The following is a 57,671-nucleotide window of genomic DNA, read 5'->3' as shown; positions in this document are numbered from 1 at the left end:
CTGGTACGACGACCCGGACACCGACGTCGCCCTGATGTACCTGGAGTCCATCGGCAACCCGCGCAAGTTCACCCGCCTCGCCCGGCGTACGGCGGCCATGAAGCCCCTGGTCGTCGTCCAGGGCGCCCGGCACGGCGGCGCCGCGCCCCAGGGGCACGCCGTACGGGCGACCCGGCTGCCCCACGACACGGTGTCGGCCCTGCTGCGGCAGGCCGGGGTGATCCGCGTCGACACCATCACCGAGCTGGTCGACGCGGGGCTGCTGCTCGCACGCCAGCCGCTGCCGGGCGGGCCGCGCGTGGCGATCCTCGGCAACTCCGAGTCGCTGGGGCTGCTGACGTACGACGCGTGTCTGTCCCAGGGGCTGCAGCCGTTGCCGCCGCTGGATCTGACGACGGGAGCGGCCGCGGAGGACTTCCGGCGGGCGCTGTCGAGGGCGCTGGCCGACGACTCCTGCGACGCGGTGGTCGTCACCGCCATCCCGGCCATCGGGGAGGGGACCCCGGACGACGCCGAGCTGGCGGAGGCCCTGCGGTCCGCGGCGGAGGAGGTGCCCGGGAAGCCGGTGCTGGTCGTGCATGTGGAGCTCGGAGGGCTCGCCGCGGCGCTGTCCGCGGCCGCGAGCACCGCACCCCGGGCCGGTTCGCGATCCCAGGGCGTCGCCGGCGATGCCCTGGGCCCCGCGGAACGCGTGCCCGCCGCGGAACAGCCGCCCGCCCCCGCCGCTCCCTCGGAAGCCACCCCCCGCCTCATCCCCTCCTACCCCGCCGCCGAACGGGCCGTCCGCGCGCTCGCCGAAGCCGTGAAGTACGCGCAGTGGCGGCGGGACGCGGCGCAGCCCGGGAAGGTGCCGGAGTTCGAGGAGGTCGACGAGAAGGCGGCCGCGCGGCTGATCGACGGGCTGCTCGCGCGCGGGCAGGGGCTCACCCTCGGCACGGACGAGACGTGCGACCTGCTCGGGATGTACGGCATCAGGGTGCTGCGCGCGCTGCCCGCGCCCACGCCCGAGGCCGCCGTCGAGGCCGCGCGGGCGCTCGGCTACCCCGTGGCCCTCAAGGCCACCGCCCCGCATCTGCGCCACCGCGCGGACCTGGGCGGCGTCCGGCTCGACCTCGCCGACGAGGAGCAACTGCGGCGGGCGTACACGGAGTTGACCGAACTGTTCGGCAGGCCCGAGGAGCTGCGGCCGGTCGTCCAGCGCATGGCGCCGCGCGGCGTCGACACCGTCGTACGGGCGGTCATCGACCCGGCGGCCGGAGCCGTGCTGTCGTTCGGGCTGGCCGGGGCCGCCTCCCAGCTGCTCGGCGACACCGCGCACCGGCTGATCCCGGTCACCGACCGGGAGGCGGCCTCGCTGGTGCGGTCGATCAGGACGGCTCCGCTGCTGTTCGGCTGGCGCGGCTCGACGCCCGTCGACACCCCGGCCCTGGAGGAGCTGCTGCTGCGGGTGTCCCGGCTGGTCGACGACCACCCCGAGGTGGTGGCGGTCACGCTGGAGCCGGTCGTCGTCGCCCCGCAGGGCCTGAGCGTGCTCGGCGCCTCCGTGCGCCTGGCCCCGCCCCCGGCCCGCGACGACCTAGGGCCGCGCACGCTCCCCGCGTACTGATCCCGCGGTGGTCAGAAGTGCCGAGGAGCCCCGGGGGACGCCGAGTAGCGCGTGACAGGTCCCTCGCAGTCAGTGGGCCCCCGTAGGATGGACGGCATGGCCAAGACCAGTACGACGACCCAGGGGCTGCGTGCGGCGATCGAACGCAGCGGCTACTACCCGGCCCTCGTGGCCGAGGCGGTGGAGGCCGCTGTGGGCGGCGAGCCGATCCGGTCGTACCTGGTCCACCAGGAGACCACGTTCGACCAGAACGAGGTCCGCCGGCATGTGACCGTACTGGTCCTGACCGGCACCCGCTTCATCGTCAGCCACACCGACGAGCAGGCCGCCGACACCACCTCCCCGACGCCGTACGCCACCACCTCCACGGAGTCGGTCAAGCTGGGCCGGATCTCCTCGGTGGTGGTGAGCCGGGTCGTGGCCAACCCGGAGCAGTACACGCCGGGCACGCTGCCGCGCGAGGTCGTGCTGACCATCGGCTGGGGCGCGGTCTCCCGGATCGACCTGGAGCCCGCCGCTTGCGGCGACCCCAACTGCGACGCCGACCACGGCTACACCGGCAACTCGACCGCCGACGACCTCAGCCTGCGCGTCAGCGAGGCGGGGGACGGCCCGGAGACCGTGCGCCAGGCGCTCGCCTTCGCGCAGGCCGTCTCCGAGGCCACCGCGGACACCACCCGCTGATGGTGCACCCCGCCCCCTGGGACCACCCGGAACCCCTCGCCGTCGCCTCCGCGCCCGTACCCGAGTACGGCAGCGGCTCCCTCGCCGACCTGCTGCCCACGCTGGCGGCGGGCATGGGCGTGCCCGGCCTGACGGCTGCGATCCCGGAGCTGGCCGCGGCCGACCGGGCCTGCGTCTTCCTGATCGACGGCCTCGGCTGGGAGCAGCTGCGCGCGCACCCGGACGAGGCGCCCTTCATGACCTCGCTGCTCGCGAGCTCGCGCGGCGGCACCGGGCGGCCGCTCACCGCCGGCTATCCGGCGACCACCGCGACCTCGCTCGCGTCCGTCGGCACGGGCCTGCCGCCGGGCGCCCACGGACTGCCCGGCTACACCGTGCGCAACCCGGCCACCGGCGAACTGATGAACCAGCTGCGCTGGCAGCCGTACAGCGACCCGCGCGCGTGGCAGCCGTACCCCACGGTCTTCGAGCTGGCCAGCCGGGCGGGAGTGCACGCCGCCCAGGTGTCGTCCCCCGCCTTCCAGAACACCCCGCTCACCAAGGTCGCCCTCAGCGGCGGCACCTTCCACGGGCGGCTCACCGGCGAGGAGCGGATCGACTTCGCGGCCGAGCAGCTCGCGGCCGCCGACCGGGCCCTGGTCTACACGTACTACGCCGAACTGGACGGCGCCGGGCACCGCTACGGCGTCGAGTCCGACACCTGGCGCGGCCAGCTGATGTACGTCGACCGGCTCGTGCAGCGGCTGGCCGAGCAGCTGCCGCCGCGCACCGCGCTGTACGTCACCGCCGACCACGGCATGGTCGACATCCCCTTCGACGAGCAGCACCGCATCGACTTCGACGAGGACTGGGAGCTCCAGGCCGGCGTCACCCTGCTGGGCGGCGAGGGCCGGGCCCGGCATGTGTACGCGCTGCCGGGCGCCGAGTCCGACGTCCTGATCTGCTGGCGCGAGGTGCTCGGCGAGCAGTTCTGGGTGGCCTCGCGGGACGAGGCGATCGCGGCGGGCTGGTTCGGGCCGCACATCGACGAGCGGGTGTACGCGCGCATCGGCGACGTGGTCGCGGCCGCCCGGGACGACGTCCTGATCATCGCCTCCGAGCGGGAGCCCAAGGAGTCCGCGATGGTCGGCAACCACGGCTCGATGACCGCGGCCGAGCAGCTCGTCCCGCTGCTCGAAGTCCGCTCCTGAATCCCGACCCCTCCCATTCGCCGAAAGGTGTTCAACCTGCCATGCCCGAGCTGGTGTTCTTCTCCGGAACGATGGACTGCGGGAAGTCGACGCTGGCTCTGCAGATCGAGCACAACCGCTCCGCCCGCGGCCTCCAGGGCGTGATCCTCACCCGCGACGACCGGGCGGGCGAGGGCAAGCTCTCCTCGCGCCTGGGGCTGGTGACGGACGCGGTCGAGGTCGAGGACGGCATGGACCTCTACGCGTACCTCGTCGACCATCTCTCCCACGGCGGACGGGCGGACTACGTCATCGCCGACGAGGCGCAGTTCCTCGCGGAGGAGCAGATCGACCAGCTCGCGCGCGTGGTGGACGACCTGGGCCTGGACGTCTACGCCTTCGGCATCACCACCGACTTCCGCTCCAAGCTCTTCCCCGGCTCCAAGCGGCTCGTCGAACTCGCCGACCGCGTCGAGGTGCTCCAGGTGGAGGCCCTGTGCTGGTGCGGCGCGCGCGCCACGCACAACGCCCGTACCGTCGGCGGCGAGATGGTCGTCGAGGGCGCCCAGGTGGTCGTCGGCGATGTGACCCGCTCCGCCGACGAGATCGGCTACGAAGTCCTGTGCCGCCGCCACCACCGCCGCCGTATGACCGCGGCCACGGCCCACGCGGCCGCCCTGTCCCCGGACGTCCTGCCGGTGCCGTCGGCGTAGCAAGCGCCGGAGTCCCCGCAGGTCAGGCCGTGTGCTGGATCAGTGCGAAGCGGGCGCCCTCGGGGTCGGTGGCGATGGCGACGCGGCCGTGGGGGCTGTCGTGGGGCGGGGTGAGGACGTGGCCGCCGAGGGCGACGAGGCGGGTGAGGGCCGCGTCGGTGTCGGCGACCTCGAAGTAGGTCAGCCAGTGCGGACCGCGGTCGCGGGGCAGGGCGTTGCCGACGCCGTGGACGTCGGCGACGGGGCGGCCGTCGAGGAGCAGGGTGACGTCGTCGGCGGTGGCATCCGCGGACGGCGCGGACTCCTGGCGCTCGTAGCCGAACACGGTCTCGTAGAACTTGACGACGGTCGCCGACTCGAAGGTGAGGAGTTCGTTCCAGGCGGGCGTGCCGGGCACGCCGGTGATCGCGGTGCCGAGGTGCGCGTCCGCCTGCCAGATGCCGAACACCGCGCCCGCGGGGTCCGAGCCGATCGCGATCCGGCCGGCCTCGGCGGCGTCCAGCGGGCCGACGCCGATCGTGCCGCCGCACAGCCGGACGGTGTCGGCGGTCTGGTCGACGTCGTCCGAGGCCAGATAGGGCGTCCAGGCGATCGGCAGATGGCGGTCCGGCGGGAGCTGCCCGATGCCTGCCACCTCCTGGCCGTCGAGCACGGCCCGCACGTAGGGCCCGAGTTGCTGCGGGCCCGGGCGGAACTCCCAGCCGAACAGCGCCCCGTAGAACTCCTGCGTCGAGGTCAGCCCGTGCGCCATCAGGCTCACCCAGCAGGGCGTGCCGGGCGCGTGCCTGCTGCGTGCTGCGCCGTTGGGACCGGCCGGACCCTGTGCCTCGGTCATCGTCACTCTCTCCTCGGCCCCTTGGCGGTGGCCGTGTCGCCGTCGCTCTGCGGATCCCCGTGCCGATGCTCGCACCACCCGTGGTGCGACGCGCTCCGGGCGCGCCGCCGCGTCGCGGCCGGTGAGCCGCCCCACACCGGAGGGTGCCCGGCGTGCGGCTGCTCGACCGTTTCCGTGCCATTGCCGACGGATGCCGATCGGCAGTACAGCAGGTGCTCGATCACGTACGCGGGGTGACCGGACGTGTGGCGGAGCAGAGTAGCCGGACCTGGACGCCGCGGCCACCCGGTGCGCAAGGATGGTGACCATGAACGCCATCATCTCCGCATCCGAACTCGCGAGCGAACTGGCGGGCGAGAACCCGCCAGTCGTGCTCGACGTCCGCTGGCAGCTCAGTGTCGCCAAGGCCGCCGGTGCACCACCCTTCGACGGCCGCGCCGCGTACGCGTCCGGGCACATCCCGGGCGCCGTATTCGTCGACCTGGACCGGGAGTTGGCCTCCGAGCCGGGCAAGCACGGCCGGCATCCGCTGCCGGATGTGACCGAATTCGGTGCGGCGATGCGACGGGCGGGGGTGTCGTCCGCGCGACCGGTGGTCGTGTACGACGGCGGACAGGGCTGGGCGGCCGCGCGCGCCTGGTGGCTGCTGCGCTGGACGGGTCACCCGTTCGTGCGGGTCCTCGACGGCGGGTTGCCGACCTGGGAGGGGCCGCTGTCGACGGACCTGCCCTCGCCCGCGGAGGGCGACTTCCGGCCGGAGCCGGGGGCCGCGGATCTGCTCGACGCCGACGCGGCCGCCGCACTGGCCCGCTCCGGCGTGCTGTTCGACGCGCGCGCGGGGGAGCGCTACCGGGGCGAGGTCGAGCCGATCGACCCCGTCGGCGGCCATATCCCCGGGGCCGTGTCCGCGCCGACCAACGACAACGTCGGCCCCGACGGCCGTTTCCTGCCCCCCGACGCCCTCCGCCGGCGCTTCGAGGCGCTCGGCGCCGCGAACGACACCCAGGTCGGCGTCTACTGCGGCTCCGGCGTCTCGGGCGCGCACGAGGTCCTCGCCCTCGCCGTCGCCGGCATCCCGTCCGCCCTGTACGTCGGCTCCTGGTCGGAGTGGTCCAACGACCCGTCCCGGCCGGTCGCGGTGGGGCCGGACCCGCAGTAGGCGTCCGGCGGGGCAGGCAGGCAGGCCGGGCCTGCGGCCGACGCGGGGCTACGAGAGGAGGCTCGCGTCGGCCGCGGTGCTCGGGCCCACCCGTCGTAGGCGTGCATGGCCCGCAGGACAGCTTGCAGCCACCCCGGGCGGCAACGGCGGACCGGAGCTGTCGCCCGGTGAGGTGAGGCCTACTCCTGCTTCTTACGGCGGGTGCCGAAGACGATCTCGTCCCAGCTCGGCACGGCAGCACGGCGGCCCGGGCGGACGCCGTCGGCCTCGGCCTGACGGTCGGTGGCGCCGACGAGGCGGTCGCGGTGGCTGCCGACGGAGCGGGGCATGAGGACGTCCGCGTAGGCGGAACCGGCCGAGGCCGCGGGGGCCGGCGGTTCTTCGGGCACGGGCTCGTCGGCGGGCTCCTCCGAGGGCTCGGCGGGCCGCTCGGGCACCACCAGGTCGCCCCGGAAGCTCGGCACCGCCTCCAGCAGGCTGGTCAGCGAGTCCCGCTCGCTCGGCGTCTCCTCCACCGGCTCCGCCGGCGGCAGGCTCGGCCGCTCGCGGTCGGCGGTACGGTCCAGCGGGCGGTCGCGCGGCAGCCGGGCGATCCGGGGCACGAACGGAAAGCTGGGCTCCGGCGCACCGAGGTCCTCGGACTCGCCGATCAGCGAACGCGCCTCGGAGTCGACGGCCTGCACGAGCCGCCGCGGCGGGTCGTACGTCCAGCTCGCGGAGTGCGGCTCACCGGCCACCCGGTAGACCAGCAGCACTTCCCAAGTGCCGTCGTCGCGGCGCCAGGAGTCCCACTGGACGGTGTCCTTCTCGGCGCCCCGCAGCAGCAGCCGCTCCTGCACGGCCTCGCCGAGCAGCGGGCCGGAGTTCTCGCCGGGGCGGCGGACGGGCGTCTTACGGGCGCGCTCGGCCATGAAGGCACGCTCGGCCAGTACGGGCCCCTCGAAGCGCCGTACGCGCTCGACGGGGATGCCGGCCATCTGGGCGACCTCTTCCGCGGTCGCGCCCGCGCGTATCCGCGCCTGGATGTCACGGGGGCGGAGATGACTCTCCACCTCGATCTCGATCTGGCCGAGGCGGGGACGGTCGCCGCGCACGGCGGCGCGGAGCCGTTCGTCGATCGGAAGCGTGTACTCCGTGCTGTCCGCAGCCTTCAGCACCAGCCGTGTGCCGTCATTGGAGACGGCCACGACACGCAGTTCGGGCATGGGGACCTCCCGGGTGGTGCCTGCCGACGTCACGTGCGTCGCTGCTTCCGCTAGTCGAGTGTGGCCTGCCCGGGTGCAGCCTGCCACAACCTTGCCGAGTTGCCCGGCGTGTCGGGCACGGGCCCTGGATCGCCGTTATGGCACGGTTACCTATTCGCAACGCTAAGTGACCAACTCCGTCACCCTGTGCAACTAGCCCCCTCCCGGCGGTCCTTGAAGGCCCCGACACCCTGGCGGGAGACCGGACCCAGGGCTCGCAACAGTACTCCATTCGGGCCATCTGCGTGGATGACCGTGCCGCTCAACTTCCCCCGGAGCGCGGGAGTGGGGCGCCTTGGGCGGATTTCTCGATCTTGAGCGTGGCGTACTTCACGTAATCGCCGGAAACGGAACTAACCCTTTCGTCCGTACGTACTTCTTCCAGCACTTCTCCCAGCGCACGCGCGGGCAGATCCGTGACACGACCGCGAGCGGCCGCCCGTCCGAGCCGCAAACCCGTCGGGACGGGGGGCGTCCGGCACCTCCGACGAGCCGACGCCCGAGGCGAGTTCGGGCCCCTCGCGCATGCCGCTACGCCCCCAGAACCCGGCGCAAGTAGTCGTTCTGGAACAGCCGTTGCGGGTCCAGCCGGTCCCGCAGTGCCGTGAACTCGTCGAAGCGCGGATAGACCCCGGCGAGGTACTCCGCGTCGCGTGTGTGCACCTTGCCCCAGTGCGGGCGTCCCTCGTGCGCGGTGAAGATGCGCTCGGCGGCGGTGAAGTACGCCTGGTAGGGCGTGCCGCGGAACATGTGCACGGCGATGTAGGCGCTGTCCCTGCCCGACGCGGTGGACAGCGTGATGTCGTCGGCCGGGGCCGTGCGCACCTCCACCGGGAAGCTGACCCGCAGCGGGGACCGGTCGACCATCGCCTTCAGCTCGCGCAAGGTGTCGACCAGGGCCTCGCGCGGGACGGCGTACTCCATCTCCACGAACCGCACGCGGCGCGGCGAGGTGAAGACCTTGTACGGGATGTCGGTGTAGGTCCGCGCGGACAGCGCTGTGCTGGAGATCCGGGCGATCGTGGGGATCGTGCCCGGCGCCGCGCGGCCGACCCACTGGGCCGCCTGGAAGACGCCGTTGGAGAGGAACTCGTCCTCGAACCAGCCCGCGACCCGGCCCACCGGACGCTCGGGGCCCGCGCTGCGGTTGTTGCGCTTGGTGCTGGTGTTCCCGGTGTGCGGGAACCAGTAGAACTCGAAGTGCTCGTTCTCGGCCCACAGTTCGTCGAACTCGGCGAGGACCCTCTCCAGCGGCATCGGCTCCTCCCGCGCGGTGAGCAGGAAGACCGGCTCCACGGCGAAGGTGATCGCGGTGACGATGCCGAGGGCGCCCAGGCCGATCCGGGCGGCCGCGAAGACGTCCGGGTTCTCCTTCTCCGAGCAGGCCAGCACCGAGCCGTCGGCCAGGACCAGTTCCAGGCCCTTGATCTGCGCGGCGATGGAGGCCGACTCCCGGCCCGTGCCGTGGGTGCCGGTGCTGATGGCGCCGGAGACCGTCTGCTCCATGATGTCGCCCATGTTGGTGAGCGACAGGCCCTCGCGCGCGAGCGCCATGTTGAGTCTCTTGAGCGGGGTGCCCGCCTCCACCGTGACCGTCATGGATTCCCGGTCGATGGTGCGTATACCCGTCAACAGTTGAGGGCGTATCAATACACCGTCGGTCGCGGCTATGGACGTGAAGGAGTGCCCCGTGCCGACGGGTTTGACCTTCAGCCCGTCCTGCGCCGCCGCGCGGACGACCGCCGAGAGTTCCTCGACGGAGGCGGGTGTGGCCTCCCGCGCGGGGCGGGCACTGACATTGCCGCCCCAGTTACGCCACGTGCCGCTCTTCCCGCTCGCTGTGCTGCTCAACGGTGCCTCCCCGACCCGGAGCCGGCCTGCCGAGCCGGCGGTAGCCCAGGAAACCCACCGCGACCGCGACGGCCCCGGCGACGGCCGGAACCCCGTACCCGGCGCGCGCGCCCGAGGCGTCGATCACCCAGCCCGCCATGGAGGAGCCGAGCGCGACCCCCACCGCGAGACCGGTGCTCACCCAGGTCATGCCCTCGGTCAGCTGCGCGCGTGGTACGTGCTGCTCGATGAGGGACATGGTGGTGATCATCGTGGGAGCGATGGCCAGACCCGCAACGAACAGCGCCACGGCCAGAAACGGCAAGTTTCCGACCAGTAGGAGGGGGATCATACTCACGGCCATCGCGCAGACACCCAGCAGCCAGCGACGTTCGGGCGCCCCCTTGAAGTGCAGCAGCCCGAACACCGCCCCCGCGACACAGGATCCGGCCGCGTACACCGCGAGGACGACGCTCGCCGCGCCCTTGTGGCCGCGTTCGTCGGCGAAGGCCACGGTGACCACGTCGACCGCGCCGAAGATGGTGCCGGTCGCCGCGAAGGTGCCCACCAGCACCTGCAGTCCGCGCGAGCGCAGGGCCGTGCCGCCGCCGTGCTGCGCGCGCGGGTGCGGGGCCGGCTCGGTGGCACGCTGCGCGGTCAGCCAGAAGACACCCACCGCGAGGAAGCACGCGGCGAGCAGCGGGCCGGCCTCCGGGAACCAGGCCGTGGACAGGCCGATGGAGAAGATCGGCCCGAAGATGAAGCAGACCTCGTCCACCACGGACTCGAAGGAGTACGCGGTGTGCAGCTGCGGAGTGCCCCGGTACAGGGTCGCCCAGCGCGCCCGGATCATCGCGCCGACGCTCGGCACGCAGCCGATGCCCACACAGGCCGCGAACAGCACCCAGTCCGGCCACTCGTAGTGCGCGGCCAGCAGCAGCACGGCCGCCGCGCACAGCGACACCAGCGTCGCCGGGCGCAGCACCCTGCGCTGCCCGTACTGGTCGACCAGGCGCGAGACCTGCGGTCCGGCCACCGCCGCGGCCAGCGCGATGGTCGCCGACAGCGCACCGGCGAGGCCGTAGCGCCCGGTCAGCTGGGAGACCATCGTGACCACGCCGATGCCCATCATCGACAGCGGCATACGGCCGAGGAACCCCGCCGCGGAGAAGCCCTTGGTGCCTGGGGCAACGAACAGGGCGCGATAGGGGCTGGGCACAGGGCACTCCGGGGGCTCGGCAGGGCGTCTTCGCACGACTTCAGGGCACGGCTTCTCGGCACGGTCGCTCGGTAAGGCGCGAAGACAGTCCTTACAGCTTACGAGTTAGGTGACCCTAATGCACCCCGTTCTCCGGGCGGCCGTTTCCCGGCTGTCAGTGGCGGGTGGCAGGATCGGAGGCATGCCAGACGCGCTCGATGCCAGCCCCTACGACGCCCTGCTCCTGCTCTCCTTCGGCGGACCCGAGGGCCCCGACGACGTGGTCCCGTTCCTGGAGAACGTGACGCGCGGCCGGGGCATCCCCAAGGAACGCCTCAAGGAAGTCGGGCAGCACTACTTCCTGTTCGGCGGGGTCAGCCCCATCAACGACCAGAACCGCGCCCTGCTCGACGCCCTGCGCAAGGACTTCGCGGAGCACGGTCTGGACCTGCCGGTCTACTGGGGCAACCGCAACTGGGCGCCGTATCTGACCGACACCCTGCGCGAGATGGTCGCCGACGGCCGGCGCCGTGTCCTCGTCCTGGCCACCAGCGCGTACGCCTCCTACTCGGGCTGCCGTCAGTACCGCGAGAACCTCGCCGACGCGCTCGCCGCGCTGGAGTCGGAGGGACTCCCGCTGCCGCAGATCGACAAGCTGCGGCACTACTTCAACCACCCGGGCTTCGTCGAGCCGATGATCGAGGGTGTCCTGGCGTCCCTCGCCGACCTGCCCGAGGACGTCCGCGACGGCGCCGAGATCGCCTTCACGACGCACTCCATCCCGAACTCCGCGGCCGACGCCTCCGGCCCCGCCCCGGACCACGGCGACGGCGGCGCGTACGTCGCCCAGCACCTGGACGTGGCCCGGCTGATCGCCGACGCCGTCCGCGAGCGCACCGGCGTCGACCACCCCTGGCAGCTCGTCTACCAGTCCCGCTCCGGCGCCCCGCACATCCCCTGGCTGGAGCCCGACATCTGCGACCACCTGGAGGAGAGGCACGCCGCCGGGGTGCCGGCCGTCGTCATGGCGCCGATCGGCTTCGTCTCCGACCACATGGAGGTCCTGTACGACCTCGACACCGAGGCCACGGCCAAGGCGGCGGAGCTGGGCCTGCCGGTCCGCCGCTCGGCCACCGTCGGGGCCGACCCGCGCTTCGCCGCCGCCGTGCGCGACCTGATCCTGGAGCGCGCCGCCGTCGAGAGCGGCCAGGAGGTCACGCCCTGCGCCCTGGGCGCGCTCGGCCCGAGCCACCACCTGTGCCCCGTGGGCTGCTGCCCGGCCCGTGCCCCGCGCCCGGCCGCCGCGGGCGCCGACAGCCCCTACGCCTGAGGAGCGACGTGACCGACGCCCAGCACACCGACGCCCTGCACTCGGAACTGCTCGACCTCGCCCGTGAGGCCGCCCGCCGGGCCGGCGCCCTGCTGCGGGACGGACGCCCCGCCGACCTCGCGGTGGCCGCCACCAAGTCCAGCCCCATCGACGTCGTCACCGAGATGGACATCGCCGCGGAGAAGCTGATCACCGGCTTCCTCTCCGAGCACCGCCCCGAGGACGGGTTCCTCGGCGAGGAGGGCGCCTCCAGCGAGGGCAGCTCGGGCGTGCGCTGGGTGATCGACCCGCTCGACGGCACGGTGAACTACCTCTACGGGCTGCCGACCTGGTCGGTGTCCATCGCCGCCGAGCAGGACGGCGAGACCGTCGTCGGCGTCGTGGAGATCCCGATGCGCGGCGAGACGCACAGCGCGGTCGTCGGCCGCGGGGCGTGGGCCACCGGCGCCTGGGAGGGCGAGCGGGCCCTCGCCTGCCGCCCGGCACCGCCGCTGGACCAGGCGCTGGTCTCCACCGGCTTCAACTACGTCACCGAGGTGCGGACCCATCAGGCCGAGGTGGCGCACCGGCTGATCCCGCTGGTGCGGGACATCCGGCGCGGCGGCTCGGCCGCGGTCGACCTGTGCGACCTGGCCGCCGGCCGTCTCGACGGCTACTACGAGCGCGGTCTGAACGCGTGGGACATCGCCGCGGGGGACCTGATCGCCCGTGAGGCGGGCGCCCTGACCGGAGGACGCCCCGCTGAGCGCCCGGGACGCGCCCTGACGGTCGCCGCCACCCCGGGCGTCTTCGAGCCCCTCCAGCGCCTGCTGGAGGACTTCGGCGCCTGGCACGACTGAGACCCCGTCCGAGGCCCTCGCCGACACAGCGGCGGGCCCCCGGCGCTGGATTCGCCGGGGGCCCGCCACTGGTCGGCCGAGCTCGTCAGACGCTGTACGCGCCGACCTCCACACCGTGTTCGGCGGCGAGGCGGCGCAGGTCGTCGAGCTCGCCCTGCTCCACCTCGACGAGGAAGTCGTCGCCCTCGTCCAGGGCCCGCGTCAGGTCGGACTCGGTCGCCTTTATGCGCTGCAGAAGTCCTGCGGTGAATGCGTCCATGCTGCGCCCCCTCGTCCTGGGTCGTGGGTCTGTGGCACGGGGGTGTGCCGTTCGGAAGGGGCGATCACGTCTCCACGGATGCCCGGCGCAGCCGTGCCGGGCGGCGACGGTGCCGGACACCCACGCCCGCTCTGCGGCAAGCGGACCGAGGCGTACCGCATGGTGCTGCGGCACTGGCAGAGCGTGATCGCGGGGTGTAGAACCCGTCCTCCCCGCGCTCCATTCCGCGGAAACCTCAACCGCTGGAGAAAATCTGGCATTCCCGCCCCGGCACACCACTGTCCCCGGCCCCGCCACCTCCCGCTCATCTGCCCCTTCCGGCCCGCCCACCTGGCTCTTCCCGCCCGCTTGTCCGGCTCTTCGCTCCCGCTCGCCCTGCCTGCGTGCCCGCCCACCTCGCCTTACCGCCGACTTATGGCCGAAAAGGGCAGGATGGAGGCCAACACACCCACGACCCCCTGCCCGCGCGCGCTCCGCTACGCGGGTGGACACAGGAAGGACAGCGACGTGCGCGTACTCGTCGTCGAGGACGAGCAACTGCTCGCCGATGCGGTGGCCACCGGACTGCGCCGGGAGGCCATGGCCGTCGACGTCGTGTACGACGGTGCGGCCGCCCTGGAGCGCATCGGCGTCAACGACTACGACGTGGTCGTCCTCGACCGCGACCTGCCCCTGGTGCACGGCGACGACGTCTGCCGGAAGATCGTCGAGCTGGGCATGCCCACGCGCGTGCTGATGCTCACGGCCTCCGGCGACGTCAGCGACCGCGTCGAGGGCCTGGAGATCGGCGCCGACGACTACCTGCCCAAGCCCTTCGCCTTCAGCGAGCTGATCGCGCGCGTGCGCGCCCTCGGCCGGCGCACCAGCGTGCCCCTGCCGCCCGTCCTGGAGCGGGCCGGCATCAAGCTCGACCCCAACCGCCGCGAGGTCTTCCGCGACGGCAAGGAGGTCCAGCTGGCGCCGAAGGAGTTCGCCGTGCTGGAGGTGCTGATGCGCTCCGAGGGCGCGGTGGTCTCCGCCGAGCAGCTCCTGGAGAAGGCCTGGGACGAGAACACCGACCCGTTCACCAACGTCGTCCGGGTCACCGTCATGACCCTGCGCCGCAAGCTGGGCGAGCCCCCGGTCATCGTCACCGTGCCCGGCTCCGGCTACCGGATCTGATCACCCGTGGCCACGACTCCCGCGCCTCCCCAGGCGCCCCCGAAACCCACCTGGGACCCCCGAAGGCCGGAACCGCCCTTCCCCTGGCTGCGCCCGACCATCCGCATACGGCTCACGCTGCTGTACGGCGGCATGTTCCTGATCGCCGGCATTCTGCTGCTGTCGATCATCTACCTGCTGGCGGCGCAGGCGCTGAACTCGGGCAACGAGCCCCTGTTCAAGATCGTCGGCGGCAAGGCGATCGAGGTCACCAGCGACAGCTGCCCCGCGATCAACACCGACAACCTCCCGCTGAGTGCCTTCAACGACGCGATCAGCGCGTGCATCGACCAGCAGCGCCGGGTCGCCCTGGACCGTCTGCTCAGCCGCTCCCTGCTGGCCCTCCTCGGCCTCGCCGTGATCGCGTTCGCCTTCGGCTACGCCATGGCCGGCCGGGTCCTGTCGCCGCTGGGCCGCATCACCCGCACCGCCCGCGCGGTGGCCGGCTCCGATCTGTCGCGCCGGATCGAGCTGGACGGCCCGGACGACGAGCTCAAGGAACTGGCCGACACCTTCGACGACATGCTGGAGCGCCTGCAGCGGGCCTTCACCGCCCAGCAGCGCTTCGTCGGCAACGCCTCGCACGAACTGCGCACGCCGCTGGCGATCAATCGCACGCTGCTGGAGGTGCATCTGTCCGACCCGAACGCGCCGGTGGAGCTCCAGCAGCTCGGCAAGACGCTGCTGGCCACCAACGAGCGCAGCGAGCAGCTCGTGGAGGGCCTGCTGCTGCTCGCCCGCAGCGACAACCAGATCGTCGAGCGCGGGCCCGTCGACCTGGCGGAGGTGGCCTCCCAGGCCGTCGACCAGGTGCATGCCGAGGCCGAGGCCAAGGGTGTGGAGCTCCGCGGCAAGCGGGAGCCCGCGCTCGTGCAGGGCAACGGCGTGCTGCTGGAGCGGATCGCGCTGAACCTGGTGCAGAACGCGGTGCGGTACAACATCCCCGAGAACGGCTGGGTCGAGGTCACCACCGAGGTCCAGCACGGGCAGGCGGTGCTGGTCGTCTCCAACACGGGGCCGGTCGTGCCGGCGTACGAGATCGACAACATCTTCGAGCCGTTCCGGCGACTGCGCACCGAGCGCACCGGAAGCGACAAGGGAGTGGGCCTGGGCCTGTCCATCGTGCGGTCCGTGGCCCGGGCGCACGGGGGGCATATCTCGGCCCAGCCGAGGGACGGCGGTGGACTCACGATGCGGGTCACGCTGCCGGTCTGAGATCATGTCGCCGACACACGCGAGGATGTTCGCTTTGCGCGGAATTTTCCGGGCACTCGGGAAGCTTCATCGTGTGTGATCGATCACAAGGGCGAATTTCCAGCCATCTACTCTCCGTGATCATGCAGGCTGTCGGAAAGTCGGGAAAATCCGTGTTTTCCGGGGTCCTGATCACGGGAAGTACACGGGGAGGCGCCTTTGAACTGCAGTGATAGGGCCGTGTACGGTCCCGATCGCCACCTAAACCGATCACTCGTGAGGAGTCGGGTTGGGTGTCGATTGAGTAACAGACCTTGATGTGAGGCAAAATCTCCGCCTCAGGTCGGGCACAAGTCCGGCCTCTCACGCGTTACGTGCGCTGGAGACACCGCAGACACCCGGAGGGGGAGAGCGACATGGCAACCGATTACGACACCCCACGCAAGACCGACGACGACGTGGACTCGGACAGCCTGGAAGAGCTGAAGGCCCGGCGGAACGACAAGTCCGCGTCGTCCGTAGACGTCGACGAGTTCGAGGCGGCAGAGGGACTGGAGCTGCCCGGCGCGGACCTCTCCAACGAGGAGCTGGCCGTCCGTGTCCTGCCCAAGCAGCAGGACGAGTTCACCTGCATGAGCTGCTTCCTGGTTCATCACCGCAGCCAGCTGGCCCGCGAGAAGAACGGCCAGCCGATCTGCCGCGACTGCGACTGAGGCCGGGTCGGCCGTGACTGGCTCGACCCCACCTCGGAAGCGCCGCTTCTCCTTCGGGAAAGCGGACCCCGGGCCGTCCGACGGCCCGTACGGCGTGCGTGACGACGAGTGGGGCTCATCCACGGGGGGACCGGTTCCGGAAGAACCGGCTCCCACGGACAGGGCTGTCCCCGAAGGGGGCACCACTGTCCCGGAAACGGACCTGGCGGTCCCGGAACCGGCCCCTACGGGAACGGTTCTGCCGGGACAGGTCCACCGTGGATCGGCCTCGCTCGAAGCGGCCGGTGATCCGACCGGCCTCCCGGCACCGGCGCAGACTCCCGCGCCCGCCGCTCGGCGGCGGAGCGCGGTCGTCCGTGAGCGTGCCCGGGAACTGGCCAGGGAAGGCGCCCGAAGGGGCGGCAGCCGGGCCAGGGCCGGCCTGGCGTACATCGCCGACCGGATCATCGACAACGCGCCCAGAATCCCCGTACGCGACCTCGCCACGCTGCGCCGGCAATTCCCGGGCCTCGGGCCCGAGCAGCTCGCCGACAAGCTGGTGGCGGGCGCGGCCAACGCGTCCGCGACGGTCGGTGCGGGCGTCGGCGCGGCGGCCATGCTGCCCGTGCCGCCCGCCATGCCGGCGGAGCTGGCCGCGGAGATCACCGGGGTCGCGGCGATCGAGCTCAAGCTGATCGCCGAGCTCCACGAGATCTACGGCGTACGACCGCCCGGCTCCCTCATGGAGCGCAGCACCGCCTACCTGCGCTCATGGTCGGGCGAGCGCGGCGTCGACGTACTGAAACCGACGTCGGTGAACACCGCCCTCGGCGGTCCTATGAAGCGCGAGCTGCGCCAGCAGATCATGAAGCGCATGGTGCGCGACCTGCCGAACCTGATGCCGTTCATGGTGGGCGCCGCGGTCGGTGCGGTCATGAACCGCCGCGACACCAAGAAACTCGCCGCCCGCATCCGCGCGGACCTGCGCAAGCTCCAGGTGCCCTGGGACGCCCTGCCCGAGTTGCCCGCACTGGAACAGCCGGCGAAGCCGCTCGAGATCGGCGACATCTCCAGAGAGCTGGGCGGCCACTGACTCCTAGGAGGCCGTGGCCCTGGCCGTGCGGATCGCCTCGGCCAGTCGGTCCGGCTCCCGCGTCGACAGGTACAGGTACGGCGTCGGGTCGGCCGGGTCGGTGACCTCGACCTTCAGCGCCGTCGGGATGTAGGCGCGCAGCAGCAGGAAGGCGCGGGTGTCGGCCTTGTAGGTGCGCCAGGCGCGCGCCTCCTCGGGGTCCAGGATCTCCGTCTCGCCCAGCGCCGTCACCGGGAGCCTGGCCTCGCCCGCGATCAGCGAGCCGTTCACCACGCGGATGCGCACCGAGCCGTAGGAGCTGGCCACGACCGCCGCGGCGGCGGTGCCGCCGGCCAGGCCGCCGAGCATCGGCAGCGTGCCGAACGGCAGCAGGATCAGGGCCAGCGAGACGCCGACCAGAAAGCTGACCAGCCACCACGAGCGGGGGGCCGTGAGGCGTTCTTCGTACGGGGTGGCGGAGAGCTGCATGAAACCAAGCTTGGCACGGTGTCCTGACCACACCGACGCGCGGGTAAGGTCTGCGCCTGTGAGTGGTACTTCCGCAAGCCTTCAGCCGCCGGCCGACGCGGTGCAACCCGTACGGCACCCCGACGCGCCCGCGCCCGGGGAACTCCTCGGCGCCCACTACGGCCAGTGTTTCGGCTGTGGCGGTGAGCAGCCGCACGGGCTGCATCTGGCGGCCCGGGCCGGTGACGGCGTCAGCATCACGGCCGAGTTCACCGTGCAGAGTGCCCACCAGGGCGCGCCGGGCCTCGCGCACGGCGGTGTCCTCGCGACGGCCCTGGACGAGACGCTGGGTTCGCTGAACTGGCTGCTGCGCACGATCGCGGTGACCGGGCGTCTGGAGACCGACTTCCGGCGGCCGGTGCCGGTGGGCACCACGCTGTACCTGGAGGCCGAGGTCACGGCGGTCGCGGGCCGGAAGATCTACTCCACCGCCACGGGACGGATCGGCGGCCCGGACGGGCCGGTCGCGGTCCGCGCGGACGCCCTGTTCATCGAGGTGAAGGTCGACCACTTCATCGACAACGGCCGCCCGGAGGAGATCCAGGCCGCCATGAGCGACCCGGACCAGATCCGGCGGGCCCGTGCCTTCGAGGTGAACCCGTGAGCCGTCACCCCCGTCCAGAGCTCGACGTATTGATCCGGCGCGTCGATCCGGACGTACCGCTTCCGGCGTACGAGCACCCCGGGGACGCGGGTGCGGACCTGCGGACCACGCAGGCGTGCGAGCTGCAGCCCGGTGAGCGGGCGGTGTTGCCCACCGGGGTGTCCATCGCGCTCCCGGAGGGGTACGCGGCCTTCGTGCACCCTCGTTCCGGCCTCGCCGCCCGGTGCGGTGTCGCCCTGGTGAATGCCCCGGGGACGGTTGATGCCGGGTACCGTGGGGAGATCAAGGTGATCGTGGTGAATCTCGACCCGCGCGAGTCCGTGCGGTTCGAGCGCTTCGACCGGATTGCCCAACTGGTCGTCCAGCAGGTCGAGAAGGTCCGCTTCCAGGAGGTGGCGGAACTTCCCGGCTCGGCGCGGGCCGAGGGGGGCTTCGGGTCCACCGGCGGCCATGCCGCCGTGGGCGGCGAGAGCGGCACAACAAGCGGCACAAGCGGTCAGGCCGCCGAGGGCGGCACGACGGGTGGGAATCGATACGCTTCGGTCGTATCCGACCGGGAAGGACAGTGACGTGTTCGGACGTCGCAAGAAGAGGGATGCCGCCGATGGCGCGGCCGGCGAGGCCGAGCAGGTCGTCGACAGCGTCGACAGTGAGGCGTACGACAGCGCCGACGACGCCGGTCGCGAGCGCGTGAGGCTGGAGCCCGAGCCGCGCCCCGACGGGCCGTGGGACAGCACCGAGGTCCGCGAGCCCGGCGAGGGCCGGGTCGACCTGGGCGGCCTCTTCGTGCCCGGCGTCGACGGCATGGAGCTGCGGGTCGAGGTCGCGGGCGACGCGATCGTCGCGGCGACGGTCGTGCTGCGTGACAGCGCCATCCAGCTGCAGGCCTTCGCCGCCCCCAAGCGCGAGGGCATCTGGGGCGAGGTGCGCGAGGAGATCGGCGCCGGCATCACCCAGCAGGGCGGCATCATCGACGAGGTCGAGGGCCCCCTCGGCTGGGAGCTGCGCGCGCAGGTGCCGGTCCAGCTGCCGGACGGCACGGGCGGCTTCCAGGTCGTGCGGTTCGTCGGTGTGGACGGCCCGCGCTGGTTCCTGCGCGGTGTGATCTCCGGCCAGGGCGCGGTGCAGCCGCAGGCGGCCGGACTGCTGGAGCAGATCTTCCGTGACACGGTCGTGGTGCGCGGCGAGGGCCCGATGGCGCCCCGCGACCCGATCGTCCTGAAGCTGCCGAACGACGCGCAGATGGTCCCCGAGGGTGTCCAGCAGCAGGAGGAGGGCTCGCGCTTCTCCGGCGGCATGGGCCAGCTCCAGCGCGGCCCGGAGATCACCGAGGTCCGCTGAGTCCCGTACGTCCGCTGGGTCCCGTACGACGAAGGGCCGCACCCCATCGCGGGTGCGGCCCTTTCGCATGCCCGACCCCTTGACGGGCTATTGGTCTGTACCTATGGTCTCCGGCCAACGCCTACGTTCATAAAGGCGCTCCGCGTTCACATACAAGAACGGAGTCGCTATGCGTCGCACCCCACTGCTCGCCGTGGTGGCCTCACTGCTGCTCGGAGCCTTCACCGCGCCCGCCGCCCGGTCCGCCCCCACCACCTTCACGCACCCCGGCGTCACCGTCTCCCGCAGCCAGCTCGACTTCGCCCGCACCCAGGTCCTCGCCGGCGCCCAGCCCTGGAAGGGTGCCTTCGACCAGATGATGGCGAGCAGGTACGCCGACCAGAGCCGCGTCCCCAAGCCGCGCGCCGTCGTCGAGTGCGGCTCGTACTCGAACCCCAACTACGGCTGCACCGACGAGCGCGAGGACGCGATCGCCGCGTACACCAACGCGCTCGCCTGGTACATCACCCGCGAGCCACGCTACGCCCAGAAGGCCATCCAGCTCATGGACGCCTGGTCCGCCGTCATCCAGGACCACACCAACAGCAACGCGCCCCTGCAGACCGGCTGGGCGGGCTCCTCCTGGCCGAAGGCCGCCGAGATCATCAAGCACACCTACACCGGAGGCTGGGCGAACTCCGGCCGGTTCGCGACCATGCTCCGGAACGTCTACCTGCCCGAGATCATCAACGGCTCCAACTCCAACGGGAACTGGGAGCTGTCGATGATGGAGGCCGCCGTCGGCATCTCCGTCTTCCTGGAGGACAAGGCGTCGTACGACAAGGCCATGCAGAAGTTCCGCACCCGCACGGCCGCCTACGTCTACCTCGCCTCCGACGGCGAACTACCGAAGACCGTGCCGAGCCAGAACCTCGACACCCGCGACAAGATCGTCAAGTACTGGCAGGGCCAGACCACCTTCGTCACCGGCCTGACCCAGGAGACCTGCCGCGACCTCACCCACACCGGGTACGGCATCTCCGCCATCTCGCACGTCGCCGAGACCAGCCGGATCCAGGGCCAGGACCTGTACGGCACCGACGTCGGCGAGCGGCTGCGGCACGCGCTGGGGTTCCAGGCGAAGTACGAACTCGGCACCGCCGTCCCCGGCTGGCTCTGCGGTGGCACCCTGCACCTCGGGCTCGGCCCGGTCACCGAGGTCGGCCACAACGCCCTGCACAACCGGCTCGGCATCGCCATGACCAACACCCAGGCACTGACGGAACGCAACCGTCCGGCGGGCAGCAACAACCTGTTCGTCGCCTGGGAGACCCTCACGCACGGCGACAACCCGAACTGAACCGTTGATCGGCCGGGCGCCGGTCCGTGATACTGGCGCCCGGCCCACGGGGGAGGCACAGCATGAGCCAGGTCGTCACCGAGACCATGGTGCGCGTCACCGACGTCCACAAGACCTACGGCACCGGCGCCGCCGCCGTCCACGCCCTGCGCGGCGTCTCCTTCGAGCTGCGCCCCGGCGAGCTGGTCGCCCTCAAGGGCCGCTCGGGCTCGGGCAAGACGACCCTGCTGAACATCGTCGGCGGGCTCGACGCCCCCGACCGGGGCAGGATCGTCGTCGACGGGCACGAGCTGTCCGGGCTCGGCGAGCAGGGGCTGCTGGAGCTGCGCCGCGACCGCATCGGCTTCGTCTTCCAGTCCTTCGGGCTCATCCCCATCCTCACCGCCGCCGAGAACGTCGGCGTACCGCTGCGGCTGCGCCGGGCCGAGGTGCGCGAGCGCGAGGAACGCGTCGAGCTGCTCCTCGCCCTGGTGGGGCTCGGCGACCACGCCGCCCAGCGGCCCGGCGAGCTCTCCGGCGGCCAGCAGCAGCGCGTGGCCATCGCCCGTGCCCTCGCCAACAGCCCCGCCCTGCTCATCGCCGACGAGCCGACCGCCCAGCTCGACGTGGAGACCGGGCACGCCGTGATGGAGCTGCTGAGGGCCGTCGTGCGCAGCGAAAGTGTCACCGCGCTGGTCGCCACCCACGACACGACCCTGCTGGACCTCGCCGACCGGGTGCTGGAGCTGCGAGACGGCGAGATCAGCGAGGGGTGAGGGCCGCAGAGCCAGGGGGTACTGGCGTGTCGGTGGGGACCGGTAGGCTTTTGGCATGAGTGCTGTTCCTCGATCCGACAAGCCGGTGGGCCGGTTCCGGCGCATGCTCGACCGGCTCTCCTCGTCGCAGGAGGACCTGGAGTCCGAGGAGCTGCGAGAGGACGCCGAGACCACGGGCTGCACCCGCATCGGCGACTGTCACGACCGCGAGGTCGTCACCGTTACTGGTACCTTGCGCACCGTCACCCTGCGCCCGCGCGCGGGCGTGCCCGCCCTGGAGGCCGAGCTGTTCGACGGCTCCGCCGCCCTGGACGTGGTGTGGCTGGGTCGGCGCTCCATAGTCGGGATAGAGCCGGGACGCAGACTCATCGCGTCCGGCCGGGTCTCGATGAGCCGGGGCCGCAGGGTGCTGTTCAACCCGAAATACGAACTGAGACCGCTCGGACGGGAGTAGCCGGTGACGTCACTCGACAAGCCGACCCAGGACGCCCAGCAGGACGCCCACGATGCGAGGGCGGTGACGGAGGCCGCGCTCTTCGAGGCGTTCGGCGGCGTGCGCGGCATGGTCGAGACGGTGGTGCCCGGCCTTCTCTTCGTCACGATCTACACGATCAACAAGGACCTGCACATGTCCGCGATCGCCGCGCTCGCGGTGTCGCTGGTCCTGGTCGTGGTCCGCCTCGTGACGAAGGACACCGTCAAGCACGCCTTCAGCGGTGTCTTCGGCGTGGCCTTCGGTGTCGTCTTCGCGATGATGACCGGCAACGCCAAGGACTTCTACCTGCCCGGCATGCTCTACACGCTGGGCCTGGCGCTGGCGTACATCGTCACGACCCTGTGCGGGGTCCCGCTGATCGGCCTGATCCTCGGCCCGGTCTTCAAGGAGAACCTCTCCTGGCGCACCCGCAACCCCGGCCGCAAGAAGGCCTACGCCAAGGCCAGCTGGGCCTGGGGTCTGATCCTGCTCGCCAAGTGCGCGATCCTCTTCCCGCTGTACTGGTGGGCCGACACCACCCAGCTCGGCTGGGTCCTGGTCGCCCTGAAGATCCCGCCGTTCCTGCTCGCCGTCTATCTGACCTGGGTGTTCCTGGCGAAGGCGCCCGCGCCGATCGACGTGTTCGCCGAGATGGAGGCCGCGGAGAAGGCCGAGCAGGCCGAGCAGGCCGAGAAGGAGCGCGAGGCCGCCGCCCGCTCCGCCGAGTAGGCCCCGACCGCCTCACGAAAAGGGCGCCCCCGCCGTGCGGCAGGGGCGCCCTTCGTCGTCGTACGAGAACTCACTCGGCGGTGTCGTCGCGGCGCACCGACAGCAGGTCCTCCAGCTGCTCCTCGCGGGCCTGTGCGGCCACGAAGAGGAGTTCGTCGCCGGCCTCGAGGGAGTCGTCCTTGGACGGCGTCAGCACGCGCGTGCCGCGGATGATCGTGACCAGGGACGTGTCCTGCGGCCACTCCACATCGCCGACCTGGGTGCCGGCCAGGGCCGACTCCTCCGGCAGGGTCAGCTCCACGAGGTTGGCGTCGCCGTGGCTGAAGCGCAGCAGCCGGACCAGGTCGCCGACGCTCACCGCCTCCTCCACCAGGGCCGACATCAGGCGCGGGGTGGAGACGGCCACGTCCACGCCCCAGGACTCGTTGAACAGCCACTCGTTCTTGGGGTTGTTGACGCGGGCGACCACGCGCGGAACGCCGTACTCCGTCTTGGCGAGCAGGGAGACGACCAGGTTGACCTTGTCGTCGCCGGTCGCGGCGATGACGACGTTGCAGCGCTGCAGCGCGGCCTCGTCCAGGGAGGTGATCTCGCAGGCGTCGGCCAGCAGCCACTCGGCCTGCGGGACGCGCTCGACGGAGATGGCGGTGGGGGCCTTGTCGATCAGCAGGACCTCGTGGCCGTTCTCCAGCAGTTCACCGGCGATCGACCGGCCGACCGCACCGGCACCGGCAATGGCGACCCTCATCAGTGACCGCCCTCCTTCGGACCCTCGGAGAACGCCGCCTCGACCTTCTCGACCTCGTCGGTGCGCATCATCACGTGCACCAGGTCGCCCTCCTGCAGCACCGTCTGCGAGGTGGGCAGCATCGCCTCGCCGAGGCGGGTCAGGAACGCCACGCGCACGCCCGTCTCCTCCTGGAGCCGGCTGATCTTGTGGCCGACCCAGGCGGCGGAGGCGTGCACCTCGGCGAGCTGCACGCCACCGGTGGCGTCGCGCCACAGGGCCTCCGAGCCGGAGGGCAGCAGCCGGCGCAGCATCTGGTCCGCCGTCCAGCGGACCGTGGCCACGGTCGGGATGCCCAGGCGCTGGTAGACCTCGGCGCGGCGGGGGTCGTAGATGCGGGCCGCGACGTTCTCGATGCCGAACATCTCGCGGGCCACGCGTGCGGCGATGATGTTGGAGTTGTCGCCGCTGGAGACCGCGGCGAAGGCGCCCGCCTCCTCGATGCCGGCCTCGCGCAGGGTGTCCTGGTCGAAGCCGACGCCGGTGACGCGGCGGCCACCGAAGGAGGAGCCGAGGCGGCGGAAGGCGGTGGGGTCCTGGTCGATCACCGCGACCGTGTGCCCCTGTTGCTCCAGGGTCTGGGCGAGAGCGGACCCCACTCTGCCGCAGCCCATGATGACGATGTGCACGACCGTCCTTCCGGTGTCAAAGGTCGTTGACTTGGCTGAAACGCTCAAAACAGGGTCTCAGACCGCCGACCAAGCTACACACGCACGGTCGGCCGACGGCACCCCCGTGCACGGTCCGACCCGCTCAGCGGCGGCTGATACTGCGCACACTGGCGAAGGTCAGGACGGTCAGGGCGACGAGCGCGGCGGTGGCGCCGATGAGTTCTGCGGCGGTGGCCATAAGGGGCTCCGAAGTGGGGGTACGGGCTGTCGCAGCCGGCGGACGGGGCGTGGTGGACGGGTTTGTCATATAGACATGGAGACGCCTGGGGCGCGGTTGCGCCTTGCTGGTCCGGTGGCCGAATTTCACTCGTGAGGCACAAGACGGTGGGCCGGTGGGCGGTCTGCTGTTCGAGCCCTTACGATGTTCTGTTGTGTCCAAACTGACCGACGTGCCCAAACGGATTCTGATCGGGCGCGCTCTGCGCAGCGACCGGCTCGGAGAAACGCTCCTGCCGAAGCGCATCGCCCTGCCCGTCTTCGCCTCCGACCCGCTGTCCTCCGTGGCGTACGCGCCCGGCGAGGTGCTGCTGGTCCTGTCCATCGCGGGCGTGTCGGCCTACCACTTCAGCCCCTGGATCGCCGTCGCGGTCGTCGTGCTGATGTTCACGGTGGTCGCCTCCTACCGGCAGAACGTGCACGCCTACCCCAGCGGCGGCGGCGACTACGAGGTGGCCAACACCAACCTCGGCCCCAAGGCGGGGCTCACCGTCGCCAGCGCCCTGCTCGTCGACTACGTCCTCACCGTCGCCGTCTCCATCGCCTCCGGCATCGAGAACCTGGGGTCCGCGGTCCCGTTCGTCGTCGAGCACAAGGTGCTCTGCGCGATCGGCGTGATCGTGCTGCTGACGCTGATGAACCTGCGGGGCGTGCGGGAGTCCGGCGCGCTCTTCGCGATCCCGACGTACGTCTTCGTCGCGGGCGTCTTCGTCATGATCGCCTGGGGCGCCTTCCGCGGGCTGGTCCTGGACGACACCCTGCGGGCGCCGACCGCGGGATACGAGATCGAGCCCGAGCACCAGGGCCTGGCCGGCTTCGCCCTGGTCTTCCTGCTGCTGCGTGCCTTCTCCTCCGGCTGTGCCGCGCTCACCGGCGTGGAGGCCATCTCCAACGGCGTCCCGGCCTTCCGCAAGCCCAAGTCGAAGAACGCCGCGACCACGCTGGCCCTGATGGGTCTGCTGGCCGTCACCATGTTCTGCGGGATCATCGCCCTCGCGATGGTGTCCGAGGTCCGGATGGCCGAGAACCCCGCCAAGGACCTGCTGGACGGCGGCGTACCGGTCGGCGCGGACTACATCCAGCACCCGGTGATCTCCCAGGTCGCCGAGGCCGTCTTCGGCAAGGGCAGCTTCCTGTTCATCGTGCTGGCCGCGGCCACCGCGCTGGTGCTGTTCCTCGCCGCCAACACCGCCTACAACGGCTTCCCCGTCCTCGGCTCGATCCTCGCCCAGGACCGCTATCTGCCGCGCCAGCTGCACACCCGCGGCGACCGCCTCGCCTTCTCCAACGGCATCGTGCTCCTGGCCGGCGCGGCCACGCTGCTGGTGTGGATCTACGGCGCCGACTCCACGCGGCTGATCCAGCTGTACATCGTCGGTGTGTTCGTGTCCTTCACGCTCAGCCAGATCGGCATGGTCCGGCACTGGAACCGCCACCTTGCCGAGGAGCGCGACCCCGGCAAGCGCCGCCGCATGGTCCGCTCCCGCGCGATCAACACCTTCGGCGCCTTCTTCACCGGCCTGGTGCTGGTCGTCGTCCTGATCACCAAGTTCACCCACGGCGCCTGGGTCGCCCTGCTCGGCATGGTGATCTTCTACGTCACCATGACCGCGATCCGCCGCCACTACGACCGGGTCGCCTCCGAGATCGCCGCCCCCGAGGGCCCCAGCGACGACAGCGTGCGGCCCTCCCGGGTCCACTCCGTGGTGCTGATCTCCAAGATCCACCGCCCGACCCTGCGCGCCCTCGCCTACGCCAAGCTGATGCGCTCCGACACCCTGGAGGCGCTCACCGTCAACGTCGACCCGACCGAGACCCGGGCGCTGCGCGACGAATGGGAGCGGCGCGGTATCGACGTACCGCTGAAGGTCCTCGACTCGCCCTACCGCGAGGTCACCCGGCCGGTCATCGAGTACGTCAAGAGCCTGCGCCGGGAGTCGCCGCGCGACGCGGTGTCCGTGATCATCCCCGAGTACGTCGTCGGCCACTGGTACGAGCACCTGCTGCACAACCAGAGCGCCCTGCGTCTGAAGGGCCGGCTGCTCTTCACCCCCGGCATCATGGTCACCTCGGTCCCGTACCAGCTCCAGTCCTCCGAGGCCGCCAAGAAGCGGGCCCGCAAGCGGTCGGAGTGGAACGCGCCGGGTTCGGTGCGCCGGGGCCCCGCGCAGGAGCGGGAGAAGGAGCCGAGCGGCAAGGAGTGAGGCCGGCCTTCCGGGGCCCTTCCTCGGCGGGCGGAGGCCCGCACCGGACGACGTAGACTGGTGGGCTGTTGTCCCGCGAGCGCGGGCTGTCGCCGTCCCGCGACAGGGGGCCCGCCGCCCTGTCACCCGTACCTTTCCCTGATCTGGAGTCACCCGCCATGCAGGCAGAACCGAAGAAGTCGCTGGTGGGCGAGGAGTACGAGGTCGAGGTCGGCCCGGTCGCCCACGGCGGCCACTGCATCGCCCGCACGTCCGAGGGGCAGGTGCTGTTCGTACGGCACACGCTGCCCGGCGAGCGGGTCGTGGCGCGGGTGACCGAGGGCGAGGAGGGCGACCGCTTCCTGCGGGCCGACGCCGTCGAGGTGCTGTCGGCGTCCAAGGACCGGGTCGAGGCGCCCTGCCCGTACGCCGGCCCCGGCCGCTGCGGCGGCTGCGACTGGCAGCACGCCAAGCCGGGCGCCCAGCGGCGCTTCAAGGGTGAGGTCATCGCCGAGCAGCTCAAGCGGCTCGCGGGCCTCACCCCGGAGGAGGCCGGCTGGGACGGCACGGTGATGCCGGCCGAGGGCGACAAGCTGCCCGCGGGACAGGTGCCGCAGTGGCGCACCCGCGTGCAGTACGCGGTGGACGCCGAGGGCCACGCGGGGCTGCGCCGCCACCGCTCGCACGAGGTCGAGCGCATCGAGCACTGCATGATCGCCGCGGAGGGCGTCAGCGAGCTGGGCATCGAGCAGCGCGACTGGACCGGCATGGAGTCGGTCGAGGCCATCGCGGCGACGGGCAGCCAGGACCGCCAGGTCATCCTGACCCCGCGCCCGGGCGCGCGCCTGCCGCTGGTCGAGCTGGACAAGCCGGTCTCGGTGATGCGGGTCGAGGAGAAGGACGGCGGCGTCCACCGCGTACACGGCCGCCCCTTCGTCCGCGAGCGCGCCGACGGCCGTACCCACCGGGTCGGCAGCGGCGGCTTCTGGCAGGTCCACCCGAAGGCGGCCGACACCCTGGTGACGGCGGTCATGCAAGGCCTGCTCCCGCGCAAGGGCGACATGTGCCTGGACCTCTACTGCGGCGTGGGCCTGTTCGCCGGCGCCCTCGCCGACCGCATCGGCGACAAGGGCGCGGTCCTCGGCATCGAGTCCGGCAAGCGCGCGGTCGAGGACGCCCGCCACAACCTCGCCGACTTCCCCCGCGTCCGCGTCGAACAGGGCAAGGTCGACGCCGTCCTGCCCCGCACCGGCATCACCGACGTCGACCTCATCGTCCTCGACCCGCCGCGTGCCGGCGCGGGCCGCAAGACGGTGGCCCAGCTCGCCGCGCTGGGCGCCCGGCGCATCGCCTATGTCGCGTGCGATCCGGCCGCGTTGGCTCGGGACATCGCCTACTTCCGGGAGGGTGGGTACCGGGTGCGGACGCTTCGGGCGTTCGATCTGTTTCCGATGACCTCGCATGTGGAGTGCGTGGCGATTCTTGAGCCGGTTACAAAGGGAATCTGACCTGCGGTTTTATTGGGTTCTGCAGGCATGGCCGGTTGCGCTCGACCTGTTTTCTGAAGTGCACAACGTGAACACGACCCGCGCTTACGGACCCCGCTGACCTGCTGTTTCGCGAGCTGTGTCCAGGTAATGGACGCGCATCCTCTGTCCAGGCTCACGCGGCGGCAGGTCTTGTTGACGCTCAGGCGACGCTCGTTCTGATGGCCTGTCAGCGATGTCGCGAATGGACGTGAAGCACACACCGTGTCGGCAGACGACTAAAGGTTGTCCCGTATGGGGTCTGAGTCAATGCGAGAGGGCCATGTTGTGGAGGCGTGCGACACCGAGCATGGCGTGATGAACGCCGCTGCCCTTGAGCCGGCCGGCCCGCAGGACTTTCCAGTTCTTCAGGCGGGACAGGGCATGCTCGACTCGTGCCCTTGCCCGGCGATGGACGGCGTTCTCCGCCTCCTGCTGCGGACTCAGATGGTCCTGGCCTCGCTGTCTGCGGTGCGGGATAAGCAGTCCCGTGCCCTGGTAGCCGCCGTCGGCGATGGCGGGCACGCCGCGGCAGACCCGGTCGACGCCGGACCCGGTGAAGGCCCGGCAGTCGTTGCGGCTCCCGGGCAGCGGATCACCGACGGCCACCACCAGCCGGCTGTTGGCGTCGATGACCACCTGTAGGTTCGTCGAGTACCGGTAGTTCTTGCTCGACGCGGCCACGCTGCGATCCCTGGTGGGCACCAGCGTGCCCTCGACGATGTAGACGGTGTCCTCACGTTTGCGGCGGGCCGGCGAGATCGCCAGCAGCGGAGCCAGATGGTCCAGGATCCGGTCCGCGGCCGACTTCGAGATCCCGAACAGCGGTGCCACCTGCCGCAACGTGAGGTTCGTACGCCAGTAGGTGGCCACCATCAACACCCGGTCCTCCAACGGCAGCCGCCACGGACGGCCCCGCTGGACATCACCACCACGTCGTCCAACCATTGCGACAAGCCGGGTGAACTGCGCCGGGCTCAACCCGACGAACGGCTCGATCCACTTCGGACCATCTGCTGAGATCACCCCATCCCGCCTCAGCCCTCCCACCCGTTACGGGACCACCTTTAGGCATTACCACGCCCATGATGCGGCGTTCTGAGGAGGCGTGATGGGTCGTGGGTGGATTGCCGCTTCTGCGGATGCAGGAGTCGGGGCGTTCCGCTGCAACCGGGCCGGAGTGCCAGATGTCCGGACATCCGGATGTTCAACTTCTGAGATGCCGGGCAGGCGCGTTTTGGCTGCTCAGCGCATATTCGGACATGTTTTCGTGACCTGCGTCACATCTAATTGACCGGTTTCCGTAACTCCATTTTTACTCTCTGCATCCTGTGTGAGTTCTGTGTCCAGGGGATGGGATCTGTGAAGTCTTGGTGGGGTGGGACGCCTGCGTCGCGGGCGCGAAGAACAAGATCTGTGGTGCTGGGGGGCGTTGCAGCCTCGCTGGTGCTGACGGCGTTGCCTGCGTTGCCGATTTCGTCGGCGGCAGTCGGTTCAGCTGCTGCCGCGGAAGCGTCCACGGGTGCGGCGCAAGTGTCCACGGGTGCAGTGGATGAAGAGACGGCGCTGGAGAAAGCCCGGAAGACCGGCGAGTTGGTGGAGGTGCTGTCCCTCCGGGGGGAAGCCAGCGAGGTGTTCGCCACCCCGGATGGGAACCTCGAGGCCCGCGAATATCTGCGCCCGACCTGGACGCGTAGCGGTGGTGCCTGGAGGCGCGTAGACACCGACCTGGCGGCAACCACGAATGGGATGGTCGCCCCCAAGGCGACAACCGTGGACCTGGAGTTCTCCGGCGGCGGTTCGGACGCACCCCTGGTGCGCATGGAGCGTGCCGGTCGGGAGTTGAGTCTTTCGTGGCCGACCGCGCTGCCGGAACCACAGCTGTCGGGCGCCGTGGCGACGTATCCAGAGGTCCTCCCGGGCGTCGACCTGCGGATGACCGCGCAGGAGGACGGCTTCACTCAATTGCTTGTGGTCAAGTCGGCTGAAGCCGCAGCGAATCCGAAGCTGGCCGAACTGCGCCTGAAGTTGAACACCGACGGCATGACGGTCCATAAGACGGCTCAGGGCGGCCTCGAAGCGGTCGATGACGGCGCCAAGGGGACGGTGTTCGAGGCGCCGAAGCCGTTGATGTGGGACTCCAGTGCCGGCGAGTCTTCACCAGCACTGAAGACGCTCGCCCTTGCCGCCGAGGACGAAGACGACACGCCGGTCGAGCCCGGCGCGGGCGAGTCCGGCAAGCTGGCCCAAGTGGGTGTGGAACTTCCTGTCGGCAACGACGAACTGGTGCTCATCCCCGATCAGGACGTACTCAAGGGTCCAGACACTGAGTACCCCGTGTTCATCGATCCACAGTGGTACTCGCCGCAAGCCTCGGCCTGGACGATGGCGTCGAAGTACTGGGCTTCCTCGCCGCAGTGGAAGTTCAACGGCGAGTCCGACGCCGGCATGGGCTACTGCGACTGGTACTACTGCCAGCCGCATGACACCAAGCGGCTCTTCTACCGGATCCCCGTGTCGGCGTTCGCCGGGAAGTCGATCCTGTCGGCCGAGTTCGTGGTGCGTAACACCTGGTCCGCGTCCTGCTCGGACCGCTATGTGGAGCTGTGGCAGACGCAGGGGATCTCCGACTCCACAACCTGGAACTCACAGAACGCAACTGGCTTCTGGGTCAAGCAGCTGGGCTCGAAGCCGTTCGCATACGGATTTTCGGGTTGCAGCGCGGCGGAGGCCGAGTTCGATGTGAAGTCGGCGGTCCAGGCGGCTGCCAACAACCGGGAAGCCACCATGACGTTCGGCCTGCGGGCTGCTAACGAGACCGACGGCTACGGGTGGAAGCGGTTCTCGGACAAGGCGTTCCTGCGAGTGCAGTACAACCGCCCGCCCGCGCAGTTGAAGATGTCCCAGCTGACGATGCGGTACGGAGGCACGTGTAAGACGCCCTCGAACGCGGAGTATGTGCGCACGCTGGGCCTGATCTATGCCACCGATGTCACCGACCCGGACGGCGACAGCGTTGCGGTGCAGTTCCAGGCGAAGTGGGACGGCGGTTCGTGGACTCCAGCGAGGACGTCGTTCAAGGCATCGGGGTCGTCCTTCTCGATCAGCCTGCCTGAATCGACGCCGACGAAGCCTACGCCGATCCCGGAGCACAAGAGCATCGGCTGGTATGCCCGCGTGTATGACGGGGCGCAGTACTCGGCGTGGTCGTATGCGGGTGACGCGTCGGCCTGCTACTTCCTGTACGACAAGCAGGCGCCGGCGACTCCCAAGATCAGCTCTGTCGAGTACCCAGAGTCGGACATGGCGAACCCCGAAGACCCTTGGTACGACGGTGTTGGTCAGTACGGTACGTTCACCATCGATGGCGTGAACTCGGATGTTACGACGTATCTGTACGGCATCAACGGGTCGCCGTCTCCGTTGAACAAGATCACAACCTCGGGTGGGGCCGCGCAGTTCGTGAAGGTGCTGCCGACCAAGCCTGGCCTCAATTTCTTTATGGCGCAGGCAATCGACGCCGCAGGACGCACCAGTGCGCCCTACACCTACTTCTTCCGGGTGAAGGCTGGTCAGCCCGATCGCGCCACCTGGCAGTTGGACGAGGACGCCGGGGTGAGTGAGGCGAAGGGTTCGACACCCGCCCGGACGCTGAAGCTGCAGGGCGGCACCACGGCCGGTGTGGCTGGTGTCACGGACACGGCGGTGCAGTTCAACGGCGACGGCTACGCCTCCACCGATCTCTCCCCTGTCGACACCACGCAGGGATTCACCGTGTCCGCGTGGGCGAAGTTCGACCGGCAGCCCGACCAGTCGGTTGTGGTGGCGGCCCAGCCGGGCAACATCAGGGCCGGTTTCCAGCTGTACTACTCCCCAGTTGCCGGCTGGGTGTTCAGCCAGCATTCCGCAGATACGGCCGACGCGACCCTGATCAGGGCTCAGGCCGCCACACCGGCCCCGGTCACGGTGGGCAAGTGGACGCACGTGGCCGGCTCGTACGACGCAGGCCTTGACCTGCTGCGGCTGTACGTCGATGGCCAACTGGTCGGCGAGAAGATCTGGTCCACGCCATGGAACGCCCGCCGCGGTCTCATACTGGGCGCCGGCTCGTCAAGCGGAGTACCTGGCAACTTCTTCCCCGGTGTCATCGATGAGGTGCAGATCTTCAACCGCCAGCTGGAAGCCGGCGAGGTCGGCAAGCTGTACGCGAAGCAGACCGTCGGCGACCCGGGGTCCCCTGCGCTGGCGGTGTTTGGCATGAATGACAAGACCGACGACGCCAAGCCCGTCACCGAGATCGAGGGGCATGGTGGGGTACTGTCGGCCACCTACCACGGCACCGTCACCACGGGCGTGGAGGGGATCGCGGGGAAGGCGACCCGTTTCGACGGCACAACCGGCTACGGACAGATAGGCACGACGGGCGCGCCGCATGTGAACACCTTCCGCAGCTTCACCGTGTCCGCCTGGGCCAGGCTGGACAAGCTCACGCAGACTGGCGTCGTGGCAGCCCAGGCCGGCAAGGAGCGGCCCGGATTTGAGCTGTACTATTCCGCGGCTGCCCAGAAGTGGGTGTTCGCTCAGTACTCTGCGGACTCGGCTGACGCTGGCATCGTGCGTGCGACGCAGCTGTCCGGGGCGGTGCCGGGTGAAGGAGACTGGGCGCATCTGGTCGGAGTACATGACACCGTGGCCAACACCCTCACGCTGTATGTGAACGGTGTGAAGGTCGGCTCCGCCACGCAGACCAGCCCTTTCTACGCCGCCCAGTCGATGTATATCGGTGCCGCAAGCTTCAGTGGGACGACCCAGTACTTCTTTCCTGGCACCGTCGACGACGTTCGGGTGCTGGACCGGCCAGTCTCGGCCCAAGAGGTCCAACAGATGTTCCAGCAGCGCCCGCTGCTCAAGACGCGCTGGAAGTTCGAGGAGACGTCCGCGACATCACCGGTGACCACGCCGGACGACGCGAAGACCGGGAACAAGCTGACGTTGCTCGGCGGTGCGTCCAAGGTTCAGGACCTCGAGGCCATCGACGGTCATGCGATGAAGCTGGATGGCACAGGCGGATACGCCACCGCGGACAGCGTGCCCGCCGACACCTCGGGGAGCTTCACACTGACCGCGTGGGCGCAGGCTGTCGCCACGCCTGACAGGCCAGTGACGCTGGTAAGCGCAGAAGGCAGCAATCAAGGCGCGTTCACCGTGCGTTTCGTGCCCGACGCTTCCGGCCGGACCTGGGGCCGCTGGCAGCTTGCGGTGGCCGACAAGAATGCCGCTGATGCCACCGTGGTCAAGGCCAACAACGGCGAGGTCTCCAATGCCACCGCGTGGCACCACCTGGCTCTGGTCTACGACGGCTTCGCCAAGCAGGCCCGCCTCTACGTGGACGGCACTCTCGATGCGTTCACCTGCCCTGACGCTGACGGCGACGGCGAGGCCGATGACTCCGCTTGCGAGGACCGGGTGCCGTGGGCGGAGAACGCGCTCGCCTTCAAAGCCACGTCCTTGCAGATCGGCCGCTACCGCTCGGGCACGGCAGCCGCGGGCTCGTATTTCCCGGGCCTGGTGGACGACGTGTGGACCTTCCAGGGCGTGCTCACGGACGCGCAGGTCAACAAGATGGCGGGCAGCCTGATCGGCTTGCCCACGAAGGTGCCTGGCGACTGACGTGACAGGCGAGGGGCCTAAGGCTGAGCTTGGGCCCCTTCCTTTGTCCATATCCATGCCGCTGTTGCGGTGGTCTCGCGCCCGCAAAATCAGTATGCCGGGCGCCGGTTGATGAGGAATCGAGTCAAAGCATGTATGGCATACCGCGCCCATGGCGCGTAGCTGCCCTGCGGTGGAAATCCGCTCCAAGGCGCAGAAGGTCAGTTCTGGGGCGCAGAGTCGCCCTGGGAACATCGGCGGTGATGGTCGCCACGCTGTTGCAGGCGACGGCGTTCACGCCGGCCGCCGAGGCGGCGGGCAAGGGACGCCCCGAGGTCTCCGATCCGGACAAGCCGGTTGCGGGCACGTCCGGTACGAAGGTCAAGCCGCGGAAGCTCCAGAAGGGCCCGCGCACCCCGCAGGAGGCGCCGAAGGCCGACTGGCCCGAGGCGGGTGCCGCCCTCGTCATGCTGAAGGAGCCGACCGCCAAGGCCGGTGCCCCGGTGAAGGCCAAGGGGCTCCCGGTTGCACTGAACACGCCTGCGAAGAAGGTGAAGTCGGCGACCGGCGGCACCATCGAGGCGAAGGTCCTAGGCCGTGAGGCCGCGAAGAAGGCGGGCGTCGACGGGGTGCTGTTCACCCTGAAGGCCAAGGACAAGACGTCCGCCGGTATGGTGGGCGCCACGCTGGACTACTCGGAGTTCGCCGAGGCGTTCGGCGGTGCCTACGCCTCCCGGCTGGCCCTGGTGGAGCTGCCCGCCTGTGCGCTGACCACGCCGAAGAAGAAGGCGTGCCGCACCGCCACGCTTCTGCCCACGGAGAATGACACCGAGGCACAGACACTCACCGCTCGCAGAGTTTCGGTGAGCAGCAGCTCGCCCACCTTGATGGCCACGACCTCCGGGGACGCGGGCAAGACCGGCGAATACAAGGCAAGTCCGCTGTCCCCATCGGCGACCTGGCGCACCGACCTCAACACCGGTGACTTCGGTTGGTCGTACGACATCCCGGTGCCCGAGGTGCCCGGCGGCCTCACCCCGCACGTTGGTCTGAGGTACTCCTCCGGCACGGTCGACGGCCGTACCGGCAACACCAACAACCAGTCCTCGTGGGTCGGCGACGGCTTCGAGTTGTCGCCCGGTTTCATCGAGCGCCGCTACAAGGCGTGCGCGGACGACGGTCAGACGGCCGCCGACGGTGTCAACAAGCCGGGCGACCTGTGCTGGGGCTATGACAACGCCTACATCACCTTCAACGGCAAGGGCGGCGAGCTCGTCCCGACCGGGGTGACCGACGAGTTCAAGCTGAAGCAGGACGACGGCACGCTCGTCAAGCGGCTGCGCAACACCGCGCTGGCCAACGGCGACAACGACGGTGAGTACTGGCGCGTAACCACCCCTGACGGCACGCGCTACTACTTCGGGTACAACCGTCTTTCCGGCTGGGCAGAGGGCAAGGAAGAGACAAACTCATCCTGGACCGTGCCTGTCTTTGGCGATGACGCCAACGAGCCGTGCAACGCCAGCACCTTCGCCGCCTCCTGGTGCCAGCAGACTTGGCGCTGGAACCTGGACGCCGTCATCGACACGCACAACAACCGGATAACGTACTACTACGGCAAGGAGACCAACTCCTACGGCCGTAACCTCAAGGCCGCGGACGACACCCCGTACGTACGAGGCGGGTACCTCAAGCGTATCGAGTACGGTCTGCACGCCGCCTTCTATCAGCAGCCGTTGGCCAAGGTGGAGTTCACCAACTCGGAGCGGTGCATACCGAACGCGAGCACGACGTGTTCGTCGATCTCCACGGACTCGTTCTACTGGTACGACACCCCGTGGGACATGAACTGCGTGGCGGGCACCGACTGCGACAACGGGCGGCTCGCGCCGACCTTCTGGACCCGTAAGCGGCTGACCGGCATCTCCACCTCGGTCCTCAACGGTACGGCTTACAGCAAGGTTGATTCCTGGGCGCTGACGCACCGCTGGGGTCAGGCGGACGTCGACTACCAGCTGCTGCTGGACTCCATCCAGCACACCGGCCACACCGGTGCCACCCCGATCACGCTGCCAAAGACGACGCTGGCCTACACACAGCTGGCCAACCGCATGGACGCAACGGGGGACGGCTACGCCCCGTTCATCAAGGCGCGCCTGTCGACGGTCGCCGACGAGCACGGCGGGCAGATCGACGTCAACTACTCAGCTTCGGCCTGCGACCCGGCCGCGCTGCCGACGCCGGAGACGAACACCACCCGGTGCTTCCCGCAGATGCTGGGGGGGTGGGGCACCGAGGCGCCGGAGGAGCACTGGTTCAACAAGTATGTCGTGACCTCGGTGACCGCCACGGACCGCACGGGTGGTGCGCCGGACGCGGTGACCGCGTACGAGTACCTGGGCGGTAGTGCGTGGCATTACGACGACGATGACGGTCTGACCGAGGAGAAGAACAAGACCTGGTCGCAGTGGCGTGGTTACGGCCACGTCCGGGTCAAGACCGGCGGCCAGGGCGGCGCCACGTACATGAAAACGCAAGCGGACAGCTGGTTCCTGCGGGGTATGCACGGTGACCGGCTGAACGCCTCCGGTGGTACCAAGACCGTCAGCGTCACCCTCGACACCGGCGAGGGCGACCCCATCGTCGACCACGAGTCGGCGGCCGGTTTCGCATACAAGACCGCCACGTACTCCGGTCCGGGCGGCAAGGTGCTGGCGAAGACCGTCGAGCGGCCCTGGTACCACGAGACTGCGAAGAGGGTCCGCTCGTGGGGCACGGTGACCGCGAACCTCGCCGGTACCGGCGAGTCGCGGACCTGGACGTCGCTGGACGACGGGGCGGGCAGCCAGTGGCGCACCACCTCGGTCGCGATGACGCACGACACCGTCGCTGGACGCGTCACCAAGGTCGACGACCAGGGCGACACCTCCACCACGACCGACGACTTGTGCACCCGCACCACCTACACAACCAACGCCACCGCCAACATCCTCACCCTGCCCTCGCGGGTGGAGACGGTGTCGGTGTTGTGTGCCACCACCCCGGACCGCACCAAGCAGGTCGTCTCTGACGTGCGCAGCGCGTACGACGGCCTCGCCTACGGCGCGTCGCCCACCAAGGGCGACGCAACCGCCTCCGCCACGCTGACCAAGCACAACGGCACCACCGGCACCTACCTGGAAACCGGTGCCACCTTCGACGCCTACGGCCGCTCCCTGACGGCCACCGACCTGACAGCGAACGTCACCGCCACCGAGACGACCGCTCCGGTGCGCGCCGCGCGCAGCGACGGTCTGACCAGCACTACCGCCTACACCCCGGCCACCGGCTTCCCGACGACGGTCACCACGACCACGCCGCCGGCCAAGGCAGGGAATTCGACAACTGCGCAGACGAGCACCACGACGCTGGAAACGCTGCGTGGCCTGCCCACAGAGCAGACGGACAGCAACGGCAAGATCGAGAGCTTCACGTACGACGCGCTAGGCCGCGCCGACAAGATCTGGCTCGCCGACCGCAGGACCGGACAGACGCCGTCGTACGAGTTCAACTACTTCATCGACGAGGGCAAACCGACCGCGGTTCGCACCCTCACTCTGGACAACGGCGGCGCCCAGATCGCGTCGTACACCCTGTACGACGGTCTGCTGCGGGTCCGCCAGACGCAGGACATCGGCCCCGACGGCGGACGCCTGATCGCGGACAACTTCTACGATGAACGCGGCCTGCTCGCCAAGGAGTTCGCCTCCTACTACACGACCGGCGCGCCCAATCGGGAGCTTTTCAAGCCGGTCGACGCGCTGAGCGCGGAGACACAGACCTGGCACGCCTACGACGGTTTGAACCGCGAGATCACAACCAAGCGTGTCGCGGGCAACGGCGACGGCGGCGCCGACCTGGGCACCACCACCACCAGCTACAACGGTGACCGCACCACGGTGATCCCGCCCCTGGGCGGCACCGCCACCACCACCCTGACCAATGTCCGCGGCCAGATCGTGGAGTCGCGCCAGCACCACACGCGCAGCGCGACGGCCACCTACGACTCCACCACGTACAAGCACACCCCGTCCGGCAAGCTGTCCCAGGTCACCGACCCGGCCGGCAACCAGTGGCTGTACGAGTATGACCTGCTTGGCAACCGGATCAAGTCCACGGACCCCGACAAGGGCGTCACCGTCAGCACGTACGACGACCGTGGCCGGCTCATCACCACCAAGGACTCCGAGAACCGGGTTCTGTTCCGGGTCTACGACCAGCTCGGCCGCCAGACCGAGCTGCGCGACGCCAGCGCCACCGGCACCCTCCGCGCCTCGTGGACGTACGACACGATCACCGGCGCCAAGGGCTATCTGGCCTCCGCAACCCGGTACGACGCGGACGGTGACAAGTACACCAGCGAGGTCGTGACGTACGACCTGCTGTACCGGCCGGTGCGCACCTCAGTGACGGTCCCGACGTCCGAGGGCGCCCTGGCGGGCACCTACCAGGCGGGCATCACTTACAAGCCTTCCGGTCTAGTGTCGGGTGTGTCGTACTCGGCGGCGGGCGCCCTGCCGGCCGGTTCTTACGGCTACTCGTACGACTCCGCCCTGCGTCCGGTGTCGATCCTCGGTGACGGCTTCCAAGCAGACACCACGTACTCCCACACGGGCAAGCCGCTGCAGTACGAGTATGGCTCCACGGCAGCGGGTGCGAAGAAGACCTGGGTGACCAACACCTACGAGTGGGGCACCCAGCGGCTGGCCACCTCCCGCGTGGACCGGCAAGACATCGCCGGTGTTGACCGGGCCACCACGTTCGGCTACGACCAGGTCGGCAGCATCCGGTCGATCGCCGACGTGTCACGCGACGGCACCGATACCCAGTGCTTCACCTACGACTACCTGCGCCGCATGACGGAGGCGTGGACTGAGGGCGACACCGCCTGCTCGGCCGCGCCCGCCCAGAGCGTGGTGGGTGGCGTGGCGCCGTACTGGCACTCCTACACCTACGACGAGACAGGCAACCGCAAGACCGAGACTCTGCATAACGGGGGCGGCGACACCACCCGCTCTTACGTCCACCCGCCGGCCGGCGGCCCTCAGCCGCACACGCTCACCGAGGTGAACGAGGCCGGTCCGTCGGGCACGTCGAAGACCAGCTATATCTATGACAAGACCGGCAACACCACCGACCGCATGATCGGCGACACCACCCAGACGCTGGAGTGGGACGCCGAGGGCCACGTCACCAAGGTCACCCAGCCCGTCGAGGGCAAGCCGGCCGAGGTCACCGAGTACGTGTACGACGCCGACGGCAGCCGGCTGATCGCCCGCGGCCCGAACGAGACCACGCTCTACCTCGGCAACACCGAAATCGTCCTGCCCAAGGACGCGACCACGACCAAGGCCACCCGGTACATCGACCTGGGGAGCGGCAACCAGGCCGTTCAGGCCAACGACGGCTCGATTTCCATCACCGTCGCCGACCACCTCGGCACCGGCCAGCTCCAGATCAAGACTGCCGACCTCGGCCTGTCCCAGCGCCGCACCCTGCCCTTCGGTGGCAACCGCGGTACAGCCACCGGCACTTGGACCGGAACCAAGGGTTACGTCGGCGGCACCGACGACACCGAAACCACCGGCCTGACCCACCTCGGAGCGCGCGAATACGATTCCGCGACGGGCAGGTTTATCTCGGTCGACCCGATCATGGATCTCAGCGATCCACAGCAGATCAACGGATACGCCTACAGCAACAACAACCCCGTCACCTTCTCCGACCCAACCGGCCTCATACTTGCCTGCGGCAGCAAGGGGAATGGCGATTGTCCTAATGACGGCCCTACGGGGCCCGTCCGTGAGGAGTCATGCGACTCCTGCCATGCATCCCAAGGCGGGGGATCGGGATCGACAGATGGGGGTGGAAGCCCACCCCCTCCGCCGGCCAGTGAAGCCCCTACGCTGGTGAACACCGCCCTGACCGTCGGGCTCATCCGCGCGATCGCGAATCAGTATGAATTCTTCAACGGGAATCAGTACCAGTTCCAGCAGAGCCTCCAGACGCTAGCTGACTTCTGCAAGAAGAACCCCGCAAAATGCCGAGGCAACTTCACCTTGACCCTTGCGCAGGTCGAGGTAAAGGGAAAGGGTTTCGGTGCGGTTGACCCTACGCGCGTCGTCGGGTTCGCCAGCAAGGGTGGTCTGCCTCAGAACTTGATGGACGAATACACGCGGCTCGGCGTCCCCGTGTACAAGGCATCTGCCTCCGATGGTAAAGGGCATTCGGAGGATGCGGCGGCCAAGTTCCGGGCAGATATAAAGCAGCAGGAGAAGGACCTTGGATCCAGGATCACACGCGTCCAGAGCGCCTATGTAAGTGTCAGGGTATGTTCTGATCACTGTGCTCGACAGCTCACCCGGTTCTTCGGCCGTGATGACGTCAAGATCCCCGTGAGGAGCAACGGTATGATCAACGGCAAGGTGATCAACACGCCGCTGCTGAAGGAGTTGCGTGGGACGACGGGCCGCGGCGCCGCCCTGAATGTCGTACTTCGCAACTTGAAGAATGGGTTCTTCGGCGGACGTGCGGGACGCGGCCGCTGAGCTGAGCTGAAAGGGGGCGGGGCTCCGTATGACGGGCGCCCCGTCCCCCCCCAAACTTGTTGAGATGGAGCCATGGACCAGGACGAGATTGTTCGACGAGTGAGGCATGCGGCCGAGTTGGAAGGCCTTCCAGATCCCGCCTCAGAGGCCGTTGTGGCGATGGCAGAGCAGCAGATCGGATTTCCGATTCCTGTCCTACTAAGGCGACTCTATCTCGAGGCAGCTAATGGTGGCTTCGGCCCCGAGGGCGGCGTGCTGGGAGTTCCGGGAGGTGAGTGGAATGGCGATTGGTCAGACATTGTTCACATTCATAAGGCTATACAGGATGATCCAGACGAAGAGTTCCCCCCTCATTACATTTGGCTCTATGAGTGGGGCTGTGGAATCTGGTCGCTCGCCGATTGCCGTGACCCATCTGGCCCTATGTGGGGATGGGATGGAAACGAAGATGGCATGAAGGCTCTTTTTTCACTCAATATGAAATTTGAGGAATGGATTTCCCGCGCCCTCAACGGAAGTCTGGAAATTCCGGAGCGTCATGAATGATGTCGGTTTCTTGCAACCTCCTCCTCCCTGCTATCCCTGGTGGTGACCGGATCGTGTCTGTACAGATCCAGCGTTTGCTGGAGGACTTGGTCGCTCAAATGGAGTCGGGTAGCGACGCCTATCGCGGCACAATGGAAGAGTTGGCGACCACTGCCCGACATGAAGGGCCTGAAAGCCTGACGGCCGCGGTGCAGGGACTCGCACCCTTGTTGCCCGGTCTGGCTGGAGACTACGCGGAGGCCGCAGTGCTGGCGGGCGCCTGTGTCGAATGGGGCGGATCGCCCATGGCTCTCGTTGAGGTACTGCCAGCGCGCGCGGCGGAGGCGATGATGCTCAACGCGGCAGTGCCAGAGCTCTGGTCCCGAGCGACTGGTGGCAGCCCCTTGCCTGAGCCGTCCAGTAAGCACGCCGACCGTCTGATCCAGGGCTTGACGCGGCGCAGCCGGTGGTGGCGGAAGCGAGATGGCGCGCGCCAGGAAGCCATGACGCGGATTGCCATGTCCTGGTTCGACATGGAGTACTGGCTCAGTGCACTGACCACTGTCATGGTAGATGCCCGCTTCCGCGCGGCTGTGGCCGAGGATGCCAAGGGCGAATTGCGAACCTATGCTTCAGCGGTCGCCGAACGGTCGCAAGAGGCCGACTGGGTCCGCGTGCTCGCATCCGTACTCGATGACGAGCCGCTCATAGTGATCAACGTTCCGGACCGCATGTCATATGCACTCACCATGAGTGGAGTGGCAGACATGGGTCAGCTCCACGACCTTTTGATCGAACGCATCTTCCCCAACGCCGGTGAGGCTGTGATCCCCGCCTTCAGGCTCCTGGACGCGAACGGCACACCTCTCAGCCCAGATCAGCTGCCAGCCGACATAGAGGCCGTTCGGGGCGTGCGTGTCCTCGTATTGCATTTCGCGAAGAGTAATCCTTCTCCTAGTGTGGCTCGCAGGTTCGAGCGGATGACACCGACCGTCCACCTCGACCGGGTCCTGAGCCCAATCGAGACAGAAGAATGGCTTGAAACCCTCACGCCCGCTGCCCTGAGCGACCAGGAGCCCTAAGAGCTCGTGACACGATCTTGCGTTTCCAAGGGCTGGACCGCCGACCCGCCAGCGATACTTGCGATATGGACAGATGGCAGCGCACTGCCACGCTTGAGTGGTGGGCCAATCGATCGACCTGCTTACTGAGGTTGAACTCGTGGAGTCGTGGGGGCTGACGACTTTGTCGCCTGTGAGGTATCACCGAAGGCATGCGGTATCCACAAGGGGGCGGGCTGACCGCCGAACGGCAGCAGTTCCGCGAGGAGTTACGGCTCAGGGCGGCCGAGAGGTTCTGAGGTCATCTGGACCAGGCCATGTGCAGCGGCAGATCCACGGCACCGTGGGTCGGCCCGCGCAGCTCGTCCAGTGACTGCGGCAGACGGCGGCGGAACCTCTCCCGGTACAGTGCGAGGTCCTCGGCGTCCGCGCCCGAGACGTTCCTCGGGGTGGGTGCGGGGCGCTGCGGGCCGGAGGACATGACTCCATGATGGCGGCCGGAGGCGTTGCGAGGGTCATGATGTGCGAGCTGGTGTCCGGAGCGAGCGAGGGCGGAGCCCCGGTGAGCTGGTTGCCGCAGTCTTCTCAGCCCTGAGCGGGACGGACTCTCGGCCTTGACGCTCGTTTGACGCTCTGGGCGCCCGCACGAAGGACGATGAGCCGAAAACCGGCTCTGACCTGTGCTTTTCCATGATCCCTCCAGGCTGACATCTTTGCGATGACCCACCACGTGGAGTGCGTGGCGATCCTGGAGCCCGCCAAGTAAGGCACCTGAGCCCTGCTCATGTGACGCTCGCTCAGCGGGCCGGGCAATGCGCGGCTTCGTGGTGCTCAGCCCCCGAACTCCGCCATCCACGCCTCCACCTCGTCGGCAGAGCGCGGCAGCCCCGCCGAGAGGTTCTCGTGGCCCGAGTCGGTGACGAGGAGGTCGTCCTCGATGCGGACGCCGATGCCGCGCCAGGCCTCCGGCACGGTGAGGTCGTCGGGCTGGAAGTAGAGGCCGGGTTCGACGGTGAGGACCATGCCGGGCTGCAGGATGCCGTCGACGTAGTCCTCGTTGCGGGCGTGGGCGCAGTCGTGGACGTCGAGGCCGAGCATGTGGCCGGTGCCGGCCATGGTGAAGCGGCGCTGGAGGCCGAGGTCGTAGGCGCGGTCGGCGGGGCCCTCGATGAAGCCCCAGTCGACCAGGCGGGCCGTGAGGGAGCGTTGGGCCGCCTCGTGGAAGTCCCGGTAGTGGGCGCCGGGCTTCACGGCGGACATGCCGGCTTCCTGGGCCTCGTGGACCGCGTCGTAGACCTGGCGCTGGACCGGGGTGAAGGTGCCGTTGATCGGGAGCGTGCGGGTGACGTCCGCCGTGTAGAGGGTGTGGGTCTCGACGCCGGCGTCGAGGAGCAGGAGGTCGCCGGGGCGGACCGGGCCGTCGTTGGACGTCCAGTGCATGATCGTGGCGTGTTCGCCCGCGGCGCAGATCGTGCCGTAGCCGACGGAGTTGCCCTCCAGGCGCGCCCGGCGGAAGAAGGTGCCCTCGATCCAGCGCTCGGACGAGGCGATGGCGCGGGAGAGTTCGCCGACGACGTCGGTGAAGCCGCGGACCGTGGAGTCGACGGCCTTGCGCAGCTCGCCCACCTCCCACTCGTCCTTCACCAGACGGAGCTCGCTCAGGGCCTCTTCCAGTTCGTCGTCGCGCTCCTCGTCCGTGGTGACGGCGGCCTCCAGCATCGCGTCGACGCCGCGCACGATCCGGGTCGGCACCCCGGGGGCGGCCGCGAGGTCGGCCGCCGCCGTGCGGACGTCCCGGCAGGCCAGGCCGAGCACACGCTCGGACTCGGCGAGGGAACGGCGCCGGCCCATCCACAGCTCGGCGGTGTAGCCGAGCCAGAACTCGTCGGAGTCGCGGCTGTCGCGCGGCAGTTGGTAGCAGTAGGCGTCGTGGCCACCGTCCGCGCGGGGTTCGAGGACGAGGGCGCCGTCCCTGGCCTGGTCGCCGGTCATGTGGACATAGCCGGAGTACGGGCGGAAGGGGTAGGTGTCGTCGTTCGAGCGGACCTTGAGGTTGCCCGACGGGATCACCAGACGTTCGCCGGGGAAGCGCGCGGACAGGGCCGCGCGGCGGCGGGCCGCGTACGGCGCCTGCTCGTCGAGCTTCAGATCGTGCCGCTCGGTGTCGGCCCAGCCGGTGCGCATCAGGGCGGACAACTCGTCGGAGATCCCTGCGTACAGACCGTTCTTACGGCGCTTGGCCACGAGGTTCCCTCCCGTTCGTGGGGTGCGTGTGCGAGGGACCGTAGCCCGCAGGGTGCGCGCGGGGTGCCAGGAAGTGCCAGTGGCACGGATCGGCCATCCGGTCGGGCGGGGGCCGTCGATAATGCGGCGTATGACGAACGCGAAACTCCGGCAGGCCCTGCGCTTCCTCGGGGTCGACGAGGCCGCCGGCCGCGTCTACCTCGCCCTGCTGGAGGTGGCGCCCGCCCCGCTCGGCGCGGTCGGTGCCTCGGCCGGTCTGGGGGACGAGGAGCTCGCCGCCGCGTACGGAGAGCTCGTCGACGCCGGGCTGGCCAGTGCCGCCGACGAGGCCGGGGACGTGGTGGCTCCGGTGCCGCCGGCCGCCGGCCTGGAGATCCTCGCCCGGCACCGGGCGGCCGAGGTCGAGGAGTCGCGGATCGCGGTCGGGGGCGCCTTCGAGTCGTTCCGGCGGCATCGGCTGGCGGCGTACAACGACGATCTCGTCGAGGTCGTCACCGGCGACGCCATCGGTGCGCGGATGCGGCACGCCTGGGCGAGCGCCCGCGAACAGATCCGGCAGTTCGAGTCGCCGCCGTACGTCGCCGTCCCAGGGGCGCGTGAGGACGCTCTCGCGACGCTCGCCCGAGGCGTCACGCAGCGGGTCGTGTACTCCCGGGCCTCGCTGGAGCACCCCGGGCATCTGAAGGACGTCATCGAACCGTGCATCGAGGCCGGCGAGCAGGCCAGGGTGCTGCCGTCGGTGCCGGTCAAGCTGCTGATCATCGACGAGGCGTACGCGCTCGTCTCGCTGTCGATCACCGAGGCGGACGTGGTCAACACCCTGCTGGTGGTGCAGCCCTGCGGTCTGCTGTCCGCGCTCGTGGCGCTCTTCGAGCAGTCCTGGCACAACGCGCTGCCCCTGCACGGCGGCACCGCCCGGCCGGGCGGGCTCGCGCCGGCCGACCGCCGTCTGCTGCGGCTCCTCGCGGGCGGGGCGAGCGACGAGGCCATCGCCCGGGAGCTGGGGGTCAGCCGCCGCACCCTGTTCCGCCGCCTGCAGATCCTGATGGCCCGGCTGGGCGCCGCGAACCGCTTCCAGCTGGCGTTGCAGGCCGAGCGGGCCGGGTGGCTGTGAGCGGTGTTCTATTTTCGGATGGTGAACGTGGCCGCACTCTTCCGCGGTGTCGTCATCCGCTGTCCTTCGTCGTGGCCGCCTCTGTCGGCACCGTCACTCCCAGATGCCGCCGGAAGGCCTCCCGGCCCCGGTCCGTGAGGCGTACGACGCGGGCGCCCTCGGCCGGCACCAGCCAGGACTCGGCCAGTGCGTGGGCGTAGAGGTCCGCCGCGAGCGCGCCCGCGAGGTGGAGGCGCTGTTCGGTCCAGTCCAGGCAGGTGCGCAGATGAGGGGCCGGGGTGAGGCCCAGGGCGGTGAGCCGGGCCGTGCCGGACGGGGTGAGCATGGGGCCGTACTCCCAGTCCAGCAAGCCCTGTTCGGTCATCGCGTCGGTGAGGGACACCGCCAGCGAGCCGCCCAGGTGGTCGTAGCAGACGCGGGCGAAGGACATCCCGCGGTGGCGGCGGGCCGCCGTGAGGGAGCGGATCGCGACCCGGTGCCGTGGGGCCCGGGCCGCGAGGGCCTCGATCATCTCGGCGATCCCGGGGTCGGCCAGCCGGACATGGCGGTGCCTGCCCCGGCGTTCCTCGGTCAGCAGGCCGCCGGCCACCAGGCGGTGGAGGTGGGAGGTCGCCGTGGAGGGCGCGACACCGGCCAGCCGGGCCAGTTCCGTCGCCGTCCAGGCCCGGCCGTCCAGCAGCGCGAGACAGAACGCGGCCCGCGTACGGTCGGCCAGCAATGCCGCGAGGGACGCGAGATCCGGCTCCACGGAGAAGGCGTCGGTGTGGGTCACCGCACCATTGTCGGCGGCCGACGCTTCGAGGCGCGTCGAAGGGTGGCACGACAGCCACAGCGACAGCCACAGAGACAGCGACAGCCACTGTGACAGCGACAGCCACTGTGACAGCGACAGCCACAGAGACAGCGACAGCCACAGAGATAGCGACAGCGACAGCGACAGTGACACCGGCCCCGGCGGCCCCGACACTTCGGCCGCCGTCGAAACGTCCCGCTCCTAGCCTGCCGTGCATGACGAACGACACCCACCGGGTCATCACCCCGAGCATCCTCTACTTCGGCACCCCCGTGGTGCTGCTGAGCACCGAGAACGAGGACGGCAGCTGCAACCTCGCGCCGATCTCCTCCGCGTGGGCGCTGGGGCGTCACATCGTGCTCGGGCTGGGCAGTGACAGCCACACCGCGCACAATCTCGCCCAGCGGCCCGAGTTGGTGATCAGTGTGGCCTCGCCGGAGCTGTGGGAGCGGGTGGAGCGGCTCGGTCCGCTGACGGGGGCGAGTCCGGTGCCGGAGGCCAAGCGGGCGGTGTACCGGTACGAGCCCGACAAGTTCGGGGCCGCCGGGTTCACCCCCGTGCCCTCCGACCTCGTCACACCGCCCCGGGTCGGCGAGTGCGGGTTGCAACTGGAGGCGCGGGTGCGGGCGATGAACCCCGGCGGGGGCGGGGCGTTCTTCGGCGTCGAGTGCGAGGTGCTGCGCGTCCACGCGGACGAACGTGTCGTGGTGCCCGGCACCCAGCACATCGACCCCGCCCGCTGGAGTCCCCTCATCTACAACTTCCGTCACTACCACGGCCTCACCCCCGAACTCGGCCACGGCTTCCGCTCGGAGACGGCCGCCCTCACCCGTCCGGGCCCGATATCGGTGGACCGGGTGCCAAGTGCCGTAACTCCCCTATAATCCTGGTCCATTGGACAGGGGGACGCATGGCGCACGTGGTGATGTGTCACGGCATCGGATACCAGTACAAGCACCGGGAGACAGCGTTCACGGACTGGTACGACGCCCTGCGCATGTCGATGACCGACGCCGCGCTCCCCGTGCCGGCGCCCGAACAGGTCTCCGCCGTGTTCTACGGCAACTGCTACCGGGGGCTGAAGCCCGGTAAGAATGTCGCCGTCGCCGAGGACGAGTTCGCGGACATCCCCAACTTCCGGAGCGGGGACGTGCGGGACCCCTTCGAGGTCGCGCTGCTGGAGGCGTTCGCGCAGGGCACCGAGGAGCCTGTGTCGGGCGGCAAGGGCCTGGTGCAGGCCGCGTTGCGCCGGCTGGAGCGGTCCGAGCGGCTCGGGCGGCCGCCGGAGAAGGTGGTGATCTGGCTGGTCCGCCAGGTCCGCCGCTATCTGGACCCGGACGACGAGGTCCGCGTCTGCGCACAGCAGCGGTTCGAGCGGGTCGTCACCCCGGACACCCGGGTGGTGGTGGCCCACTCCCTCGGCTCCGTCGTCGCCTACGAGGCGCTGTGCGCCCACCCCGAGTGGAACATCGACACCTTCGTCACCCTGGGCTCGCCCCTCGGCCTCGGCGTGATCCGCGACCGGCTCCAGTCACCCGCCGACAAGGCCTGGCCGCATGTGCGCAGCTGGGTCAACATCGCGGCCGAGGAGGACCCGGTCGCGCTGGTGAAGAAGCTGGGCCCGCTCTTCGACGAGCGCGTCGACGACAGGCCCGTCGTCAACCTGCCCCGCCGCCACCCCGGTCGGTACGTCCTCGGCGGTCACTCCGTCACCCGTTACCTCACCACGGCCGACCTGGCCGAGGCCGTCGGCGCGGCCCTGCTCGCCGGGGAGCGGTGACGGCGGCGGCCCTGGGCGCGGAAGCCCTGGGAGCGGAGGCCTTGGGCGCGGAGGGCCTCCTCCGGGCCGGCCGGGTCGCGCTCGTCTCGGGGACCCGCACCTTCGGCGAGGGCCTGGAACCCCTGCCCTCGGTGCCCGACGAGCTGCGGCTGATGAAGGCCGTCCTGGCCGAGTCCGCCGACTGCGTCATCCACACCGACTCACGGCTCGACCCGGACGCGGCGCATGTGGTCGAGAGCTTCGAGCGCGCGCTCGAAGGCGACGGAACCCCGCCCGACCTGCTGATCTTCTACTACTCCGGGCACGCCCTCGACGACGGCAAGGGCAACCTGTACATCGCCGCGCACGGGAGCGACAGGGACCGGCTGACCAGCATGTTCCGCCCGGACCACCTGGTCGACATCCTGCTCGCCAAGGACTGGCCACGGCCCCGCGAGGTCGTGATCATGCTGGACAACTGCTGGGCCGGCCTGTCCGTGTCCGGGTTCAAGAAGCAGCAGGGAGAGCTGGAGAAGCAGGGCCACGCGATGCCGGTCCTCACCGCCTTCGGCTCCGTCGACCGGGTGCAGGAGGCGCAGCAGCTGCACTTCGTGGAGTCCTTCGCACACGCCGTCGGCACCGCCCCGGCGCAGCCGGACGAAGAGTTCATCTCCATGCAGATGCTGTTCGACCAGCTCAGCGTCCGCATGCGCAAGCTCCGCACCCAGGGCGAGGCCCCCCGGCCCCAGTTCCTGCCGCCTACGGGACCCACCCGGGCCTTCCCCAACCCCTGGTACATGCAGTACGTGATCCGCCGGCCCCGCGAGGCCAAGGAGGGCAGCGGCTGGGCCTTCTGCGGCCGCGCCGCGGCGGCGGACACGGTGATCTCCTTCCTGACCGGCGACAAGAGCGCCGACTGCCTCGCGGTGACCGGCGGCGCGGGCTCCGGCAAGTCCATGCTGCTGGACTGGATCCACACCGCCGCCCAGGGCGACCCCCTGCCGGCCGGCCCCGACGCGCCTCCGGTCGCCCCGCCCGCGAGCCTCGGCAAGCTCATCGACATGCGCGGGCGGTCCGTCGCCGTGGCCGTGTCCCGGGTGGCCGCCGCGTACGGCATCGACAACCGCGGCGACGCGCAGGCCCTGGTCGAGGCCCTGGGGAAGCGGCCCGGCCCCCTCACCATCTGCCTCGACTCCGTCGACGCCTGCGCCGACCCCGACCGGCTGTACGCGGAGCTCATCATGCCGCTCGCCGCGCTCGACCAGATCCGGGTCGTCTTCGCCTGCAGCGAGCCGCCCCAGGGATTCACCGGCCCTCAGGTCGACCTGGACAGCGAGGAGTACGTCGACCCGGACGGCATCGCGGAGTTCGTCACGCATGTGCTGCGCAGCCGCAGGGACACCAAGTGGACCTACGCCGAGCAGGGCTGGATCGCCGACATCGCGCGCGACACGGCCCAGGCGGCCGGTCACTCGTGGCTTCGGGCGTACCTTTTCGCCGTGTCCCTCAGCGCCGACGACCCGCACACGGCCCGCGTCAGGGCCGAGCGGACCACCGCGGAGCTGTTCCTGGAACAGCTGGGCACCCTGAACGACGAGGGCGACACCCAGTGGGCGGCCGACCTGCTGCTGCCGGTGGCGCTGGCCCAGGGGGAGGGCCTGCCCGCCGACGGACGGCTGTGGAACGCCGTCGTACGGGCGGGCGGGCGGCCGGTGACGCAGGCCGACCTCACCCTCGTACAGGAGAAGGCATCGGATTACCTCGCTGCTCCGGAGGGCGGCATGTACGGACACGGCTGGAGGTTCGAGCGTTCCCCCCACGCCCGGTACCTGGCTGAGTCTGTCGACGAGCAGGAGGCGCACGCCCGGTTCGTCGATGCGATGACCGCGTTACTTCCCGTCCGCTCCTCGGGCGCCCTGGACTGGGCGGCCGCCGACCGCTACACCCGTGAGCACTTCGCCCACCACGCGCGGCTGGCCGGCCGGCTCACGGACTTCCTGGACGACCCGGAGTTCCTGCTCATGATGAACTCCGAGGCGCTCCACAGGGCGTTGACCGTCCTGCACGACAAGGACGGGCTCGCCCGGCTGCGGACCCTGTGCGCCGCGCTCGCCGACTCCGACCGCACCGACGGACACACCCTGTCCCGGATGGCCCTGCTCGCCCAGGTGCACCGGCTGCCCGAACTCGCCCGCCGGGCAAGCCAGTCCGTCGTCGGCTGGCAGCCCACCCTCATCGGCCGTGAGCCGGCCGTCGACGTCTTCTGCCTCCCCGACGGGCGCGAACTCCTCGTCGATGTCGAGGGCACCGCGCACCGCACCCGGGGCCGTGGCGACCACCCCGCCTGGGACGAGGTCGCCCTGCCCCGCCGCACCGCCCAGGTGACCGCCCAGACCCTCGCCGACGCCGGCGGTGAACCGGCCCTGTTCGCCGGGCAGATCGACGGCACGGCCTGGATGCAGATCCTCGACGACCCCGCGCGCGGCCAGGTCTTCGAGGACCCCGACCTCAGGTGCCGGATCGTCGGCTGCGCCCAGACGGAGGCCGGCCTGCTCATCGCCGGCACGGACGGCTGGTTCTGGCGCCACGACCGCAAGAACCGCAGGGTCGTACGCCCGCGCGGACTGCGTTTCGGCGGTGCCGCGGCCGCCGTACGGCACGACGGCACGGCCATGGTCGCCGCCCGCACCGCGCGGGACGTCACCGTCTGGGGCGCCGACGGCACCTACCGGCACCACTTCGAACTGGACCAGAAGGCGCGCGGTGTCACCGCGATCGCCGCCGACGCCGACGGCGTCTACACCGGTGCGGGCGACGGCTCCGTGTACCGCACCGACTGGGACGACCCCGAGCGGCGGGCCTGGATCACCACACACGACAGCCCGGTCACCGAGCTGCGGGTGCGCCGCGGCGCTGACGGCCCCCTGCTGATCAGCGCGGGACAGCGCGGCGACATCCGGCTGACCTCGCTGGGACCCCGAAGGACCACCGCCTACTACCTCGAACTCGGGCTCGACGTCAGCTCCGTGGACGTCGACACCCGGGGCCGGATCGTCGTGGGCAGCACCGCGGGCGTCATTCGCATCGCCCGCTGAACAGCAACGGCGCGTCCGACGAGGGGCACGCCGGACGAGGAGGACACCGTGAGCGTTGCCGAGGCCGCCGGACCGGGCGTCGCGCGGGGGGACGCCCCGCTGGGCTACGAACTGCGCATGGCCTCGCATGCGCTGGCCAGCGCCCTCAGGGGCATACCGGCCGACGCCGGGCGGGTCGAACAGCTGCTGCGCACCGTCATCGACCTCGGCAACCGCACCCTGCGCTCCGGCGGTCGGCTGCCCGCCCGCCCCTTCGCCTACTTCGGCGGCGGGCCGCCGGTCGGCGCGGGCGCCCTGCTCGCCGAGTACGCCGACCCCGGCAGCACCCCGTACACCGACCTGGTGGCGCGGCTGACCGAGCGGAACGAGGGGCTGCTCGGCGAGCTGGACCAGCTCGTCACCCACGGCGAGGCCGCCGACCGGGCGAGCATCCCCGCCCAGCGCACGGCCGCCTGGCCGGGCGAGGTGCCGGTGCTGCTGGAGCCGGTCGACGACTGGTACATCGTCGCCCGTGCCGGCGTCGCCTTCCGCGACCGCACCACCGTTGCCACCCCGGGCGCCGACCGTTCCGTGCGGGCGGCCTGGACCGCGCTGCCCACCGCCGTCGCCACCGAGGTGGAGCGCGGCCTGGAGATGGCCTGCCGGCTCGTCTCCGACATCGGCCGGCTCCAGCCCCCGGCCGTCGACGCGTTCATCGACGTCCGGGGCGCGCAGAGCCCCACCGTGGTCGCCCCGCGCGCCTGCGCCGCCGCCGTGGCACTGACCTACCTCGCCGGACAGGGCGGCCTGGACACCCCCGGCGAGCGCGGTGTGCTGGTGCTGGCCGGCTGCGCCGACGACGGCAGCTGGACACCGTACGCCGAAGGCGGGCGCGTGCTGCCGGACACCGGCGAGGACGGGCTGGACTGTCTGTGGCGCGACGCCGAGGGCTGGCGGCTGCGCACCGGCACCGAGACCCGCTCCGACCCCGACCCGGGTCTCGAGGGCGCCGCCCGGCTGCTGTGGGGCGAGCGCTGGCAGGACACCCGCAGGAACTGGGCGCGCGAGACCCTGGAGACCTTCGAGTGGCGCCTGCTGCACTCCACGGCCGGCGCCGCCGAGGAGGGCCCCGACTCCTGGATGCACGAGGGCGGCGACGGGCTCGTCGAACTGCGCCAGGCCGGCGTCCTTGCCCACCGCTTCCTCCAGCTGCCCACCTCCCGCGTCATCCAGTCCGGCACCCGCAACAGCGGCAAGAGCGTGTGTGCCCGCCAGCTCGTCGGCAAGCTGGAGAAGGCCGGCTGGCAGATCGTCGCCATCGCCCCGCAGCGCCGCCATCTGCCCACCGACGGCAGCCTGCCCACCATCGTGCGGGCCGCGCTCATCGCCGCCCAGGCCGAGGGCGGCGGCCGGCCCCGGCTCGTCGTCCTGGAGGACCTGCACGCCCTCGTCGACGGCAACATCGGCGCGGCACTGGAGTCGCTCGGCGAACTGAAGGTCGCCGTGCTCGCCGTCACCCGGTACGTCGACGGCGCCGTCAGCGCCTGGGACACCCACGGCGTGATGGCGTACATGACGCCCGTGGTGCCCGAGGAGATCCCGCGGATCGCCGCCCGGCTCGTCGCCGACCACCCCGACGTGTACCGCACCACCGACGAGGCCGCCCTCTCCCTCGCCGTGGAGGGCAGCGCGGGCGACCTCGGCATGCTCACCGACCTGCTGCGCGACGGCGTCACCGCCGCCCCGGCCGGGGACACCGGGCGCCGCGAGGCCGCCTCCCGGCTGGTGCGCGAACAGGCCGAGCGGGCCTGCGCCGGCCTCGACGCCGCCGCCCGCACCGCCGTCGGCCGGCTCGCCGCCGTCTCGATGCTCGACGAGGGCGTGCCCGTCGCCCTGCTCGACGCCGTGCCCGAAGCCACCCGCACCGCGCTCGGCGTCGTCGTGCACGAGCAACTGGCCCGCATCCCCAGCGGCGTACGCGCCGAAGCCGTCCTGGAGCGCACCTCGGCCGGCGGCGGCGAGGACCTGCTCACCTGCCTGGAGCGGTACCTGCTGGACATGCTCGCCGAGAGCGACCACGAACGCGTCCGCGCCCTGCTCGCCAACTGCGACGCCTACCAACCCGAACTCATCGCCCAGCTCCTCGACCGCACGAGCCTGCGCCGGGCCGTCACCTCCTGGGCCGCCACCGCCCATCCGCCGACCGCGCTGCGCCTGCTGCGGCTGTGCGGCAAACACAGCGAGTCCGCCTGGATCGCCGACGCCCTCCCGCCCGTGCTCAGCGAGCTGCCCCGGACCCCCGAGCTGCGGGTGCGTGACCTGACGACCGCGCTGAAGACGCTGTGGGACCGCCAGTACCAGCTCCCCGCCACCGCCGTCGCCGACCTGATCGCCTGGATCGGCAAGCCGGACGGCGGCCTGGACATCGTCCTGGCCCGGCCCTCCATGCTGCGTGAGCGCTCCCGGTTCGTCCGCGCCCTGCTGCAGCTCTCCGGCAACAGCACCACCCCCGTCACCGACGTCTGCGGCTGGCTGGAGGCGCGCGCCGACGCGGTCGTCCGCGGGGCCAACCCGCGGCGGGCCGAGGACCTCATCGCCATCCGGCGCATGGACGACGTCATCCACCGCTGGGCCCGCGAGGCCCGCGGCGCCGACGCCGGCCGCGACGGGCTGCGCCCGCTGGAGCGCTCCACGAGCCCGCTCCTGGAACAGCACCCCACCCGCGACACCCCGCTGCCCGCCGTCCTCGCCTGGATCTCCCTCGTCGTGCACTTCGACGGCACCGCCCGCTGGGATCCGCTCATCAAGCAGTACGAGCAGCAGATCCGCGCCGCGCTGCATCACGCGGACGCCATCCAGATCAGCACCGCCCTCGCCGACCTGGCCCGCAACAACCGCGGCCTGACCAACCGGCTGCTGAACAACCTCCAGCTCGGGCGGGCCCTGGCGACGATCCTGAAGAAGTCCACGCCCGCCGAGGCGGCGATCCTCATCCGCACCGTGCGCAACATCCACGGCGCGACCATCAAGTCCCTGCTCTACCGCGAGTCCCCGCAGGGCAGCCCCGTCGCCGACGTCCAGCTCGCCCGGGACCTCGCCGTCTCCATCCGCCGGCTGAAGGACGGCCGCGGCGCGGGCATGCTGCTCAGCAGCGTCAGCCGCGCCGACGACCTCTACTGCGACACCCGCGACGGCTTCGGCCCCGTCCTGGCGAAGGAACTCGGCGCGGACTTCGCCCGGGACCTGATGGCCGAGGAGCGCCGGCCCGCCGTCATCTACCACTTCCTCAAGGGTCTGTGGGAGGCCGGCGCGGAGTACCGCACCGAGCTGGAGGAGCAGGCGCTGAACCTGGTCGTCAGCAGCATCCAGGCCCAGCGGGGCGCCGCCCGGCCCTGGGGGCCGCAGCTGGCGATGCTGCTGATCGAGGACGACTACTTCGGCCAGCGGTTCCTGATGAAGCTCGCCGAACGCCTCGACACCGGGCTGCTCGTCCAGCGCATGCAGAACCCGTCCCTCGACCCGCAGAGCATGGTCCACACCCATCGCCTCGGGCTCGCCCTCAACCCGCGCATCGGCGAGGAGTTCGCCAAGAAGGTCGACGTGGACCGCGCGGTGCGCAGCCCCGTGCAGTGGAGCGCGGGTGACGTGGCCCAGAAGCTCCAGGTGATGGCGACGACCCTGCGGGCGGGCGGCTTCGTCGACGCCACCCGCACGGTGCTGCGGAACTTCAGCGACGAGCACCCGGACTGGGACTGGGCGACCAAGCTGCGCGAGCAGCGCCGGGTCGGCGCCTTCACCACCGCGCTGAGCCAGCTGCGCAAGTTCGACCCCTCCGAGGCCGCGACCGCCGCCAACACCCTCATCACCTCCCAGGGCGATCAGCCCTCGCACATCACCGACCTGCTGCTGCGCAGCGTGATCCATCCGCCGCTCACCAACGACCTGCTGTCCACCGTGGAACGCTGCCAGCGCGGACTCGGCAAGGCCGAGCTGGCCGCCCTGCGCGACGGCCGCGAGGCCCGCTGGCAGGTGTTCACGGAGATCTTCAAGTTCGAGCAGGACCCGATCACCCAGGGCGTCGTCGGCCGGGGCCTGGCGCGGCTGGGCATGGTGCCGGCCAGCGAGCAGAAGAACTGGATGCGCACGCTGGTCCTCGACCGGTGGGCCTCCACGCTGTACATGCTGGCCAGCCCGCGCGGCATCACCGAGGTGCTCACCCTCGCCTACATCTGGGAGCGGCAGTGGGGCGAGCAGCTCGCCGAGACCGTCGACGGCAACCGGCTGCTGAAGCGGCTCGGGCTGCGCATGCGGCCCGACCTGCGGGAGCTGCCCAACCTGGTGACGGCACTGTGGCTGACCGGACGCCGTGACCTCGTCGACGACATCGTGCGCGACCTGCGCGGGGTGCCGGCCGAGTGGGTCGCGGAGGGGATGGGCCTGCAGCAGGCGCCGCGCATGCTCAAGTCCCTGCGCCACGCCGAGCAGCCCACGGACTTCTTCCTGCCCGGGGTGGGACACGTCCTGGAGCGCACGCTGGCCCGGCCGCGGGTCGTCGACGCCGAGGAACACTGGAGCCAGATCGGCTGGGCGGCCCAGGCGCTCACCGACTGCGACGGACGGCAGTACGTGCCCGAGGCGCGGCCCGGCCTGGAGCCCAACGCCGTCGCCTACCCGGCGGCGGTGGCCTGGGGCGCGTCCTGGCTGGCGAGCGGCGACTGGGCCGCCGAGACGGTCGAGAAGGCGCTGGACGTCTTCGAGCGCGACGGATACGCGCAGTGGCAGCCGAGGGAGGCATGCATGGCGCTGATCGCTGCCGCTCGGGCCGGGCGGGTCCCCGCCGCGGGGCCGTTGGCCGAGCATTGGCAGATGGCCACCGACGGAGGTGCCGAGCTGCTGACCCTGCTGTTGCGGGAGGCGGACCGGGTGCAGTCCATCGCGGACCACTTCCGGCGGGCCGACATCTCCCGCCGTATGCGCGCCCTGTCCGGCGCGGCCGGCGTCAACATCATGCCCTGCCATCCGGAGCTGGCGGCGTCGGTGGCCCGGCTGTGCCCGAGGACGGCCACGCCGGGGGTGATGGCGGGGGACCTGGGGTATTAGGGCGCGCCGCCTGGTCGCCGTGGGGGGTGCTGCTGTCGTCCGGCCGCTGCCGGTCGTGGGGGGCTGGTCGCGCCCACGCGGCGGAGCCGCAGATCGATACAGTCCCGCGCCCCTAAGGGGTTGCCAGGAACTCGGCCAAGTGGAGCGCCTCCCTGGCCCCGAGCTCATGGATCTGGGTACGGCAACTGAACCCGTCCGCAAGGACGTTCACGCCGGGGTCGGCCTCGCGCAGGCGCGGGAGGAGTGCTCGCTCGGCGATGGCGTGGCTGACCTCCAGGTGGCCGCGTTCGAAGCCGAAGTTCCCGGCGAGGCCGCAGCAGCCGGTGTCCAGGCGCTCGGCGTCGACTCCGGCACGGCGGAGGAGTTCGGCGTCGGCGTCCCAGCCGAGGACCGCGTGCTGGTGGCAGTGCACCTGGACCAGGGCCTGCCCGGAACGCCGCGGCGGCTCGTAGCCGGGACTGTGCTCGGTGAGCAGCTCGGCCAGGGTCACGGTGGCGTCCCGCAGACGGCGTACGTCCAGGGAGTTCGGGAACAGCTCGGCCGCGTCCGACCGCAGGACGGCCGTGCAACTGGGCTCCAGACCGACCACCAGGCCGCCGCCGCGCACATGCGGGGCGAGACGGCGCACGGTCCGCGTCAACACCCGCTCGGCGACCCCGAGTTGTCCGGTGGAGATCCAGGTCAGCCCGCAGCACAGCGGCTCTTCGGGCACGACGACCCGCCAGCCCGCGTCGGCGACGAGCCGTACGGCGGCCCGGCCGACGTGCGGGTGCAGGAAGTTGGTGAAGGTGTCCGGCCACAGCACGACCGTGCCGCGGGAGCCGTCGCCGTACGGCCCGGTGCGGGCGTACCACCGCTGGAGGCTCTCCCCGGCGAACCGCGGCAGCTCGCGGTCGGCGAGCCCGGCCAGCCGCGTGGCCGCCCGGTGAAGGCCGGGAGAGTGGGTGAGGGCGTTGGCGACGGGCGCGAGCCGGGCGCGGCCGACCACCTGGGCGAGCGCGGGCAGCCACCCCAGCGACCAGTCCGAGCGCGGCCGCCGCCAGGGCCGGCCCGCGTAGTGGTGGGCCAGGAACTCCGCCTTGTACGTGGCCATGTCGACGTCGGCCGGGCAGTCCCGGCGGCATCCCTTGCAGGCCAGACACAGGTCGAGGGCGTCGCGCACGGCCTCGGAGCGCCAGCCGTCGCGCAGCGGGCCGTCGCCGTGTCCGTCGAGCATCTCGAACAGCAGCCGGGCCCGGCCGCGGGTGGAGTGCTCCTCCTCCAGGGTGACCTGGTAGGACGGGCACATCACCTGCCCGCCGTCGGTGCTCAGTTGGCGGCACTTGCCGACCCCGACACAGCGGTTCGCGGCCCGCGTGAAGGAGCCGCCGTCGTGCGGGAAGCGGAAGTGCAGGTCACGGGGCTCGTACGGGGCCCAGTCGCCGCCCAGCCGCAGGTGCTGGTCGAGCCGGTACGGCGCCACGACCTTGCCGGGGTTCATCCGGTCGAGCGGGTCGAAGACGGCCTTCAGCCGGCCGAAGGCCTCCACGAGCACCGGCCCGAACATCCTCGGCAGCAGCTCGCCCCGGCTCTGCCCGTCCCCGTGCT

General features: G+C 70.5%; 42 protein-coding genes (2 of these 42 running past the window's edge). 29 read left to right on the top strand and 13 right to left on the bottom strand.

The window, feature by feature from the left end:
- From ACIQ6Y_RS05940 to ACIQ6Y_RS05925, 4 genes are all read left to right on the top strand, one after another.
- A protein-coding gene (locus tag ACIQ6Y_RS05940) for a GNAT family N-acetyltransferase (protein WP_404033455.1) crosses the window boundary here: on the top strand, positions 1–1,606 show its 3' portion. 1,241 nt of this gene lie to the left of the window's left edge; 1,606 of the gene's 2,847 nt are visible here — the last part of the coding sequence; its start codon lies off the left edge, out of view; its stop codon occupies positions 1,604–1,606.
- Positions 1,607–1,693: 87 nt separating this feature from the next.
- Positions 1,694–2,290 carry a DUF5998 family protein gene (locus ACIQ6Y_RS05935; protein ID WP_404033729.1) on the top strand — a complete coding sequence of 199 codons (597 nt, stop codon included), beginning with the start codon at positions 1,694–1,696 and terminating at the stop codon, positions 2,288–2,290.
- Positions 2,290–3,480 carry an alkaline phosphatase family protein gene (locus ACIQ6Y_RS05930; RefSeq protein WP_404033453.1) on the top strand — a complete coding sequence of 397 codons (1,191 nt, stop codon included), beginning with the start codon at positions 2,290–2,292 and terminating at the stop codon, positions 3,478–3,480. Before ACIQ6Y_RS05935 ends, ACIQ6Y_RS05930 begins: the two co-directional genes overlap by 1 nt.
- A 41-nt stretch (positions 3,481–3,521) precedes the next feature.
- Positions 3,522–4,172 carry a thymidine kinase gene (locus tag ACIQ6Y_RS05925; RefSeq protein ID WP_404033451.1) on the top strand — a complete coding sequence of 217 codons (651 nt, stop codon included), beginning with the start codon at positions 3,522–3,524 and terminating at the stop codon, positions 4,170–4,172.
- Between the two features lie 22 nt (positions 4,173–4,194).
- Here the strand turns inward: ACIQ6Y_RS05925 and ACIQ6Y_RS05920 are convergent, their stop codons facing one another.
- On the bottom strand, positions 4,195–5,007 hold the full coding sequence (locus ACIQ6Y_RS05920) for a VOC family protein (RefSeq protein WP_404033449.1): 813 nt from the start codon (positions 5,005–5,007) through the stop codon (positions 4,195–4,197).
- Positions 5,008–5,314: 307 nt separating this feature from the next.
- On the opposite strand from ACIQ6Y_RS05920, the gene ACIQ6Y_RS05915 reads away from it, so the two are divergent.
- Positions 5,315–6,166 (top strand): sulfurtransferase, encoded by an 852-nt coding sequence (locus ACIQ6Y_RS05915; RefSeq protein WP_404033447.1) that lies wholly within the window; start codon positions 5,315–5,317, stop codon positions 6,164–6,166.
- Between the two features lie 179 nt (positions 6,167–6,345).
- Here ACIQ6Y_RS05915 and sepH read toward each other — a convergent pair whose 3' ends face one another.
- From sepH to ACIQ6Y_RS05900, 3 genes are all read right to left on the bottom strand, one after another.
- Positions 6,346–7,371, bottom strand: coding sequence for a septation protein SepH (gene sepH, locus ACIQ6Y_RS05910; RefSeq protein WP_404033445.1), 1,026 nt, complete (start codon positions 7,369–7,371; stop codon positions 6,346–6,348).
- A 570-nt stretch (positions 7,372–7,941) separates the two neighbouring features.
- Positions 7,942–9,261 (bottom strand): D-arabinono-1,4-lactone oxidase, encoded by a 1,320-nt coding sequence (locus tag ACIQ6Y_RS05905; protein ID WP_404033443.1) that lies wholly within the window; start codon positions 9,259–9,261, stop codon positions 7,942–7,944.
- Positions 9,221–10,459 carry an MFS transporter gene (locus tag ACIQ6Y_RS05900; protein ID WP_404033441.1) on the bottom strand — a complete coding sequence of 413 codons (1,239 nt, stop codon included), beginning with the start codon at positions 10,457–10,459 and terminating at the stop codon, positions 9,221–9,223. Before ACIQ6Y_RS05900 ends, ACIQ6Y_RS05905 begins: the two co-directional genes overlap by 41 nt.
- A 181-nt stretch (positions 10,460–10,640) precedes the next feature.
- Between ACIQ6Y_RS05900 and ACIQ6Y_RS05895 the strand changes: the two genes are divergently transcribed.
- Together ACIQ6Y_RS05895 and ACIQ6Y_RS05890 are read left to right on the top strand one after the other, a co-directional pair.
- Complete coding sequence (locus ACIQ6Y_RS05895; protein WP_404033439.1) at positions 10,641–11,768, top strand: ferrochelatase; 1,128 nt, start codon at positions 10,641–10,643, stop codon at positions 11,766–11,768.
- 8 nt (positions 11,769–11,776) lie between these two features.
- On the top strand, positions 11,777–12,607 hold the full coding sequence (locus tag ACIQ6Y_RS05890; RefSeq protein WP_404033437.1) for an inositol monophosphatase family protein: 831 nt from the start codon (positions 11,777–11,779) through the stop codon (positions 12,605–12,607).
- 85 nt (positions 12,608–12,692) lie between these two features.
- On the opposite strand, the gene ACIQ6Y_RS05885 is transcribed toward ACIQ6Y_RS05890, so the two are convergent.
- Positions 12,693–12,866 carry a hypothetical protein gene (locus tag ACIQ6Y_RS05885; RefSeq protein WP_404033435.1) on the bottom strand — a complete coding sequence of 58 codons (174 nt, stop codon included), beginning with the start codon at positions 12,864–12,866 and terminating at the stop codon, positions 12,693–12,695.
- A gap of 507 nt (positions 12,867–13,373) precedes the next feature.
- On the opposite strand from ACIQ6Y_RS05885, the gene ACIQ6Y_RS05880 reads away from it, so the two are divergent.
- The 4 genes from ACIQ6Y_RS05880 to ACIQ6Y_RS05865 all read left to right on the top strand — a co-directional run bounded on the left by ACIQ6Y_RS05880 (position 13,374) and on the right by ACIQ6Y_RS05865 (position 17,045).
- Positions 13,374–14,027, top strand: a complete 654-nt coding sequence (locus ACIQ6Y_RS05880) for a response regulator transcription factor (RefSeq protein ID WP_003993508.1) — start codon at positions 13,374–13,376, stop codon at positions 14,025–14,027.
- A gap of 6 nt (positions 14,028–14,033) precedes the next feature.
- Positions 14,034–15,281 carry a sensor histidine kinase gene (locus ACIQ6Y_RS05875; RefSeq protein WP_404033433.1) on the top strand — a complete coding sequence of 416 codons (1,248 nt, stop codon included), beginning with the start codon at positions 14,034–14,036 and terminating at the stop codon, positions 15,279–15,281.
- Positions 15,282–15,676: 395 nt separating this feature from the next.
- Complete coding sequence (locus ACIQ6Y_RS05870; RefSeq protein ID WP_043504706.1) at positions 15,677–15,973, top strand: DUF4193 domain-containing protein; 297 nt, start codon at positions 15,677–15,679, stop codon at positions 15,971–15,973.
- Positions 15,974–15,986: 13 nt separating this feature from the next.
- On the top strand, positions 15,987–17,045 hold the full coding sequence (locus ACIQ6Y_RS05865) for a hypothetical protein (RefSeq protein ID WP_404033431.1): 1,059 nt from the start codon (positions 15,987–15,989) through the stop codon (positions 17,043–17,045).
- Between the two features lie 3 nt (positions 17,046–17,048).
- Here the strand turns inward: ACIQ6Y_RS05865 and ACIQ6Y_RS05860 are convergent, their stop codons facing one another.
- Positions 17,049–17,513: a DUF3093 domain-containing protein gene (locus ACIQ6Y_RS05860; RefSeq protein WP_404033429.1), complete on the bottom strand. Its 465-nt coding sequence runs from the start codon at positions 17,511–17,513 to the stop codon at positions 17,049–17,051.
- A gap of 58 nt (positions 17,514–17,571) precedes the next feature.
- Here ACIQ6Y_RS05860 and ACIQ6Y_RS05855 point away from each other — a divergent pair, with 58 nt between their 5' ends.
- From ACIQ6Y_RS05855 to ACIQ6Y_RS05825, 7 genes are all read left to right on the top strand, one after another.
- Positions 17,572–18,156 carry a PaaI family thioesterase gene (locus ACIQ6Y_RS05855; protein ID WP_404033427.1) on the top strand — a complete coding sequence of 195 codons (585 nt, stop codon included), beginning with the start codon at positions 17,572–17,574 and terminating at the stop codon, positions 18,154–18,156.
- The gene (gene dut, locus ACIQ6Y_RS05850; protein WP_404033425.1) at positions 18,153–18,725 is read left to right on the top strand and encodes a dUTP diphosphatase; all 573 of its coding nucleotides are present in this window, start codon (positions 18,153–18,155) and stop codon (positions 18,723–18,725) included. The genes ACIQ6Y_RS05855 and dut overlap by 4 nt, the downstream gene beginning before the upstream one ends.
- Position 18,726: 1 nt before the next feature.
- Positions 18,727–19,497 (top strand): DUF3710 domain-containing protein, encoded by a 771-nt coding sequence (locus tag ACIQ6Y_RS05845; protein WP_404033423.1) that lies wholly within the window; start codon positions 18,727–18,729, stop codon positions 19,495–19,497.
- Between the two features lie 169 nt (positions 19,498–19,666).
- Positions 19,667–20,836 carry an alginate lyase family protein gene (locus ACIQ6Y_RS05840; protein ID WP_404033421.1) on the top strand — a complete coding sequence of 390 codons (1,170 nt, stop codon included), beginning with the start codon at positions 19,667–19,669 and terminating at the stop codon, positions 20,834–20,836.
- Positions 20,837–20,898: 62 nt separating this feature from the next.
- Entirely contained in the window at positions 20,899–21,591 is a 693-nt protein-coding gene (locus tag ACIQ6Y_RS05835) for an ABC transporter ATP-binding protein (protein WP_404033419.1), read from the top strand.
- A gap of 55 nt (positions 21,592–21,646) precedes the next feature.
- Complete coding sequence (locus ACIQ6Y_RS05830) at positions 21,647–22,045, top strand: OB-fold nucleic acid binding domain-containing protein (protein ID WP_399650716.1); 399 nt, start codon at positions 21,647–21,649, stop codon at positions 22,043–22,045.
- A gap of 3 nt (positions 22,046–22,048) precedes the next feature.
- Positions 22,049–22,795, top strand: a complete 747-nt coding sequence (locus tag ACIQ6Y_RS05825) for a DUF3159 domain-containing protein (protein WP_404033417.1) — start codon at positions 22,049–22,051, stop codon at positions 22,793–22,795.
- A gap of 70 nt (positions 22,796–22,865) precedes the next feature.
- Here ACIQ6Y_RS05825 and ACIQ6Y_RS05820 read toward each other — a convergent pair whose 3' ends face one another.
- Both ACIQ6Y_RS05820 and ACIQ6Y_RS05815 read right to left on the bottom strand, forming a co-directional pair.
- The gene (locus tag ACIQ6Y_RS05820; protein WP_404033415.1) at positions 22,866–23,543 is read right to left on the bottom strand and encodes a potassium channel family protein; all 678 of its coding nucleotides are present in this window, start codon (positions 23,541–23,543) and stop codon (positions 22,866–22,868) included.
- Positions 23,543–24,211 carry a potassium channel family protein gene (locus ACIQ6Y_RS05815; RefSeq protein WP_404033413.1) on the bottom strand — a complete coding sequence of 223 codons (669 nt, stop codon included), beginning with the start codon at positions 24,209–24,211 and terminating at the stop codon, positions 23,543–23,545. The genes ACIQ6Y_RS05820 and ACIQ6Y_RS05815 overlap by 1 nt, the downstream gene beginning before the upstream one ends.
- A gap of 413 nt (positions 24,212–24,624) precedes the next feature.
- On the opposite strand from ACIQ6Y_RS05815, the gene ACIQ6Y_RS05810 reads away from it, so the two are divergent.
- Together ACIQ6Y_RS05810 and ACIQ6Y_RS05805 are read left to right on the top strand one after the other, a co-directional pair.
- Positions 24,625–26,673 carry an APC family permease gene (locus ACIQ6Y_RS05810; RefSeq protein WP_404033410.1) on the top strand — a complete coding sequence of 683 codons (2,049 nt, stop codon included), beginning with the start codon at positions 24,625–24,627 and terminating at the stop codon, positions 26,671–26,673.
- 158 nt (positions 26,674–26,831) lie between these two features.
- On the top strand, positions 26,832–28,160 hold the full coding sequence (locus ACIQ6Y_RS05805) for a class I SAM-dependent RNA methyltransferase (RefSeq protein WP_404033407.1): 1,329 nt from the start codon (positions 26,832–26,834) through the stop codon (positions 28,158–28,160).
- 285 nt (positions 28,161–28,445) lie between these two features.
- Here the strand turns inward: ACIQ6Y_RS05805 and ACIQ6Y_RS05800 are convergent, their stop codons facing one another.
- On the bottom strand, positions 28,446–29,219 hold the full coding sequence (locus tag ACIQ6Y_RS05800) for a transposase (RefSeq protein WP_404033727.1): 774 nt from the start codon (positions 29,217–29,219) through the stop codon (positions 28,446–28,448).
- Between the two features lie 312 nt (positions 29,220–29,531).
- On the opposite strand from ACIQ6Y_RS05800, the gene ACIQ6Y_RS05795 reads away from it, so the two are divergent.
- The 4 genes from ACIQ6Y_RS05795 to ACIQ6Y_RS05780 all read left to right on the top strand — a co-directional run bounded on the left by ACIQ6Y_RS05795 (position 29,532) and on the right by ACIQ6Y_RS05780 (position 42,021).
- Positions 29,532–33,848, top strand: a complete 4,317-nt coding sequence (locus tag ACIQ6Y_RS05795) for a LamG-like jellyroll fold domain-containing protein (protein ID WP_404033725.1) — start codon at positions 29,532–29,534, stop codon at positions 33,846–33,848.
- A 242-nt stretch (positions 33,849–34,090) separates the two neighbouring features.
- A complete protein-coding gene (locus tag ACIQ6Y_RS05790) occupies positions 34,091–40,414 on the top strand; it encodes an RHS repeat-associated core domain-containing protein (RefSeq protein ID WP_404033403.1) in 6,324 nt (2,107 codons plus the stop codon).
- Between the two features lie 72 nt (positions 40,415–40,486).
- Entirely contained in the window at positions 40,487–40,960 is a 474-nt protein-coding gene (locus tag ACIQ6Y_RS05785; protein ID WP_404033400.1) for an SMI1/KNR4 family protein, read from the top strand.
- A gap of 53 nt (positions 40,961–41,013) precedes the next feature.
- Positions 41,014–42,021 (top strand): hypothetical protein, encoded by a 1,008-nt coding sequence (locus tag ACIQ6Y_RS05780; RefSeq protein ID WP_404033398.1) that lies wholly within the window; start codon positions 41,014–41,016, stop codon positions 42,019–42,021.
- Positions 42,022–42,301: 280 nt separating this feature from the next.
- Here ACIQ6Y_RS05780 and ACIQ6Y_RS05775 read toward each other — a convergent pair whose 3' ends face one another.
- Both ACIQ6Y_RS05775 and ACIQ6Y_RS05770 read right to left on the bottom strand, forming a co-directional pair.
- Positions 42,302–42,481: a hypothetical protein gene (locus ACIQ6Y_RS05775; RefSeq protein WP_404033395.1), complete on the bottom strand. Its 180-nt coding sequence runs from the start codon at positions 42,479–42,481 to the stop codon at positions 42,302–42,304.
- A 350-nt stretch (positions 42,482–42,831) separates the two neighbouring features.
- A complete protein-coding gene (locus ACIQ6Y_RS05770; RefSeq protein ID WP_404033392.1) occupies positions 42,832–44,244 on the bottom strand; it encodes an aminopeptidase P family protein in 1,413 nt (470 codons plus the stop codon).
- Positions 44,245–44,374: 130 nt separating this feature from the next.
- Between ACIQ6Y_RS05770 and ACIQ6Y_RS05765 the strand changes: the two genes are divergently transcribed.
- Positions 44,375–45,358, top strand: coding sequence for a LuxR family transcriptional regulator (locus tag ACIQ6Y_RS05765; protein ID WP_404033389.1), 984 nt, complete (start codon positions 44,375–44,377; stop codon positions 45,356–45,358).
- Between the two features lie 52 nt (positions 45,359–45,410).
- On the opposite strand, the gene ACIQ6Y_RS05760 is transcribed toward ACIQ6Y_RS05765, so the two are convergent.
- The gene (locus ACIQ6Y_RS05760; protein ID WP_404033386.1) at positions 45,411–46,130 is read right to left on the bottom strand and encodes an ArsR/SmtB family transcription factor; all 720 of its coding nucleotides are present in this window, start codon (positions 46,128–46,130) and stop codon (positions 45,411–45,413) included.
- 236 nt (positions 46,131–46,366) lie between these two features.
- Between ACIQ6Y_RS05760 and ACIQ6Y_RS05755 the strand changes: the two genes are divergently transcribed.
- Genes ACIQ6Y_RS05755 through ACIQ6Y_RS05740 form a run of 4 tightly spaced genes read left to right on the top strand, consistent with a single transcriptional unit; the run spans position 46,367 to position 56,084 of the window.
- Positions 46,367–47,035 carry a flavin reductase family protein gene (locus tag ACIQ6Y_RS05755; RefSeq protein WP_404033383.1) on the top strand — a complete coding sequence of 223 codons (669 nt, stop codon included), beginning with the start codon at positions 46,367–46,369 and terminating at the stop codon, positions 47,033–47,035.
- A 26-nt stretch (positions 47,036–47,061) separates the two neighbouring features.
- Positions 47,062–47,931, top strand: a complete 870-nt coding sequence (locus tag ACIQ6Y_RS05750) for a hypothetical protein (protein WP_404033380.1) — start codon at positions 47,062–47,064, stop codon at positions 47,929–47,931.
- On the top strand, positions 47,928–51,005 hold the full coding sequence (locus ACIQ6Y_RS05745; RefSeq protein WP_404033377.1) for a caspase family protein: 3,078 nt from the start codon (positions 47,928–47,930) through the stop codon (positions 51,003–51,005). Before ACIQ6Y_RS05750 ends, ACIQ6Y_RS05745 begins: the two co-directional genes overlap by 4 nt.
- A gap of 48 nt (positions 51,006–51,053) precedes the next feature.
- Entirely contained in the window at positions 51,054–56,084 is a 5,031-nt protein-coding gene (locus ACIQ6Y_RS05740) for a hypothetical protein (RefSeq protein ID WP_404033375.1), read from the top strand.
- Between the two features lie 112 nt (positions 56,085–56,196).
- Here ACIQ6Y_RS05740 and ACIQ6Y_RS05735 read toward each other — a convergent pair whose 3' ends face one another.
- Positions 56,197–57,671: the final stretch of an FAD-binding and (Fe-S)-binding domain-containing protein gene (locus tag ACIQ6Y_RS05735; RefSeq protein WP_404033372.1), read on the bottom strand. The gene runs 1,477 nt beyond the window's last position; 1,475 of the gene's 2,952 nt are visible here — the last part of the coding sequence; its start codon lies beyond the right edge, outside the window — the gene reads right to left on this strand; its stop codon occupies positions 56,197–56,199.

This window comes from Streptomyces sp. NPDC096205 (assembly GCF_044763135.1).
Taxonomy (GTDB): Bacteria; Actinomycetota; Actinomycetes; order Streptomycetales; family Streptomycetaceae; genus Streptomyces.
Note: the sequence above shows the minus strand (reverse complement) of the source record. Positions and strands in the feature narration are given on the sequence as shown.

What these genes read in the sequence shown, in the direction of transcription:
- ACIQ6Y_RS05935 (WP_404033729.1), top strand. Translation starts at nt 1,694, where the DNA reads ATGGACGGCATGGCCAAGACCAGTACGACGACCCAGGGGCTGCGTGCG.
- ACIQ6Y_RS05930 (WP_404033453.1), top strand. Translation starts at nt 2,290, where the DNA reads ATGGTGCACCCCGCCCCCTGGGACCACCCGGAACCCCTCGCCGTCGCC.
- ACIQ6Y_RS05925 (WP_404033451.1), top strand. Translation starts at nt 3,522, where the DNA reads ATGCCCGAGCTGGTGTTCTTCTCCGGAACGATGGACTGCGGGAAGTCG.
- ACIQ6Y_RS05920 (WP_404033449.1), bottom strand. Translation starts at nt 5,007, where the DNA reads ATGACCGAGGCACAGGGTCCGGCCGGTCCCAACGGCGCAGCACGCAGC.
- ACIQ6Y_RS05915 (WP_404033447.1), top strand. Translation starts at nt 5,315, where the DNA reads ATGAACGCCATCATCTCCGCATCCGAACTCGCGAGCGAACTGGCGGGC.
- sepH (WP_404033445.1), bottom strand. Translation starts at nt 7,371, where the DNA reads ATGCCCGAACTGCGTGTCGTGGCCGTCTCCAATGACGGCACACGGCTG.
- ACIQ6Y_RS05895 (WP_404033439.1), top strand. Translation starts at nt 10,641, where the DNA reads ATGCCAGACGCGCTCGATGCCAGCCCCTACGACGCCCTGCTCCTGCTC.
- ACIQ6Y_RS05885 (WP_404033435.1), bottom strand. Translation starts at nt 12,866, where the DNA reads ATGGACGCATTCACCGCAGGACTTCTGCAGCGCATAAAGGCGACCGAG.
- ACIQ6Y_RS05870 (WP_043504706.1), top strand. Translation starts at nt 15,677, where the DNA reads ATGGCAACCGATTACGACACCCCACGCAAGACCGACGACGACGTGGAC.
- ACIQ6Y_RS05860 (WP_404033429.1), bottom strand. Translation starts at nt 17,513, where the DNA reads ATGCAGCTCTCCGCCACCCCGTACGAAGAACGCCTCACGGCCCCCCGC.
- ACIQ6Y_RS05840 (WP_404033421.1), top strand. Translation starts at nt 19,667, where the DNA reads ATGCGTCGCACCCCACTGCTCGCCGTGGTGGCCTCACTGCTGCTCGGA.
- ACIQ6Y_RS05835 (WP_404033419.1), top strand. Translation starts at nt 20,899, where the DNA reads ATGAGCCAGGTCGTCACCGAGACCATGGTGCGCGTCACCGACGTCCAC.
- ACIQ6Y_RS05830 (WP_399650716.1), top strand. Translation starts at nt 21,647, where the DNA reads ATGAGTGCTGTTCCTCGATCCGACAAGCCGGTGGGCCGGTTCCGGCGC.
- ACIQ6Y_RS05820 (WP_404033415.1), bottom strand. Translation starts at nt 23,543, where the DNA reads ATGAGGGTCGCCATTGCCGGTGCCGGTGCGGTCGGCCGGTCGATCGCC.
- ACIQ6Y_RS05805 (WP_404033407.1), top strand. Translation starts at nt 26,832, where the DNA reads ATGCAGGCAGAACCGAAGAAGTCGCTGGTGGGCGAGGAGTACGAGGTC.
- ACIQ6Y_RS05795 (WP_404033725.1), top strand. Translation starts at nt 29,532, where the DNA reads ATGGGATCTGTGAAGTCTTGGTGGGGTGGGACGCCTGCGTCGCGGGCG.
- ACIQ6Y_RS05790 (WP_404033403.1), top strand. Translation starts at nt 34,091, where the DNA reads ATGGTCGCCACGCTGTTGCAGGCGACGGCGTTCACGCCGGCCGCCGAG.
- ACIQ6Y_RS05785 (WP_404033400.1), top strand. Translation starts at nt 40,487, where the DNA reads ATGGACCAGGACGAGATTGTTCGACGAGTGAGGCATGCGGCCGAGTTG.
- ACIQ6Y_RS05775 (WP_404033395.1), bottom strand. Translation starts at nt 42,481, where the DNA reads ATGTCCTCCGGCCCGCAGCGCCCCGCACCCACCCCGAGGAACGTCTCG.
- ACIQ6Y_RS05765 (WP_404033389.1), top strand. Translation starts at nt 44,375, where the DNA reads ATGACGAACGCGAAACTCCGGCAGGCCCTGCGCTTCCTCGGGGTCGAC.
- ACIQ6Y_RS05755 (WP_404033383.1), top strand. Translation starts at nt 46,367, where the DNA reads ATGACGAACGACACCCACCGGGTCATCACCCCGAGCATCCTCTACTTC.
- ACIQ6Y_RS05750 (WP_404033380.1), top strand. Translation starts at nt 47,062, where the DNA reads ATGGCGCACGTGGTGATGTGTCACGGCATCGGATACCAGTACAAGCAC.